Source organism: Bradyrhizobium sp. JYMT SZCCT0180, assembly GCF_018130165.1.
Taxonomy (GTDB): domain Bacteria; phylum Pseudomonadota; class Alphaproteobacteria; order Rhizobiales; family Xanthobacteraceae; genus Bradyrhizobium.
Genome location: NZ_JAFCLZ010000003.1, coordinates 225,274 through 277,626, shown reverse-complemented (window position 1 = coordinate 277,626; position 52,353 = coordinate 225,274). Strand labels below are relative to the sequence as shown.

The 52,353-nt window shown below is 61.9% G+C and carries 65 protein-coding genes and 19 tRNA genes (1 of these 84 only partly in view); 31 read left to right on the top strand and 53 right to left on the bottom strand.

From position 1 onward, the window contains the following. Positions 1-545 carry the 5' portion of a cyclase family protein gene (locus JQ641_RS06410; protein WP_211995100.1) on the bottom strand. Its footprint begins 232 nt before the window's first position, so 545 of the gene's 777 nt are visible here — the first part of the coding sequence; it begins with the start codon at positions 543-545; its stop codon lies off the left edge, out of view. A gap of 57 nt (positions 546-602) precedes the next feature. Further along, on the bottom strand, positions 603-1,586 hold the full coding sequence (locus tag JQ641_RS06405; RefSeq protein ID WP_211995099.1) for a fumarylacetoacetate hydrolase family protein: 984 nt from the start codon (positions 1,584-1,586) through the stop codon (positions 603-605). A gap of 97 nt (positions 1,587-1,683) precedes the next feature. On the opposite strand from JQ641_RS06405, the gene JQ641_RS06400 reads away from it, so the two are divergent. Genes JQ641_RS06400 through JQ641_RS06380 form a run of 5 tightly spaced genes read left to right on the top strand, consistent with a single transcriptional unit; the run spans position 1,684 to position 5,658 of the window. Beyond that, positions 1,684-2,598, top strand: coding sequence for an ABC transporter substrate-binding protein (locus JQ641_RS06400; protein ID WP_349628515.1), 915 nt, complete (start codon positions 1,684-1,686; stop codon positions 2,596-2,598). 10 nt (positions 2,599-2,608) lie between these two features. Further along, a complete protein-coding gene (locus tag JQ641_RS06395) occupies positions 2,609-3,307 on the top strand; it encodes a GntR family transcriptional regulator (RefSeq protein ID WP_211995097.1) in 699 nt (232 codons plus the stop codon). A 4-nt stretch (positions 3,308-3,311) separates the two neighbouring features. Next, on the top strand, positions 3,312-4,115 hold the full coding sequence (locus JQ641_RS06390; RefSeq protein ID WP_211995096.1) for an ABC transporter ATP-binding protein: 804 nt from the start codon (positions 3,312-3,314) through the stop codon (positions 4,113-4,115). Beyond that, positions 4,112-4,888 carry an ABC transporter permease gene (locus JQ641_RS06385; protein WP_211995094.1) on the top strand — a complete coding sequence of 259 codons (777 nt, stop codon included), beginning with the start codon at positions 4,112-4,114 and terminating at the stop codon, positions 4,886-4,888. The genes JQ641_RS06390 and JQ641_RS06385 overlap by 4 nt, the downstream gene beginning before the upstream one ends. Next, entirely contained in the window at positions 4,885-5,658 is a 774-nt protein-coding gene (locus JQ641_RS06380; protein ID WP_211995093.1) for an ABC transporter permease, read from the top strand. The genes JQ641_RS06385 and JQ641_RS06380 overlap by 4 nt, the downstream gene beginning before the upstream one ends. Positions 5,659-5,774: 116 nt before the next feature. Here JQ641_RS06380 and JQ641_RS06375 read toward each other — a convergent pair. The 5 genes from JQ641_RS06375 to JQ641_RS06355 form a co-directional block, all read right to left on the bottom strand. After that, a tRNA-Pro gene (locus JQ641_RS06375) sits at positions 5,775-5,851 on the bottom strand. 196 nt (positions 5,852-6,047) lie between these two features. Beyond that, positions 6,048-6,470: a DUF192 domain-containing protein gene (locus JQ641_RS06370; protein WP_249150246.1), complete on the bottom strand. Its 423-nt coding sequence runs from the start codon at positions 6,468-6,470 to the stop codon at positions 6,048-6,050. Positions 6,471-6,709: 239 nt separating this feature from the next. Next, positions 6,710-7,375 (bottom strand): cold-shock protein, encoded by a 666-nt coding sequence (locus JQ641_RS06365; protein ID WP_211995092.1) that lies wholly within the window; start codon positions 7,373-7,375, stop codon positions 6,710-6,712. A gap of 199 nt (positions 7,376-7,574) precedes the next feature. Further along, complete coding sequence (locus JQ641_RS06360) at positions 7,575-8,336, bottom strand: SIR2 family NAD-dependent protein deacylase (RefSeq protein ID WP_211995091.1); 762 nt, start codon at positions 8,334-8,336, stop codon at positions 7,575-7,577. Between the two features lie 164 nt (positions 8,337-8,500). Beyond that, positions 8,501-8,737: a hypothetical protein gene (locus JQ641_RS06355; RefSeq protein WP_211995089.1), complete on the bottom strand. Its 237-nt coding sequence runs from the start codon at positions 8,735-8,737 to the stop codon at positions 8,501-8,503. Between the two features lie 193 nt (positions 8,738-8,930). Between JQ641_RS06355 and JQ641_RS06350 the strand changes: the two genes are divergently transcribed. Both JQ641_RS06350 and JQ641_RS06345 read left to right on the top strand, forming a co-directional pair. Continuing rightward, positions 8,931-9,098: a hypothetical protein gene (locus JQ641_RS06350; RefSeq protein ID WP_211995086.1), complete on the top strand. Its 168-nt coding sequence runs from the start codon at positions 8,931-8,933 to the stop codon at positions 9,096-9,098. Positions 9,099-9,271: 173 nt separating this feature from the next. Then, the gene (locus JQ641_RS06345) at positions 9,272-9,520 is read left to right on the top strand and encodes a hypothetical protein (RefSeq protein WP_211995083.1); all 249 of its coding nucleotides are present in this window, start codon (positions 9,272-9,274) and stop codon (positions 9,518-9,520) included. A 6-nt stretch (positions 9,521-9,526) separates the two neighbouring features. Here the strand turns inward: JQ641_RS06345 and JQ641_RS06340 are convergent, their stop codons facing one another. Further along, the gene (locus JQ641_RS06340; RefSeq protein WP_211995278.1) at positions 9,527-9,712 is read right to left on the bottom strand and encodes a hypothetical protein; all 186 of its coding nucleotides are present in this window, start codon (positions 9,710-9,712) and stop codon (positions 9,527-9,529) included. 569 nt (positions 9,713-10,281) lie between these two features. On the opposite strand from JQ641_RS06340, the gene JQ641_RS06335 reads away from it, so the two are divergent. Next, on the top strand, positions 10,282-10,428 hold the full coding sequence (locus tag JQ641_RS06335) for a hypothetical protein (protein WP_211995081.1): 147 nt from the start codon (positions 10,282-10,284) through the stop codon (positions 10,426-10,428). A 54-nt stretch (positions 10,429-10,482) separates the two neighbouring features. On the opposite strand, the gene JQ641_RS06330 is transcribed toward JQ641_RS06335, so the two are convergent. Beyond that, positions 10,483-10,779, bottom strand: coding sequence for a putative quinol monooxygenase (locus JQ641_RS06330; RefSeq protein WP_211995079.1), 297 nt, complete (start codon positions 10,777-10,779; stop codon positions 10,483-10,485). A gap of 137 nt (positions 10,780-10,916) precedes the next feature. Between JQ641_RS06330 and JQ641_RS06325 the strand changes: the two genes are divergently transcribed. Then, the gene (locus JQ641_RS06325) at positions 10,917-11,114 is read left to right on the top strand and encodes a hypothetical protein (RefSeq protein ID WP_211995077.1); all 198 of its coding nucleotides are present in this window, start codon (positions 10,917-10,919) and stop codon (positions 11,112-11,114) included. 210 nt (positions 11,115-11,324) lie between these two features. On the opposite strand, the gene JQ641_RS38435 is transcribed toward JQ641_RS06325, so the two are convergent. Continuing rightward, entirely contained in the window at positions 11,325-11,453 is a 129-nt protein-coding gene (locus JQ641_RS38435) for a hypothetical protein (RefSeq protein WP_283815167.1), read from the bottom strand. A 173-nt stretch (positions 11,454-11,626) separates the two neighbouring features. Between JQ641_RS38435 and JQ641_RS06320 the strand changes: the two genes are divergently transcribed. Then, a complete protein-coding gene (locus tag JQ641_RS06320) occupies positions 11,627-11,851 on the top strand; it encodes a hypothetical protein (protein WP_192735784.1) in 225 nt (74 codons plus the stop codon). A 69-nt stretch (positions 11,852-11,920) separates the two neighbouring features. Here the strand turns inward: JQ641_RS06320 and JQ641_RS06315 are convergent, their stop codons facing one another. The 3 genes from JQ641_RS06315 to JQ641_RS06305 form a co-directional block, all read right to left on the bottom strand. After that, positions 11,921-12,058 (bottom strand): hypothetical protein, encoded by a 138-nt coding sequence (locus JQ641_RS06315; protein ID WP_211995076.1) that lies wholly within the window; start codon positions 12,056-12,058, stop codon positions 11,921-11,923. A 211-nt stretch (positions 12,059-12,269) separates the two neighbouring features. Then, positions 12,270-12,674: an antibiotic biosynthesis monooxygenase family protein gene (locus JQ641_RS06310; RefSeq protein WP_211995075.1), complete on the bottom strand. Its 405-nt coding sequence runs from the start codon at positions 12,672-12,674 to the stop codon at positions 12,270-12,272. A gap of 477 nt (positions 12,675-13,151) precedes the next feature. After that, positions 13,152-13,649, bottom strand: coding sequence for a hypothetical protein (locus JQ641_RS06305; protein WP_211995074.1), 498 nt, complete (start codon positions 13,647-13,649; stop codon positions 13,152-13,154). Here JQ641_RS06305 and JQ641_RS06300 point away from each other — a divergent pair. The 3 genes from JQ641_RS06300 to JQ641_RS06290 all read left to right on the top strand — a co-directional run bounded on the left by JQ641_RS06300 (position 13,648) and on the right by JQ641_RS06290 (position 15,404). After that, on the top strand, positions 13,648-14,100 hold the full coding sequence (locus tag JQ641_RS06300; RefSeq protein ID WP_192735781.1) for a VOC family protein: 453 nt from the start codon (positions 13,648-13,650) through the stop codon (positions 14,098-14,100). The two genes, JQ641_RS06305 and JQ641_RS06300, sit on opposite strands and share 2 nt — an antisense overlap. Positions 14,101-14,172: 72 nt before the next feature. Then, positions 14,173-14,400, top strand: coding sequence for a hypothetical protein (locus JQ641_RS06295; protein ID WP_211995072.1), 228 nt, complete (start codon positions 14,173-14,175; stop codon positions 14,398-14,400). A gap of 359 nt (positions 14,401-14,759) precedes the next feature. Beyond that, positions 14,760-15,404, top strand: a complete 645-nt coding sequence (locus JQ641_RS06290) for a glutathione S-transferase family protein (RefSeq protein WP_502754930.1) — start codon at positions 14,760-14,762, stop codon at positions 15,402-15,404. Between the two features lie 3 nt (positions 15,405-15,407). Here JQ641_RS06290 and JQ641_RS06285 read toward each other — a convergent pair whose 3' ends face one another. Together JQ641_RS06285 and JQ641_RS06280 are read right to left on the bottom strand one after the other, a co-directional pair. Then, on the bottom strand, positions 15,408-15,662 hold the full coding sequence (locus tag JQ641_RS06285; RefSeq protein ID WP_211995068.1) for a porin: 255 nt from the start codon (positions 15,660-15,662) through the stop codon (positions 15,408-15,410). 31 nt (positions 15,663-15,693) lie between these two features. After that, on the bottom strand, positions 15,694-15,951 hold the full coding sequence (locus tag JQ641_RS06280) for a PilZ domain-containing protein (protein ID WP_211995066.1): 258 nt from the start codon (positions 15,949-15,951) through the stop codon (positions 15,694-15,696). Positions 15,952-16,200: 249 nt separating this feature from the next. On the opposite strand from JQ641_RS06280, the gene JQ641_RS06275 reads away from it, so the two are divergent. Continuing rightward, positions 16,201-16,275: transfer RNA gene (locus JQ641_RS06275), tRNA-Glu, on the top strand. 104 nt (positions 16,276-16,379) lie between these two features. On the opposite strand, the gene JQ641_RS06270 is transcribed toward JQ641_RS06275, so the two are convergent. Then, positions 16,380-16,455 (bottom strand) — tRNA-Trp (locus JQ641_RS06270). A gap of 222 nt (positions 16,456-16,677) precedes the next feature. Between JQ641_RS06270 and JQ641_RS06265 the strand changes: the two genes are divergently transcribed. Further along, positions 16,678-17,031 (top strand): hypothetical protein, encoded by a 354-nt coding sequence (locus tag JQ641_RS06265; RefSeq protein WP_211995063.1) that lies wholly within the window; start codon positions 16,678-16,680, stop codon positions 17,029-17,031. 1 nt (position 17,032) lies between these two features. Here the strand turns inward: JQ641_RS06265 and JQ641_RS06260 are convergent. The 19 genes from JQ641_RS06260 to JQ641_RS06170 all read right to left on the bottom strand — a co-directional run bounded on the left by JQ641_RS06260 (position 17,033) and on the right by JQ641_RS06170 (position 20,109). After that, positions 17,033-17,106: transfer RNA gene (locus JQ641_RS06260), tRNA-Gly, on the bottom strand. A 5-nt stretch (positions 17,107-17,111) separates the two neighbouring features. Then, positions 17,112-17,183 (bottom strand) — tRNA-Gln (locus tag JQ641_RS06255). A 38-nt stretch (positions 17,184-17,221) separates the two neighbouring features. Further along, a tRNA-Pro gene (locus JQ641_RS06250) sits at positions 17,222-17,300 on the bottom strand. Positions 17,301-17,307: 7 nt separating this feature from the next. After that, a tRNA-Arg gene (locus tag JQ641_RS06245) sits at positions 17,308-17,386 on the bottom strand. Positions 17,387-17,413: 27 nt separating this feature from the next. Then, a tRNA-Asn gene (locus tag JQ641_RS06240) sits at positions 17,414-17,489 on the bottom strand. A gap of 191 nt (positions 17,490-17,680) precedes the next feature. Beyond that, positions 17,681-17,754 (bottom strand) — tRNA-Gly (locus JQ641_RS06235). Between the two features lie 36 nt (positions 17,755-17,790). Beyond that, positions 17,791-17,875 (bottom strand) — tRNA-Tyr (locus JQ641_RS06230). Positions 17,876-17,947: 72 nt separating this feature from the next. Further along, positions 17,948-18,023 (bottom strand) — tRNA-Arg (locus JQ641_RS06225). A gap of 25 nt (positions 18,024-18,048) precedes the next feature. Continuing rightward, positions 18,049-18,585, bottom strand: a complete 537-nt coding sequence (locus tag JQ641_RS06220) for an HNH endonuclease (protein ID WP_211995062.1) — start codon at positions 18,583-18,585, stop codon at positions 18,049-18,051. A 54-nt stretch (positions 18,586-18,639) separates the two neighbouring features. Further along, positions 18,640-18,715 (bottom strand) — tRNA-Asp (locus tag JQ641_RS06215). Between the two features lie 29 nt (positions 18,716-18,744). Further along, positions 18,745-18,827: transfer RNA gene (locus tag JQ641_RS06210), tRNA-Leu, on the bottom strand. Positions 18,828-19,038: 211 nt separating this feature from the next. Then, positions 19,039-19,124, bottom strand: a tRNA-Lys gene (locus JQ641_RS06205). Positions 19,125-19,167: 43 nt separating this feature from the next. Beyond that, a complete protein-coding gene (locus tag JQ641_RS06200) occupies positions 19,168-19,308 on the bottom strand; it encodes a hypothetical protein (protein WP_211995061.1) in 141 nt (46 codons plus the stop codon). A gap of 17 nt (positions 19,309-19,325) precedes the next feature. After that, a tRNA-Ile gene (locus JQ641_RS06195) sits at positions 19,326-19,399 on the bottom strand. A 6-nt stretch (positions 19,400-19,405) separates the two neighbouring features. Beyond that, positions 19,406-19,480: transfer RNA gene (locus tag JQ641_RS06190), tRNA-Val, on the bottom strand. A gap of 5 nt (positions 19,481-19,485) precedes the next feature. Then, a tRNA-Val gene (locus JQ641_RS06185) sits at positions 19,486-19,560 on the bottom strand. 4 nt (positions 19,561-19,564) lie between these two features. After that, positions 19,565-19,649 (bottom strand) — tRNA-Leu (locus JQ641_RS06180). Positions 19,650-19,678: 29 nt separating this feature from the next. Then, a tRNA-Thr gene (locus tag JQ641_RS06175) sits at positions 19,679-19,753 on the bottom strand. A 167-nt stretch (positions 19,754-19,920) separates the two neighbouring features. Further along, entirely contained in the window at positions 19,921-20,109 is a 189-nt protein-coding gene (locus tag JQ641_RS06170; RefSeq protein ID WP_211995060.1) for a hypothetical protein, read from the bottom strand. A 462-nt stretch (positions 20,110-20,571) separates the two neighbouring features. Between JQ641_RS06170 and JQ641_RS06165 the strand changes: the two genes are divergently transcribed. Both JQ641_RS06165 and JQ641_RS06160 read left to right on the top strand, forming a co-directional pair. Beyond that, the gene (locus JQ641_RS06165) at positions 20,572-20,967 is read left to right on the top strand and encodes a nuclear transport factor 2 family protein (RefSeq protein ID WP_211995059.1); all 396 of its coding nucleotides are present in this window, start codon (positions 20,572-20,574) and stop codon (positions 20,965-20,967) included. Positions 20,968-20,993: 26 nt separating this feature from the next. After that, positions 20,994-22,226: a Zn-dependent hydrolase gene (locus tag JQ641_RS06160; RefSeq protein ID WP_211995058.1), complete on the top strand. Its 1,233-nt coding sequence runs from the start codon at positions 20,994-20,996 to the stop codon at positions 22,224-22,226. Between the two features lie 134 nt (positions 22,227-22,360). Here the strand turns inward: JQ641_RS06160 and JQ641_RS06155 are convergent, their stop codons facing one another. Continuing rightward, positions 22,361-23,137, bottom strand: coding sequence for an outer membrane protein (locus tag JQ641_RS06155; RefSeq protein WP_211995055.1), 777 nt, complete (start codon positions 23,135-23,137; stop codon positions 22,361-22,363). Between the two features lie 277 nt (positions 23,138-23,414). On the opposite strand from JQ641_RS06155, the gene JQ641_RS06150 reads away from it, so the two are divergent. The 3 genes from JQ641_RS06150 to JQ641_RS06140 all read left to right on the top strand — a co-directional run bounded on the left by JQ641_RS06150 (position 23,415) and on the right by JQ641_RS06140 (position 26,484). Then, positions 23,415-24,452 (top strand): PrsW family glutamic-type intramembrane protease, encoded by a 1,038-nt coding sequence (locus JQ641_RS06150; RefSeq protein ID WP_211995052.1) that lies wholly within the window; start codon positions 23,415-23,417, stop codon positions 24,450-24,452. A 110-nt stretch (positions 24,453-24,562) separates the two neighbouring features. Then, positions 24,563-25,150: an HdeD family acid-resistance protein gene (locus JQ641_RS06145; RefSeq protein WP_211995049.1), complete on the top strand. Its 588-nt coding sequence runs from the start codon at positions 24,563-24,565 to the stop codon at positions 25,148-25,150. A gap of 248 nt (positions 25,151-25,398) precedes the next feature. Further along, entirely contained in the window at positions 25,399-26,484 is a 1,086-nt protein-coding gene (locus tag JQ641_RS06140) for a 3-deoxy-7-phosphoheptulonate synthase (protein ID WP_211995048.1), read from the top strand. A 115-nt stretch (positions 26,485-26,599) separates the two neighbouring features. Here JQ641_RS06140 and JQ641_RS06135 read toward each other — a convergent pair whose 3' ends face one another. From JQ641_RS06135 to epmA, 4 genes are read right to left on the bottom strand one after another with little or no spacing between them, the layout of a single operon-like run. Further along, on the bottom strand, positions 26,600-26,839 hold the full coding sequence (locus JQ641_RS06135) for a hypothetical protein (RefSeq protein ID WP_211995047.1): 240 nt from the start codon (positions 26,837-26,839) through the stop codon (positions 26,600-26,602). Positions 26,840-26,864: 25 nt separating this feature from the next. After that, entirely contained in the window at positions 26,865-27,128 is a 264-nt protein-coding gene (locus JQ641_RS06130; protein WP_211995277.1) for a hypothetical protein, read from the bottom strand. After that, a complete protein-coding gene (locus JQ641_RS06125; RefSeq protein WP_211995044.1) occupies positions 27,079-28,170 on the bottom strand; it encodes a lysine-2,3-aminomutase-like protein in 1,092 nt (363 codons plus the stop codon). The genes JQ641_RS06130 and JQ641_RS06125 overlap by 50 nt, the downstream gene beginning before the upstream one ends. Then, entirely contained in the window at positions 28,167-29,219 is a 1,053-nt protein-coding gene (gene epmA, locus JQ641_RS06120) for an EF-P lysine aminoacylase EpmA (RefSeq protein ID WP_211995042.1), read from the bottom strand. Before epmA ends, JQ641_RS06125 begins: the two co-directional genes overlap by 4 nt. 251 nt (positions 29,220-29,470) lie before the next feature. Between epmA and JQ641_RS06115 the strand changes: the two genes are divergently transcribed. The 3 genes from JQ641_RS06115 to JQ641_RS06105 all read left to right on the top strand — a co-directional run bounded on the left by JQ641_RS06115 (position 29,471) and on the right by JQ641_RS06105 (position 32,614). After that, the gene (locus JQ641_RS06115; protein ID WP_249150224.1) at positions 29,471-30,247 is read left to right on the top strand and encodes a hypothetical protein; all 777 of its coding nucleotides are present in this window, start codon (positions 29,471-29,473) and stop codon (positions 30,245-30,247) included. A 167-nt stretch (positions 30,248-30,414) separates the two neighbouring features. Further along, complete coding sequence (gene efp, locus JQ641_RS06110) at positions 30,415-30,981, top strand: elongation factor P (protein ID WP_211995039.1); 567 nt, start codon at positions 30,415-30,417, stop codon at positions 30,979-30,981. Positions 30,982-31,045: 64 nt separating this feature from the next. Continuing rightward, a complete protein-coding gene (locus JQ641_RS06105) occupies positions 31,046-32,614 on the top strand; it encodes a M23 family peptidase (RefSeq protein ID WP_249150242.1) in 1,569 nt (522 codons plus the stop codon). Here JQ641_RS06105 and JQ641_RS06100 read toward each other — a convergent pair. Then, positions 32,611-33,090: a carboxymuconolactone decarboxylase family protein gene (locus JQ641_RS06100; protein ID WP_211995267.1), complete on the bottom strand. Its 480-nt coding sequence runs from the start codon at positions 33,088-33,090 to the stop codon at positions 32,611-32,613. The genes JQ641_RS06105 and JQ641_RS06100 overlap by 4 nt on opposite strands. Positions 33,091-33,311: 221 nt before the next feature. Between JQ641_RS06100 and JQ641_RS06095 the strand changes: the two genes are divergently transcribed. Further along, on the top strand, positions 33,312-33,770 hold the full coding sequence (locus JQ641_RS06095) for a MarR family winged helix-turn-helix transcriptional regulator (protein WP_211995266.1): 459 nt from the start codon (positions 33,312-33,314) through the stop codon (positions 33,768-33,770). A 99-nt stretch (positions 33,771-33,869) separates the two neighbouring features. Further along, the gene (locus JQ641_RS06090; protein ID WP_211995035.1) at positions 33,870-35,105 is read left to right on the top strand and encodes a lytic murein transglycosylase; all 1,236 of its coding nucleotides are present in this window, start codon (positions 33,870-33,872) and stop codon (positions 35,103-35,105) included. 124 nt (positions 35,106-35,229) lie between these two features. Here the strand turns inward: JQ641_RS06090 and JQ641_RS06085 are convergent, their stop codons facing one another. From JQ641_RS06085 to recJ, 3 genes are read right to left on the bottom strand one after another with little or no spacing between them, the layout of a single operon-like run. Then, positions 35,230-36,042: a glucose 1-dehydrogenase gene (locus JQ641_RS06085; RefSeq protein ID WP_211995032.1), complete on the bottom strand. Its 813-nt coding sequence runs from the start codon at positions 36,040-36,042 to the stop codon at positions 35,230-35,232. A 58-nt stretch (positions 36,043-36,100) separates the two neighbouring features. Further along, a complete protein-coding gene (locus JQ641_RS06080) occupies positions 36,101-36,526 on the bottom strand; it encodes a hypothetical protein (RefSeq protein ID WP_211995031.1) in 426 nt (141 codons plus the stop codon). Between the two features lie 9 nt (positions 36,527-36,535). Further along, positions 36,536-38,377, bottom strand: coding sequence for a single-stranded-DNA-specific exonuclease RecJ (recJ, locus tag JQ641_RS06075; protein WP_211995030.1), 1,842 nt, complete (start codon positions 38,375-38,377; stop codon positions 36,536-36,538). An 868-nt stretch (positions 38,378-39,245) separates the two neighbouring features. Between recJ and JQ641_RS06070 the strand changes: the two genes are divergently transcribed. Then, positions 39,246-39,458, top strand: coding sequence for a dodecin (locus tag JQ641_RS06070; protein WP_211995265.1), 213 nt, complete (start codon positions 39,246-39,248; stop codon positions 39,456-39,458). A 108-nt stretch (positions 39,459-39,566) separates the two neighbouring features. Here JQ641_RS06070 and JQ641_RS06065 read toward each other — a convergent pair whose 3' ends face one another. Beyond that, complete coding sequence (locus JQ641_RS06065) at positions 39,567-40,946, bottom strand: hypothetical protein (RefSeq protein ID WP_211995027.1); 1,380 nt, start codon at positions 40,944-40,946, stop codon at positions 39,567-39,569. A gap of 76 nt (positions 40,947-41,022) precedes the next feature. Beyond that, complete coding sequence (locus tag JQ641_RS06060; protein ID WP_211995025.1) at positions 41,023-42,315, bottom strand: hypothetical protein; 1,293 nt, start codon at positions 42,313-42,315, stop codon at positions 41,023-41,025. Between the two features lie 182 nt (positions 42,316-42,497). Here JQ641_RS06060 and JQ641_RS06055 point away from each other — a divergent pair, with 182 nt between their 5' ends. Beyond that, complete coding sequence (locus JQ641_RS06055) at positions 42,498-43,373, top strand: ornithine carbamoyltransferase (RefSeq protein WP_211995023.1); 876 nt, start codon at positions 42,498-42,500, stop codon at positions 43,371-43,373. A gap of 2 nt (positions 43,374-43,375) precedes the next feature. Here the strand turns inward: JQ641_RS06055 and JQ641_RS06050 are convergent, their stop codons facing one another. From JQ641_RS06050 to JQ641_RS06040, 3 genes are all read right to left on the bottom strand, one after another. Beyond that, positions 43,376-44,482: a DUF2336 domain-containing protein gene (locus tag JQ641_RS06050; protein ID WP_211995022.1), complete on the bottom strand. Its 1,107-nt coding sequence runs from the start codon at positions 44,480-44,482 to the stop codon at positions 43,376-43,378. Positions 44,483-44,564: 82 nt separating this feature from the next. Continuing rightward, a complete protein-coding gene (locus tag JQ641_RS06045) occupies positions 44,565-45,605 on the bottom strand; it encodes an HD-GYP domain-containing protein (protein WP_211995021.1) in 1,041 nt (346 codons plus the stop codon). Between the two features lie 205 nt (positions 45,606-45,810). Next, entirely contained in the window at positions 45,811-46,236 is a 426-nt protein-coding gene (locus JQ641_RS06040) for a hypothetical protein (protein WP_211995020.1), read from the bottom strand. Between the two features lie 283 nt (positions 46,237-46,519). Between JQ641_RS06040 and JQ641_RS38430 the strand changes: the two genes are divergently transcribed. The 4 genes from JQ641_RS38430 to JQ641_RS06025 all read left to right on the top strand — a co-directional run bounded on the left by JQ641_RS38430 (position 46,520) and on the right by JQ641_RS06025 (position 48,563). Continuing rightward, positions 46,520-46,654, top strand: a complete 135-nt coding sequence (locus JQ641_RS38430) for a hypothetical protein (RefSeq protein WP_283815166.1) — start codon at positions 46,520-46,522, stop codon at positions 46,652-46,654. 230 nt (positions 46,655-46,884) lie between these two features. Beyond that, a complete protein-coding gene (locus JQ641_RS06035; RefSeq protein ID WP_211995019.1) occupies positions 46,885-47,967 on the top strand; it encodes a methyl-accepting chemotaxis protein in 1,083 nt (360 codons plus the stop codon). A 78-nt stretch (positions 47,968-48,045) separates the two neighbouring features. Continuing rightward, positions 48,046-48,273 carry a hypothetical protein gene (locus tag JQ641_RS06030; protein WP_211995018.1) on the top strand — a complete coding sequence of 76 codons (228 nt, stop codon included), beginning with the start codon at positions 48,046-48,048 and terminating at the stop codon, positions 48,271-48,273. Next, positions 48,270-48,563 carry a type II toxin-antitoxin system RelE/ParE family toxin gene (locus tag JQ641_RS06025; RefSeq protein ID WP_211995016.1) on the top strand — a complete coding sequence of 98 codons (294 nt, stop codon included), beginning with the start codon at positions 48,270-48,272 and terminating at the stop codon, positions 48,561-48,563. The genes JQ641_RS06030 and JQ641_RS06025 overlap by 4 nt, the downstream gene beginning before the upstream one ends. A 110-nt stretch (positions 48,564-48,673) precedes the next feature. On the opposite strand, the gene JQ641_RS06020 is transcribed toward JQ641_RS06025, so the two are convergent. From JQ641_RS06020 to JQ641_RS06005, 4 genes are all read right to left on the bottom strand, one after another. After that, a complete protein-coding gene (locus tag JQ641_RS06020; protein WP_211995014.1) occupies positions 48,674-49,393 on the bottom strand; it encodes a haloacid dehalogenase type II in 720 nt (239 codons plus the stop codon). Between the two features lie 37 nt (positions 49,394-49,430). Further along, on the bottom strand, positions 49,431-49,880 hold the full coding sequence (locus tag JQ641_RS06015; RefSeq protein ID WP_211995013.1) for a GNAT family N-acetyltransferase: 450 nt from the start codon (positions 49,878-49,880) through the stop codon (positions 49,431-49,433). An 11-nt stretch (positions 49,881-49,891) separates the two neighbouring features. Further along, positions 49,892-50,890: a class II fructose-bisphosphatase gene (gene glpX / locus JQ641_RS06010; RefSeq protein WP_192740849.1), complete on the bottom strand. Its 999-nt coding sequence runs from the start codon at positions 50,888-50,890 to the stop codon at positions 49,892-49,894. Between the two features lie 107 nt (positions 50,891-50,997). Next, positions 50,998-52,317 (bottom strand): homoserine dehydrogenase, encoded by a 1,320-nt coding sequence (locus tag JQ641_RS06005; RefSeq protein ID WP_211995012.1) that lies wholly within the window; start codon positions 52,315-52,317, stop codon positions 50,998-51,000. Positions 52,318-52,353: the final 36 nt, after the last annotated feature.

Here is a 52,353-nt window from a genome sequence, read left to right as displayed (position 1 = left end):
CAGCCATCGATTCCGGTCAGCCGCACGCCGCGCTCCAGAAGATACATGGTCGCCTCATAGCCCATGCCGCAGCCCGAGGTGACGTAATCCTGCCGGCCGTATTTGACGCCGGCGCTGGTATTGACCACCACGATTTCCAGCGGCGACAGCGTGTGACCGATACGCTTGAGCTCGTTCTCCACGTCCCTGGCGGTCGCCACATATCCGTCGGCAAAATGCCGGAAGTCGAGCTTCACCCCCGGCTGCAGGCACCATTCCAGCGGCACTTCGTCGATGGTCCAGGATCGCTCACCGCGGTTCATGGTGGGATGGAAGTGCCAGGGCGCATCCAGATGCGTGCCGTTGTGGGTCGAGAGCTGAACCTGCTCGACCGCCCAGCCCTGCCCGTCCGGCAGGTCTTCGGCCTTCAGCCCGTCAAAGAACTGCAGCATGCGCGGCAGGCCCTGCTGATGGTCGATGTACTGGATGGTCGGATGACCGCCCGGCGGATCGGCCGGTACATCGTTTTGCAGGGGAACGGAGATGTCGATCAACTTGCGCGCCATTGGCGTTTCCTCGCTGAATGTTTTTGGTTCTTGTTGTGCTGGCGTGGTCGCGGCAGCCTATTGCCGTTCGACCCGGTTCTTCAGGATACCGATCTTTTCGACTTCAAGCTCGACGCTGTCGCCGTGTTCGAGATACCAGCCGAGTTCCAGTCCGCAGCCATTGCCGACCGTGCCGGAGCCGATGAATTCGCCGGGCATCAGGGTCTCGTCCCTGGTGACATGTGCGATAATCTCCTCGAATGAAAACAGCATTCCATCGGAAACCCCTTGCGAGCGCATCTCGCCGTTGACGCGCACTTCCATCTTGAGCTTGTAGGGGTCTCCGATTTCGTCCGGCGTGATGATCCACGGTCCCATCACATTGCCGCCATCGAAACTCTTGCCTTTTGCGGGACCGAGCCGCCCCTCCATTTCGATACGCTGGGCGTCGCGCGCAGAAAAATCGTTGAAGATCGTATAACCGAAGATGTGATCCTTGGCTTTTGCGGCGGAAATGTTGGCACCTTTGTTTTTCGTGATGATGCCGAATTCGCATTCGTAGTCCATCACCTGGCTGTAGCGCGGCCACTTTACGGTGGTGTTGGTGCCGCGGACGCTGAAGCGGTTGGTGATGTAGTAGATCGGCTGCTTGCGATAGACCTCCGGCAATTCACCGAGCGGCTCGGCCTCGATCCGCGCCAGTTCCGCCATGTCGTTCCTGGCGCGTGCGGCGAGCTTGAGCTGGCCGCGCGGGGCCTGGAGAATGTGCAGCGGGAACGACATGCCGTCCCGCATCTGCCGTGGCTCCGGGATCGGCGCGAGAATCTCGGCCGTTGCAGCTGATACCGAAAAGGCTTCGTCCTTGCCGTGCTTGTCGAACACCGCCGATGCCTGTTCGAGCGCGCCTTCGCCGGCATCGATCAGGGCAAGCATGGAAGCGAAGGCCGGATTGGCGGTGCCGTTCCGGCTGGCCGCCGCAGCGAGATCGAACAATTTGCCGTCGCCGGAATGCACGATCCCGACCTTTTCCTGACCGCCGGATTTGAATGTTGCGAGTTTCATTGTGTGCGCCCTCTTGCTTTTGGATGAAATATATGATCAAAAAAAATATCGATAATCAAGCACCAAAAATGTAAACCGGGAGATGGCGGTGAAAACGATCCTTGCAACCTTTGCGGTCACCCTCGCGCTGACGGGAGCTGCCGTCGCGCAGGCCAAGATTCAGGTTGGTTGCACGGCGACGTCGGATTGCGCCTCCGCCATGGTTGCGGTCGACGAAGGCATCTTCAAAAAGCACGGGCTTGAAGTCGAGATGACGCCGATCGGCATCAATTCGAACATCCCCGCCGCGATCCTTTCCAATTCGATTCAGATCGGTGGTCCAACCTCGACCGTGTTCCTGCAGGCCGTCGACGGCGGCCTCGACCTCGTCGCCATCGCCGGCGCGAGCGTGATGAGCCCGGTGAACCAGGACAGCATCGCCGCCTTCGTCCGCAACGGCATTACCATCAAGGAGCCGAAGGATTTCGTCGGCAAGAAAGTCGGCGCGCCAGGCCTCAACGCCTTCCTGCACGTGCTGTTCGTAAAGTGGCTGGTGGACAAAGGTGTCGATCCCAGACGCGTCAATTTCGTCGAGGTCACCTTCCCGACCATGGCCGACATCATCAAATCAGGCGGCGTCGATGCCGTGCTCACGGCCGAGCCGTTCGTGACGCGTATGATCAACGCAGGATTGGGCTCGGTCGGCGCGCGTTATGCAGCCGAGCTCGCGCGCACCGAGCCGATCATTTTCTACGCGGCATCCCGCGAATGGGCCGACAAGAACGCCGTCGCGATCAAGAAATTTCGCGATGCGATCGCTGAATCCGCGCTGATCGTCAATGGCGATCGCGAAAAGGCCTCCGCGTCGATTGCCAAATTCACCAAGCAGCCGATCGAACTGGTCAAGGCGACGCCCCCGAACCAATCCGAGCCGGTGCTCAAGCCCGAGCAGTTGAGCTGGTGGATCGAGGTAATGTCGTCGCAGAAAATGCTGCAATCCAGGCTCGATACCGCCAAACTGGTCCTGAAATGAGGCTGTTGCAATGTCGACTACCGAGCGCAATGCGACCCAACCCGCGACTGAGGCCGCAACCTTAAGCGAGCGCGCGGCCACGCTGGTCGAGCACGACATACTGGCCGGGCATCTCGCGCCGGGATCGCGGCTTGGGATCATCGATCTGGTCCAGCGCTATGAGATCGGCGCGACGCCGCTGCGCGAAGGATTGTCGCGGCTGATGTCGCGCGGCCTGATCGTCGGAACCGGACAGCGCGGCTTTCGCGTTGCAGACGTCAGCCGCGAGGATCTGCACGATATCACCGTGATGCGGACCGCGGTCGAGATCGAGGCGATCAAGCTGGCGATTACCCATGGCGACGATGCCTGGGAGGCCGGCATCGTCAGCACGCTGCACCAGATGCGCCGGCACATCGAGCGGACCGGCGATGAATTCCGCGAAGGCGCCGAGGATTTCGACCGGCTGCACAAGGGTTTCCACACCGCGCTACTGACCGGCTGCGGCTCCAGGCGGCTGCTGGCCGCGCATTCCGATCTCTACGACCAGGCCTACCGCTATCGCCGCGTGATGATGCGCTCCCTCGAGAGCGGCAAGAAATTCGTACGCGTCCACCAATTGCTCGCCGACCGCGTTCTATCCCGCGATATCGCCGGCGCGCAGGCGATGCTGGAGGCGCATCTGCGTTCGACGATCGATATCGTCTACCCCAATGGAAGCGAGAGCTGACGCAATGGCAAATGCCGCAAAACGCTTCGAAGTCATTCCCGGCCAACCGAGACCGCAGATTGCGTTCACGGAGGTTACGCTCCAGCTCGGCGGCAAGACCATTATCGAGAATTTGAGCCTTGGCGTCCGGGCCGGCGAATTCCTCTGCGTCGTCGGAGCGTCCGGTTGCGGCAAGACCACCGCGCTGCGTCTGGCGGCGGGACTCTACCAGCCGACCAGCGGCAGGGTGGATTTCGACGGCCAGCTGATGCTGCATCCGCGGCGCGAGATCGCCATCGTCTTCCAGGACTACGGCAAGGCGCTGCTGCCGTGGCGCACCGCGGCCGGCAATGTGTCGTTGGCGCTCGAAGCGGGCGGGATGCCCTCTGCCGAGCGCCCTGCCCGCATCGAGGAATTGCTGCGCACGGTGGGCCTGCCCGGCCATGCCGGAAAATATCCCGCCGAAATGTCCGGCGGCATGCAGCAGCGGCTGCAGATCGCGCGCTGTCTCGCGCAGGAGCCAAAGACGCTGCTGATGGACGAACCATTCGGCGCGCTCGATGCGATGACGCGGCAGGGCTTGCAGGACGAGGTGCTGGCGCTGGTAGCCGCAAGCGGCGCCACCGTGATCTTCGTGACGCATGATCTGGACGAAGCCATCTATCTCGGCGACCGCGTCATCGGCCTGTTGCCGCATCCCGGACGGATCGGCATTGAGCTTGCGGTCAATCTGCCGCGGCCCCGCGATCAGCTTTCGACCCGCGAACACCCGGAATTCCTGCGCTTGCGGCGGCAGTTGTTCGACTTCATCAAGGCGACCGAACAGTGACGACGGACCAAGCCAAGGAGAAGGGCAAGGCGCTGATATTGCCGCTGGCGGTGTTGCTCGCCTTCGAAGCCTGGGCGCGCGCGACGCATCTGCAAAGCGACAGCCTGGCGCCACCAAGCGAGATCATTTTGGCGCTCGCCGGCGCCTTTGCCGACTTCTCCATCCTCACAGCAACGCGCGACACGCTGTTCTCGGCCTTTGCGGGCCTCGCGATCGGCACCGTCATCGGGCTGGCGCTCGGCATTGCCTTCGGGATTTCGGACACGCTCAACCGACTGATGGAGGTGACGGTCGAGGCAATCCGGCCGATCCCGTCGATCGCCTTGCTGCCGATCGCGCTGATCGCGCTCGGTTTCGGCTATCGCATGGAAATCGTGATCGTAGCATTCGCCTGCGTCTGGCCGATCCTGATCCTGAGCCGGGCGGCGGTACGCAGTATCGAACCGCGGCTGATGGAAGTATCGCGGGCGCTGCGGCTACCCGCTGCGCAGCGGGTCTGGAAGATCATCATCCCCGCGGCCCTGCCGCGGATCTTCGTGGCGTTTCGGCTGTCGGCCGGTATCGCGCTGATCGTCGCCGTCACGGTCGAAATCGCGATCAATCCGCTGGGGCTGGGCGCCGGGATCATGCTGGCGCAACAGGCGCTGCGGCCCGACCTGATGCTGGCCTATCTGGTCTGGATCGGGGTCATCGGTTACGCGCTGAATATCCTGCTGGTGGTGGCGCAGCACCGCCTTTTCGGCCGCGCCGCGTTGAGTGGAGACAGCGCATGAACCGCCACGCGACGATCTGGCTCTGGCGCGCCGCAAGCTTTGCGGTCGCCGCCTCCTTCATTGCGCTGTGGCAATTGATCGCCAATCTGAAGCTGGTCTCCCCGGTGTTCCTGCCGGGCCCGGACCGGGCCTGGGCCTCGCTGGTGCGCGGATTTTCCAACGGCGATCTCTGGAGCAAGCTCGCCGGTACGCTCGAGCACATGGCCTATGGCTGGCTCGCCGCATCGATCGCCGGCATCGCGATCGGCGCTATCATCGGCTCGTCGCGGATAATGCGGACCTATGTCGCGCCGTCGCTGGAGTTTTTGCGGCCGTTGCCGGTATCGGCGATCATCCCGGTCGCGATTGCGATGCTGGGGCTGACGCAGGCGATGGCGCTGTTCGTGATCGCGTTCGGCGCGATCTGGCCGATCATGCTGGCGACCATCCATGGTTTTGCCGCAGTCGAGCCGCGGCTCTACGAGGTGGCGCGGTCACTGCAGATGTCCAGACTGGCGGTGATTTTCAAGGTCGCACTGCCGTCGGCCAGTCCCGACATTTTGGCCGGCATGCGCCTTAGCCTGACGGTGGCTCTGATCCTCTCCGTGGTCTGCGAAATCCTCGCCGGCCTCGACGGTCTCGGCCATTGGGTGCTGCTCTCGGCCCGCGCCTTCCGCTCGGCCGATCTTTTCGCCGGCGTCATCCTGCTCGGCGTGACCGGCTACGTAACGTCGGTGGCGATGTCGATGGCCGAACATCGCCTGCTGGCATGGCAGGCCTCGCAGCGGTAACGGCGGCCTCTCCCCCGCGATTGCGGTGCTCGATCAGCGAGATGCGCGTCCGAGCGTCGGGCAGGCGCGCAGGCTTGGGAGCCAGTGAAATTACCAAGCCAATTCAATATCTTGTTTGGTCGGGGCAGCTGGATTCGAACCAACGACCTGCAGTACCCAAAACTGCCGCGCTACCAGGCTGCGCTATACCCCGTTTGGTGCTGGGAATGGACACGTCGATACACGCTTGGACCGCCGCCAGCAAGGCGCTGGGCGGCCTGGCGTAGGCTCATTGCCGCGGGCCGTTCTAACTTTGCATGGGGTTGTTTTCGATATTTTGTGTCCGGGCCATGAGCGGACCGCCCATGGCGCGCCGAACGGGTGCAGGAACGCGCTGGCGGCTCTATGCCCTATCGGCCGTTGAACAGGGGGTGGGCCACCCGGTCGCCGGGCCGGATGCCGTATTTCTGTGCCGTGCCGGCGATCACCTCCAGCACGCCTTTGGCAAGCCCGCCCGACGAGATGATCTTGGTCGACATCGGCTCGGTATTTTCCGCGATCCGCAGGATGCGGCCGTCGGCACTGATGAAGATCATGTCGAGCGAGATGTAGGTGTTCTTCATCCACATCGAGATCTGCTGTTCGGGAGAGAAATCGAACAGCATGCCTTTGCCGTCGGGCAATTCCTTGCGGTGCATCAGCCCGGTTTCCTTCTCCTTCTCGGTCGTCGCCATCTCGACCGAGAACACATGGACGCCGGATTTGGTGGCGATCTCGAGCGGCTGAAAGCTCGCGGCACGCGCGGATGGGCTTGCGCAAAGCACGCCTAACATGCCGAGCGCGACGATCAGCGACGTCACCAACCGTCCGCGCCGACCGGTCCGCGCAACCATCGAAACCAAATTCATCACAGCACTCACGCCGGACATCAGGATGATCCAGGGGATTTGGGGGCCATTGCCGGGAAATCCTAACCCGATGATTGCGGCAAAGGCCAGAGGCCGGCGCACGCACACGCCCCGTCCGGCTCACGATTCCGTCAGGTGACAGGCCGAACAGCGGATATGGACAGCTAGTGCGACGACAGCGCCGACGGCCCGGTCTCGGGGTGGATCTCCGCGGCCATCATGCCCTTGGAGCCGGGCCCGAACCGCACCAGCACATACTGGCCAGGCCGCAGCTCGGTCATGCCGAAGCGGCGCAGCGTCTCCATGTGCACGAAGATGTCAGGCGTCCCTTCGCCGCAGGTCAGGAAGCCGAAACCGCGCAGCCGGTTGAACCATTTGACCTGTGCGCGCTCCAGACCTGAAGTCGGCGTAACGCTGACATGGGTCCGCGGCGGCAGCATCTGCGCCGGATGGATCGCGGTAGACTCATCCATCGAGACGATGCGGAAGGCCTGATAGCCCTTGGCGCGTTGCACGCATTCAACCACCAGCCGCGCACCCTCATACGCGGTCTGATAACCATCGCGGCGCAGCACCGTGACGTGCAGCAGCACGTCGGGCCAGCCATTGTCGGGAACGATGAAGCCGTAACCTTTAGAGGCGTCAAACCATTTGATGACGCCGGATATTTCGACCAGGTTCGCAGCCGCTTCGCCGAGACCAGAGAGAGCATCCATCCCCGGATCGCGCTCGGCGCCGGTAGAATATTCACCTGGTCCAAGCCTGTTCTGCCCTGTCCCGCCTGACGGCGGCCCCCCGAGCTTCTTGGACTCAAATCCGTCCGACCCCATGACCCCGGACCTCACACATTCAAATGCGGCCCGCTATCGCCGTAGCGGACCGGAACACGCGCCCATCCATGACCACTCATGATAACGCCGCGCGAATCTCTCGAATCAAAAGATAACACTCCCGCATGCGGCGCATAGCTAAAAAAACAATTGAGGCGGGAACTATGAACAGGCTTGCAAGCCTCGAATCAATTGCAATTCAATTGCCTACAAACGGTCCAAGCGTCTCTCCGATGTCGTGCCGGATCACGAGATCGGCGACATCGTCCTGTTCGGTCGGCTCGTTGTTGATGATGACGAGTCTGGCGCCGGCGTTCTTGGCCATCAGCGGAAAACCTGCGGCCGGCCAAACCACTAGCGAGGATCCGATGGCGAGGAACAGGTCGCAATGCTGGGCCAGTTCCGTGGCGCGGCGCATAGCGTCTTCCGGCATTGCCTGTCCAAACGAAATGGTCGCGGTCTTGACCGGTTCGTCGCAAACCGTGCAATCGGGCGCGCCGCCGGTCTCGTCAAAGCGCGCTTTGACCCAGGGCAGATCGTAGGCCTGCCCGCAGCCGATGCAGCGGGCGTAGGTGGTGTTGCCGTGCAGTTCGACCACGTCGTCGGCCTTGAAACCGGACGCCTGGTGCAGATTGTCGATGTTCTGGGTGATGATCGCGGGGATTTTGCCGGCCTTGTAGAGCGAGGCCAGCGCCCGATGCCCGCGGCCGGGCTTCGCCGCGGCAAAGGTCGGCTCCATCGCAAAGCGCCGCCGCCAAGCCTCGTCACGGGCGTCGGAACTGGCGACGAACTCGTCGAACGGAATCGGACGATTGCGAGTCCACAATCCACCAGGCGAGCGGAAATCGGGAATGCCGCATTCGGTCGAGATGCCGGCGCCGGTAAAGGGAACGACGGACGATGCCTCGGCGATCATGTTGCCGAGCTGTTCGACGCCGCTGCGAAGGTCTGGTGCGATCACGTGAGCATCCGATTTTCAAAGCATTTCCAAGAGGAAGCCTGCCCCGCAACGGAAAACACGTCAAACAAAATTGGCCGCGCCGACGATAGCGCGGCTAATCGGATCGGCTGTTCGGTCGGCCCCGCACGACCGAACATCAGCCGCGCGCCACCGGGCAGGCATCATCAAGCGGCTTTGGCGACGGGTTCCTTGGGTTCCCGCACCTCTTCGGTCTTCTTGACCTTGGCGACGGGCGCGCTCTCCGTTTTCTTCGCAGGCTTGCCGTACTGCGCGAGCTTTTCCAGTTCCGCCTCGAGCTCGGCGCGGCGTGCGGCGACCTTCTCGAACAGCTTGTCGGTGGCGTGCTCGCGCAGTGCGGCGAGTTCTTCGATGCTCAGCGAATCCAGATCGATCTTTGCCATTGGAACCTCCGGTTTGCCTGTCGCTACCGGGAAGGTGCGCAAGCAACAAGCGGCGCGCCGGCCTTATCCACCGCCATCGCTTTGCAAACAGACGACCACAATCCCGCAACGCGGCTTCCCAATTCACGCCCCAATCGCAACCGTCAATGGCAACCGGGACGACTCAAAAACACGACTCCAAAAAGGATGGGCAATGAACGAACAGGACGACAGGCTCGCGCGTGCGCGCGAGGAAATCGCAGCACGCGTCGCGAGCTTCAAGGCCACACAGGAAAAATTTGAACGCGAGCGCGAGGAATATTACGCCGCCACGCTCGGCAAAGCCTGGAGCGGATTTAACCGCCCATCGTTCTGGAGCTAGCGCAAACGACCGATCAGCAAGAGCCCGGGGCGATGCTCCGGGCTTCTTTGCAGGCCCGCCACCAGGCGGAACCGGCAAGCCAATTCCGCCAAACATTTTTCGGAACGCCCGGAACGAACCCGGCGGATGCGCGTTCTCCAGTCAAGTGCAGCAACCTTGCCAGAGGTGAAAGCATGAAAGACCCCGTCAGCGTCTTCGGAGGCTGGCGGGGTTTTTTCGTGTCGCGGCTGGCCGGCCCTGCCCGCAAAATATCCGCGCCAGACCGCGCGAAGGAACCAATTGCGGCCCCGGGAATTTGTTCCCGAAGAGATGCAACGATGCCCCCATGGCTGGAAGTTCTGCTGAACGTGATCGCGTTTGCCGGCTTTATCGGAATCGCCAAATATCACAAACCGCGCGACGAAAAATTGCCGGACCGCTAGAGGATCCTAGTTCGCCTTGTGCGGCTCTCCCGCCGTCCGGACCAGCCTGTCAGCTTTCACCAGCACATGTCCGGTTTCCGGTTGCGACCGCAGTGAAAAACTGATGCCGACGAAGGCCAGGCAAAACAGCAGCCCGACCACCATCACGCGTCGGTGGGTCGGCCTGTCGGCGTTATGAAACGAAGGGACCATGGCTGCTTCCTCGAGCCATCCCTAGCGCAACCTCTGATAAGCACAACGCAATCCCGGTCTTAACCTAACTGAATAGGGTTATTGGAACTGCGGAAAGGGATCGTTGACCTCGCCGGTTGGCGCGCACCCGCACCGAACCTGTGCGCATGGACTTGTCCGCAGCAAATCCACAGGTAAATCACAGGCCGCGAAACGGGTATTCCGGAGTTGCGGCCGGTGCTTGCTGCGCACCCGTCCACACCCCGGCGGACAAGACCGCATCGAGCTTTCTCTTCAAGCGGAATTCGCATCGGCACCGCCCGGCCTAGCCCAAGCGCTGCGCCAGCGATTCCGAAATGTCGGAGCAAGACTCCTTTTGTTCTTCGAAGAACGAACAGGGGCCGCGTTCTCTGGTCCGGCCGCCCCTTAAGATCGAGTTACTTCGCGTCGCAGATGGCAAACTGCATCGTGGCCCCTCGCCGCCTCGCGCCAGGCCGGCCTGATCGGAGCGCTCCGGCCACGATCGCTGTTCGCATCGTCGCGATCGAACCTTTTTGGCGCGATTTGCACCTATTCGAAAAGGTGCTGACATGACCCAGGCAGATCACTACCGCGACCAGTCGATCCGAGCCAAGCGTTTGGCCCGCGCCGTCAGGGATCCCGAGGCCTCAAAGAAGCTCATCGAGATGGCCGAGGAATTCCGGCTCTATGCCGAACGTCTGGAAAAGATCCTCTAAGGCCCGCAGGCGACAAGAAACGTGGCGCGTTGCGCGTCACGGCTTGCAGCGCGGCTATCGCGGAATCGATTCCGCGCGATAGATCCTGGTCCCAGTGGTTTCGACGATCCGGCCCTTGAGCGATCTGACGAACGCTTTCGAACCTTCAACGGCGAAGTGGGTGCGCAGGGCATCCTCGTCCGCCCATTGCTCGAAGAAAAACAGGCGCATCGGATTCTGGCAGTCGACATGCACGTCATGCGAAATGCATCCGGGCTCTGTGCGGGAGCGCTCGACATGATCAAGGCAGGCGGCCAGCACCTCCTCAAAGCTGTCCTCACGCGCCAGAATACTCCCTGTCACCAAAATCATTTCGGCTTCCCTGCCCCTGTTCACTTGGGCCTACCGTCCCTCGGTCCTTTCGGCAATTAACCCAATTCGCCGTTAACCCAATCTCTTTACAAAGTGTAAACGAGCGCCTGACAGCTTTTGGTCAGGAGGATAATCTCATGCTTGTTTATCCCGTACCTGTTGAAGTGACGCAGGCCAGAATCCAGCTCCTTGTCGACCAAACCGCCAAGGCGCCGCCCAATACGATCAACGAAGACCTGAAGGCTGTCTACGACGCCAAGGCGCAGGCCCAGCAAGCGCAGATCGAACAACACGCCCAGGGCGAGCCAACCCCATTGGTCGACGTCAAGGTCTAGCCCATCGGAAGTGAGCCAGGTCCCCTCGCGTTGCCGGCGACATGCCTGCCGCCGGGGGACAGGCCCGCGCGACCGACAATTTCATTTTTCTGCGTTTGATGCGGAGCGACGGCAATCGCCGACCCGCGCTCTATGCCGGGATACTGCGTCCGCCATTCGCCCATCCGGCGCGGCGGCCTTTCCGTCCCGATGAGGCCCCCTGCTCGCAGCCTATTTTGGCGGCTGAAGGCCCGGGCTGGTGGCCCACTTGTCCAGGTTTTCGATCACCCTCTCATAGCTCGGGCGCTTGGGAGGTTTTGAGTCCTTCGGAAGTTTCGGAAGCTTGATTTCCTTGTCCATGACCGCACTCCTTGTCACGGAATCTACACCCGAGCACACCTTACATCAACACTTAACTAATTGATTTTATTTGCATATTTTACTAAACTGACTTTCTCTTGGCAAGTGAAGGAACCAAAGTGAACTGCTCCGAGTTAGGCACTTACTCATTTGTCTAAAGTTGAGGCAGGCACATGACCGACATGCGGGGCGAACGCTTACAAATCATGCTCTCTCCCGAAGAAATGACCGTTCTCGACGACTTCCGCTTCAAGCACCGGATGCCGACCCGCGCGGCGGCGGTGCGCGAGCTGTTGCGGCTCGGACTGACGGTCGCACCGACAGATGGCGACGGCCAGAAGTCCAGCCATTACGGCGTGTTCAACCGCGGCTCTGACGGGCACCGCGAAGAAGCGTAACTGCGACCTAAGGTCGAGGCATCCAATTACGTTGCGCTCTAACGCTGTGGCGACGCGCGCGGCCAAACCTCAGGCCGCGCGTTTCGGACGATCCTGCTGCGCAAAATACTCGAGTATCTGGATGCGGATTTCTTCGGCGATCGGGCCTTCGACCCGGCGCATGCGGTTCCAGAGCCTGATGATTTCGCGTTGTTTCTCGACGTCCATGAATCAACCTCCAGAGAACGGTTGAATAGAACATAACAAGAACATCTTCGCAAGGGCTTGGATCCGCTACGCGCGAAAATCGGTTTGAACCAAATGCGCGTTGCGGTGACTTATAGATGAGTAGTCCCCCAGACACTCATCCCCATCAGAAAGCCCTGCTTCCCCCGAGCGGGGCTTTCGCTTGTGTAGCTAACCCAGCGTGTGCATCTAGCTAATCGTGGACGCTGGTCACCGAATAGAGTTCGGGCTCGAATTTTTCCGCAAGCTTGCCTGCCGCCATCATGTGCTCTTTGCATTCGGGATTGCGCTGCATGGCCTCGAAATCCTCCTTCGATCGCCATTGCGCGTAATTCGCGACGTGTTTGCCGCTAAGGCTGCGGTGAATATTGGCCGAGACGAACCCCGGTTGACGCTTCATCACCTTGTCAGTCGCCACGTCCAGCAATCTGACGAGTTCGTCTGCCTTTTCCGGGACAACGGTGAAAACGTTGATGAGAGTAATAGGGCTGACGCCTTTGATGATCTCCGTCATGGAGTCCTCTCCTTTGTGGAAAGAATCCGGCGGGGAAAGGTTCGTTCCGGCACTCCCCGCAACATCGAGGAGAGGTTCTCGCATCGCGTTTTCATCCGCGACCAACCTTCACAAGGAGACCTCAGCTCCGCTTTTGTTCTCGGAGAACGAACAGCGTCCGCAATTTTGCGGACGAGCAATCGTAAATAATTGGAAAACAAAAGGCCACGCGGGCGTTACGCCGCGTGGCCTTCAGCGAGACTGTCCCCCTAGGCCCTCCAGAGATTCCGCCTCGCGACGCATCATGTGCGGACGGGCTTGCCTGTCCAGCCCACGGGCGAATTACCCACAGTTCAGACGCGCCGGACGCGCTCGGGAACAAGCCAGCAGTCCCGAGATCAGAACTCGCTTCAAGCCGTCAATTTCCATGGCTCATGGATCATTGAACCTTTGATAGCCTCGCGCGTCTAACTATCGAAGCGTCGAGATTTGTCCCCATCTCCGCTTCTCTCAGAGAGCCCCGCTTTTCCCCAGGCGGGGCTTTCGCTTGAGTCGCAGCGAAGCCGCCCGGTTCGGGTCCACTCATCGTGCGCCTCCGCTTTGCTCTTCACACCGATAATAGATCTCTCCCTTGGCCTGAAGCTTGTTCGGTTCGATCAGCTTAAGCGTGATTGAATCGTTAGACCGACCATCGTCTGCAAAACTATATCCTGTACCCTTTAATGAGCCGTCCTTTAGCCGGGTAATGCGCTTGATCTGGTAGCCTTGCTCGTAAAACAGCACTGTCCGGGGTTCGACCGTCATAGCGAGTTCGCTGGACTGCTGTCCGCACGCAACGGCGTCAGAGGCCCATTTCCCCAGCATGCTGGTGGGAAGTTGGTCGGCGGCATGAGCCGTGCCGGAGATGAGAAGAGCGCCAAGCAGGTATTTCATGCTGCCATCACTTTCCCAGCTGCACCGCCATGTAAAGGACCCAGGGTAGCGCCCAAACAGCATCATGCCCCCTGCCCCGTGGCGAATTTTGCTGCTATTCAAGCCCCGAACCAAAAACCAAGCCTCGCAAAGGGAGCCAAGAAACATGCGTTTTCTCCACACCATGCTGCGCGTCCGCAATCTCGATGCCGCGATGAAATTCTATTCTGATGCGCTGGGGCTGAAGGAAGTGCGCCGGATCGACAACGACAAGGGCCGCTTCACGCTGGTGTTCCTGTGCGCCGCCGAAGACGAAGGCCTGCTCAAGGCCTCGCCGGCCACCCGCGGCGCGCCGCTGGTCGAACTGACCTACAATTGGGACGAAGAGAAATACGGCGAAGACCGCTATTTCGGTCACCTCGCCTATGAGGTCGACGACATCTACGCCACCTGCGACCGGCTGATGAAGATGGGCATCACCATCAACCGTCCGCCGCGCGACGGCAACATGGCGTTCGTCCGCTCGCCGGATCTGCATTCGATCGAGCTCTTGCAGAAGGGTGACCCGAAGCCGCCGGCCGAACCGTGGACCTCGATGCCGAACACCGGCCACTGGTAGGCATTGAGCCTGTTCGGTTCTTGATGATCAGAACGGGGTCTGGCTTTTGACGCGAACCGGCATGCACTTCGCTTGAAAACGCTACGGTACAACTTCTTTGTGCACGTCCGCCATCCCAGCTACCGGCTGGTGACGAAAGCGGACGTGCCGTTTCCCTCAGAAACCTCGGAAGACGAATGGAGGTTGACGCGCAGCCGCGAGGCCGGCGACGTCAACGCCGAGGTGCGCGAGGCCGTCGATCGAGACGGCTATTCGCTGTTTCAAATCGGACTGTCGCTCTCCGATATTCCACGATCATAACGCGGCATCGCGTGCGCAGTTTCAGTCCGCGCGAAGGAACAAGACACGCGCCCACACGTTCTCTCCTCGATTGATATTTTGGAGGATACGAGGATGGGACGAGGAATTTTGTTGTGGCTGTTGGGCGTGCCGATACCGATAATCCTTCTGTTGTGGCTGTTCTTCGGCCGCTGACGGCAAGCGTACGTGAAATCAGGCTCCGTCGCGATGCGGCGGAGCCTGTTTTTGTTTGGTCCAGGTTTTATTTGGTCCAAGTTTTCTTTTGGTCCAGGCCAAGGCGGCCCGCGCTTTTTTGCTGATCTTCCGCTATGAACCGGTTGCAAGAAGATCACCGCAGGAAAACCGCTGGGAGCAAAGACGTGGCTGACAACAAACAACAACTCACCATCTGGGGCCGGGCCAATTCGGTGAATGTTCAAAAAGTGCTGTGGTGCCTGCGCGAGCTCGATCTCGGCTATGACCGCATCGACGCCGGCATGCAGTTCGGCAAGAATAATGAAGCGCCCTACCTTGCGATGAATCCCAATGGCCGCGTGCCGACGCTGATCGACGGCGATTTCGTGCTGTGGGAATCCAATTCGGTGATGCGCTATCTCTGTCTCGCCTACGGCCAGAATTCGCCGATCTATCCGCAAAGTCCGCAAAGGCGCGCGGCCGTCGACCGCTGGCTGGACTGGACGCTGTCGACCCTGCAACCGGTGGACCGGCCGGTGTTCTGGGCGCTGGTGCGCACGGCGCCGGAAAAACGCGACATGGTCCAGGTCCAGAAGGACGCCGACGCCGAGGCCGTGCAATGGCGGATCGTCGACGCACAAGTGGCAACGCGCCGCTATGTCGAAGGCGATCAGTTCACGATCGCCGATATCGCGCTCGGCGCTTTTGCGCGGCGCTGGTTCGGCGTCGAGGGCGTCACCAAGCCGAAACTTCCGAACCTCGAGCGCTGGTTCGCGCAGATCTCGGAGCGTCCCGGATTTGTCCAGTTCATCGCGCCGCCGATGACGTGACGCTCAGCGCGACCGAGCCGATGTGCCGGCCTCGATACTGACGGCACCGCCGATCTTCGCACAGGTCTCGGTACCCTCGACCCTGACGAATCCCGCCCCATACGCCGCGCACGGGTTGCTTGATGTCGCTCCCTTCAGCGGAAGCAGCTTGCCCGGAGGGACCGCCCTGTCGGACTTCTGATGGCCGGATGGTTCGGCGGCCAACGCCGCCACGCCAGCCAGCACCAGAACAGGGATCGCAAGAAGGAAGTTTCGCATCCCGCCTTTTATCGTCCTGCGCCGCGGGGCGCTAGCGGACGAACTTGATGCCGACCGACTTGCCGCGGCGCCAGACCACTTCGCAGTTTCGCCCCGTGCGGGCATCGCGCGAAAACGCCAGCTTCAGTTTGGCGGGCAGCGTGTTGGGATCATCGATCGTGACCTTGGCGCCCGTCGTGGACATGTCCTGCACCACGCATGGGCGCGCCGCGAAGCCGCCCTCCAGCGTGATCCACCCGGATTGATGCAGCGATTTGCGCGACTCGCGCTTTTTGGTGCCCAAGGCCATGTCAGAAGTTCCCCTGCCACCAGCCCTACTCCAGGCGGCTTTAAAATCCGTTGCAAATCACCAGATGTTTTGGCCGGTCCACCCTTGCCGGCGCAGGCCGGAAGCGCCCGGGAAAAGGCGGTTTCAGGCCGCTTGCCCGCCCGGCAAAACGCCACTATACGTTCGCCGGTCGCCGGCCTGATCCAACCTGATTATCGGCGACCAACACGGCGTATCATGCTGTAAAGCACTGATTTTCCGGTTGTTTTTGCTCCCTTCGTCTATCGGTTAGGACGCCACCCTTTCACGGTGGAGAGAGCGGTTCGATTCCGCTAGGGAGCGCCATCCCGTTTTTCGGCCATTGAAATCACTGGAAACCGTGAGCGCCTACCGCGCGCAAACCAGTTCATTTCCGGACCCGGCAATCATTCCTCACTGCCGCGGAAAAATGGCGGGAGAACCAGGCCTCGAACCTGGAACCTCTGGTTTTGGAGACCAGCGCTCGTCCGCTTGAGCTTCACTCCCCAGCCTGGCCCCGACCCCCGGTGCTGCCCCGCGTTTTCCTGCGCCACAAGCAAGCGTCCTGGCTGCAAGCGTCCTGGCTGATAGACGAGGTCGGAAGGCAATGGTCGCTCGTAACGGTTTCGAACCGTCCTGTTCGCCGTTATGAGCAGCAAGCCCTCCCGAGAGGCCGAGCAGTGGATTTGGTGCGCGCGGCTGGATTCGAACGGGTGATCTTCACCGTGAATGGGTGTTATCCTGGACCGCCAGACGAAGGGAGCGGCTACGGTGATAAAGAAAGCGAAGAAGACCAAAAGGGCGATCGCGAAAAAGTGGAAACCGAAATCGGCAAAGAAACGGCCGCTAACGCAACGGGAAAAGTCGGTCGCTGCAAGGCTTGATGAGCTTGGTGTCACCCATGAAGCCGCCGCGCAAATGCTTGAGATAACCTCGGAGATCGACCGGCTATTTGGAGCCGGACCCAAGCTGCAACTGAACCGAAGGCTCACCGCAGCGCGAATCGCATTCGAAGATGGGATCCTCAACTCGAATAGTATCAAGGACAGCCTCGCGGCAGCCAGGAAGGTGGCTGATCTGTGATTGGCGCGGGCTACCGGACTCGAACCGACTTTGCCTGGCTGGAAACCAGGTGATCAGCCTGTGACCCAAGCCCGCGTTGACAACCTCTAGCGGATTGAACCGCTGACATCCCGGATCAGAACCGGGCGCTCTACCAACTGAGGCAAGAGCTGGCGAGGCGCGAGCGCCCCGCTTGGTTTTGAATCGGATGTGGTCAGTCTGGCTGGATTCGAACCAGCGATCCCCTGCTTCCAAGGCAGGTAGGGACGGCCAGGCTCCCCTACAGACTGTCAACTTTGGCCGACCTGGAGGGACTCGAACCCCCGCCCTCCGCGTTCGTAGCGCGGCGCTCTGAATCCAACTGAGCTACAGGTCAATGATGGTAATCGCCGACAAACGGCATTGGCTCCCGCCCACGGTTTCGAACCGCGCTACCCCGGTTAACAGCCGGGCGCCCTCACCGAGATGGCTCGACGGGAATGAGATGGTGGAGAGTGCCGGTACCGCCCCGGCCGCTTCGATCTTGCAAGGATCAAATGCACCCTTGTGCACTCCCCGTGATGGTGTCCAGAGTCAGTGCCGCCCTGACCTCCCCGGCGTTTCAAACCGATGCTTTCACTGGATTAGCTTTCTGGACGGCGAATTGCGCGACGCGCGCAGTTTCGCAAGATGGCGCGGACCAGCGGAATCGAACCGCTATCAATGCGCGGGCAGCGCATGGCACTCCCAATATACCAGGTCCGCGAGTTTAGGCGGCTGTTGGCCGATCAGCCGAAGGGATGGTGGGTAACCGCGGAATCGAACCGCGCGTGCGCAAAGGCGCAGGCTTTACAGGCCCGCTCAGTCACCAGACTTGGCGTTACCCAAATGTCTCGAAAGCCTGCCGCAGAAGCGAAGCTGTGCGTTGGCAGGAGCCGCACGTTCTGGAAATCAATCCTGGCCACCACGATAGGACTCGAACCTACATCCTCGACCCTCGGATGGTCGTGCTCATCCAGTTGAGCTACGTGGTGAGTACCGCCGGCCGTGGCCGGCGGCTTAGTTCTCGAGTTCGACATCCCAGTAAAGGAAGTCGCGCCAGGTCTCGTGCAGGAAGTTCGGCGGGAAGTGCCGCTGCGCCGCCATCAGTTGATGCACCGTGGGTTCGAACGGCTTCCGGCGAGGCTTCTCCAGCCGCGTGTCTTTCCGCATATTGCAGGGGCTGCATGCCGTTGCGATGTTCTCCCATGACGTCACGCCGCCGGCGGCGCGCGGCAAGACGTGGTCGAAGGTAAGATCGCTCGGGCGGTGCGGAACGCTGCAATACTGGCAAACGAAGTGATCCCGGAGGAACACGTTGAACCGGGTGAAGGCAACCCTGGTCGGCGGCCGCACATAACAGCGCAGCGCGATCACCGACGGCAACTTCATCTGGATCGACGGGCTCCGGGCCACCTCGTCGTATTCAGCAACGACGACGTGAGATCCCTTGACGACCGCCTTGATGGCGTCTTCCCAACCAAACAGGCTGAGCGGGAAATAACTCAGCGGCTGGAAATCCGCGTTGAGCACAAGCGCGGAGCAATTCTGAAACATGAAAACCTCCTCGCGTTGATACTGATGGCGGAATTCTTCGACGTGAATTCAAAGTGGCGCCCCCGACGAGAATCGAACTCGCCGCAACTCGATCGACAGTCGAGCCCCGTCACCAGCTGGGTCCAGGAGCAGCTTGAGAGCAATTTGAGTTCTGCAAAATGGTGCGGCCGCCGAGACTCGAACTCGGATGCACAAGGCGCGCGCCCCTCAAGCGCGGGTGTCTACCGTTCCACCACGGCCGCAGGGCTTGTGTGATCCTGACCTGGGCAGGAGTCTTTTTCCAAGTGGAGGGCCTTCTTGGAACCACGCTTCGACTTCAGGCCCCGCGTGGCTGCGCCACGCGTAGCAGGAAGGGGCGTGTGGCTTGCCGAGCCGTAGCTCGCGGGGCCGCGCCCGCCTTCGCCCAAGTGGGGCTTCGGCGCGGCAGCCTTCACTCACTTCGCGAGCGAAGGCTGGAGGACCAGGTCGGACTCGAACCGACGGTGACTTGCGTCGACGGATTAAGAATCCGCTCCCTTGGCCGCTGGGGGCACTGGTCCTTGATTGGAGGATCCGGGTGGTTTCGAACCACTTGCGCACGGGTTAAAAGGCCGCTCCATCTCCAGTCAGGTTTAACGCTCCGGATCCATCGTTGTGATGGTTTGCGGCGGCAAGCCCCGCCGGTTTCGCAAGATGTGCCTTGCCATCGCTGCGTTCCGTCAAAGGCGTAAAGGCGATGCTCATGTCGGCTTCCTTTCGGTTGGTGCTCCCGTCAGGAATCGAACCTGCATCAACCGCTTATCGAGCGGTCGCACTGCCATTGTGCTACAAGAGCGTGAATTGGTGCGCCTTCACGGAATCGAACCGCGGACAACCGCCATGTCGCGGCGGTACTCTGCCTCTGAGCTAAAAGCGCATGATTGGTGCCCCCGGCTCGGATCGAACGAGCGTGTGTCGGCGCGTAAAACCGATGCCTTGCCGCTTGGCTACGGGAGCATGATGGTGCGAGCGGAGGGAATTGAACCCCCACGGGCAAGCCCGTCGCAGTCTGAGTGCGGTGCGTCTACCAGTTTCGCCACGCTCGCGTTACGTATTGAAAATCACACTCGACGATTGGTGCTGACGGGAGGGCTCGAGTCTCCGCGCTTCGGTTTACAAAACCGCTGCTCTCCATCTGAGCTACGCCAGCTTGAAAAAAATTTACAAACGGCCGGGACAACCCCGGCCAACAGAAATTGCTTCGCTGCCCTGAAACCACCGTTTGCCGCCCCACCAAAGGGGACCAGTACCGGATCAGCGGGCCGTCCTATGTCCTTGCAGGGACGGCCATCCTGAATTCGAAATCGCTTGAAATGATCAGGCGTCCTCACGACGCCGGCAATTGTCCGCCGGCTGCGCTCGGTTGATGTAATCGAGATAGACTTGCTCGGCCTCGGAAATGCCCCGGCGCTGCGTCACGATGCGCACGAAGGCATGCGCCACCGGCGAGGATAAAATCCTCTGGCGGTCACGGTCCTCGAGTCCTGTGGTGCTGTCGCGGGTCATCTTCGCTCTCTGCCTTGAGGCAGAGGGTAGATTCCCGCTGCCGGTTTACGCTCTTGCTGTCCTGCTGGTCCCGAGATTTTCGGGCGCCAGATAGCTCGGACCTTGCTTCGCCACGCACATGCGCGACCAATCGCACGGCCGAATAAACGGCAGCGCGGCGGCGGCTTTCGCGACGATATGTGAGCGTAGGCTCAACATGGCTTCGGTCCTTAAGAGCGCCGGCGGATTCCGGCGAAGGGGCGTTGGTATGCGCAGAAGATTTAAAATCCGTCAAGAGATCGAAGCAAACATTCTGATGAACGGCATCGCGCTTGTTGAACCATTCCCGCCGCGTCGTCGCGGGACAACCGCCTCAAAATAATAGAGATTTGACTCGTTCGCGCCGGTTCGCTTTGCTCTCGCACGTGATCGAAAAAATCCTCATCAGCCGGTACACTTTCTCACTCCAGGGATTGTTGGAGCGTGAATAAAATCATGGCGCCCTCCTCCACCGAACGCGACGATCTGTTCAAAGGCTTCGCGCGCGCCCTCTTCAAGGGCGACATGGTTGCGCTCTATTCCGTGGTGACGCCTGACTTTCTCTGGACCTTTCACGATGGTCTGGCGGTGACCAAATCCCTCGCCGGCGCCGCCGCCATTGCCGAACATCTCGCCGAGCAAAAGGCCCTGTTCTCGGCGCAACGCTTCCATGACGTGGCCTATCATCACGCCGGTGATATGACCTTCATGACGTTCCGTGTCAGCGAAACCGTGCGCGCCACCGGCGAGCAGCGCGAACAACGCGGCGTCGAGTGCTATACGTTTCGCGATGGAAGGCTCGCGACCAAGGATGCTTATCGCAAGCCGGCCGGCCCCTGACTGCCCATCAAGGAGAGGCACCAGCAATGCCCAACAAGACCCTGCCCTTCGACGGCGCCCGCGTCCTCGCCGACCTCCATGCGCTGCGTGGCATCGGCACCCACAAGACCGGTGTTCACAAGCCGACCTTCTCGGAGCCGCATATGCGCTCGCTGGAATGGCTGGTGCAGCGGCTTCCCGAGGCGGGACTGACGGCTGAGATCGACGGCATCGGCAATGTGCTGGGCACCAGCACGAAACCTGGCCCGAAGCTGTTGGCGGGCTCGCATCTCGAAAGCCAGAATTACGCGGGCTGGCTCGACGGTCCGCTGGGCGTCATCTATGCGCTTGAAGCCGCCCGCGTCATCAATCCGGATCCGAGCATCAAGGGCGCCGTCGAGGTTGCATCCTGGTGCGATGAGGAAGGCCATTTCGGCAACTTCCTCGGCAGCCGCTCCTATGTCGGCGCGCTCACCGAGGCTGACGTCGACGCCGCGCGCGACCGCAACAGCGATCGCACCATGCGCGAGGTGCTTCGCGAAGTCGGCCTCGCCGGCCGCCCGCGCGCGTCAGCCGAACGCGGGCGCCACATCGGATATCTCGAGGCGCATATCGAACAGGGCCAGACCCTCGAGGGCGGCGCGCTCAATATCGGCGTCGTCACCTCCATCGTCGGTATCTGGCAATACCGGATCACCTTCACCGGCGAGCAAAACCACGCGGGCGCGACGCGGATGGCCGTGCGCAAGGACGCTGGCCTCGCCCTGGCGAAATTCTGCGTCGATATCGACGAACGGTTTCCAAAAGCCTGTGGCCAGCGCACGGTTTGGACTACCGGCTCGATCAGGCTCGATCCGGGTGCGCCGAGCATCATCCCGGGATCTGCGGAAATGCTGTTCCAGATGCGCGACGACGACCCCGCGGTGATCGATCGCCTGGAGGATCTGCTGCGAAGCATGGCCGCCGATGTCAGTGCGCGCGGCCCCTGCACGGTTGCGGTGGAGCGCATTCGCACCGGCGCGCCCGCGATGATGGACGCCTCGTTCCAGCAAGCGATCGAAGCTGCGAGCAAGGCGCTTGCCGGCGGCAGGTCGATCCGCATGCCCAGCGCCGCCGGGCACGATGCCCAGATTCTCTCGACCATCATGCCGTCAGGCATGCTGTTCGTGCCCTCGATCGGCGGCATCAGCCATCACTGGACCGAGAACACTGAAGACGCCGACATCGTCACCGGCGCCGAGGTGTTTGTCGACGCCTGCCGGCGCCTGTTGGCGGGCTAAGCGCGCCGCCGCGCGTCGACCAACGGCGATCTCCGCGCGTTTGCCCGAACAAAAAAAGCCCCGGACGATGCCGGGGCTTTTAATTAGTCTCGGGAAGAACTCAGTACCGGGTACCAGGCTCAGTCCTTGAAGGCTCAGTACCTTGCGACGACCGGGCCACCCCAGTTGAACTTGTAGTTCACGCCAACCAGTGCCGTGGAAACTTCCAGCTTCGTCCGCACGATGTCGGGATTTCCGACGGCGGCGGGCGCAGTCGCAAACACGACGTCCTTGTGACCGAAATCCATGTAGTTGTATTCGCCGAACACCGACCAGCCCGGAGCGAACATCCATTCGAGACCGCCGCCGATGGTCCAGCCACTGCGGCTGACGCCGTAAGCGGTTTCGGACAGCAGCACGCCACCCGGCTGGAAGATCTCATAGTCAGTCTTGGTCCAGGCGCCACCACCCTTGATGTAGCCGAGCAACTGGGGCGTGAACAGGTAGCCCAGGCGGCCCGTTACCGTGAAGATGTCCTTGGTGTTGACATCCGACCTGAACGTCGGGAAGGCCGTCAGGAAATGCGAGCTGTCGATGCGCGCGTAGTTGTACATGCCCTGGATGCCGAGCACCCAATTGCCAGCAAACTGGTAGTCGCAGCCGATCTGAGCGCCGCCGACAAAATCGCTACCGTCGCTCCCACCGTAATTGGTGGCCGGAACAACCGGTCCGACGTTGACGATGCCGACTCGATCCTGCGTGGTTCGTGCCCAGCCGCCGCCGATGTTGCCGCCGATGTAGCAGCCGGTCCAGTTGTACACCACGACCGGAGCCGGAGGCGGCGCCTTGGCGTAACGGGGAGCCATGTCAGCCGCAACAGCTGATCCGGTCATCGCGACAGCTGCAAGCATTCCCAGTGCAAATTTCTTCATGTTGATTCCCCTTGGGCGATAATTGCTGCCAATGGTTGTAGAGGAATTACGCAGTTAATGCTGTGGCGTGGCGGTCACAGTCAGGAGGAAAGAGTCGGGCTCGAAGTTCCCCTGATCAACGCCCCTGCCCGCTCCCGAATTGCTGGGAAACCCATTTCCAAACGCTCGGTTAGTCGGCCCGTACCCTTCGCCTTTGGCGACAACAAGTCGCGTTTGCCTTCCTTGCAAAGCGCTGAATTTACGGCCATTTTCGATCCATTCGAACAAAGTCCCCTGAATGCTCCTGCTTCAATCCCTCCCGACCGTCATCGGCGTCGCCGCGATCGCGCCCGCGTTGCTTTTGCTGTGGCTGGTCATCGCCGCTGACGAGCGTCCCGGGCCGGCCGCCCGGGTGTGGATGGCCTTCGTCCTCGGCGCGGCCAGTATTTCGCTGCTCGGAATCGCACGGGCGCCGTTTGCCGCGATTCTCGCAGTCCCCGGAAATCCCTGGATGACCCAGGGGCTCCGCTCGGTGTTCGGCGTTGCCGCGCCCGAGGAGATCGTCAAGGTGCTCGTGATCATCGGAGTGTCGTGGAAGCGCCGCACCTATGCCGATCCGATGGACACTGTTGTTTACGGCGCGGCCGCGGGCCTCGGATTCGCAGCCTACGAAAATCTCGCTTACCTGGTGCAGCACGCCGACATGTGGCGATCGCTGGCGGCATTGCGCAGCGTCCTCACCGTGCCGTTCCACGGTGCGCTCGGCATCATCGCCGGCGCCTATATCGCGATCGCACGCGCCGGTACCGCACTCGGTGCCAACCGGCACAATCGCGACCTCGCCCGCATCTCGAGCTGGATGCTGGCCTTGTTTGCGCCCGTCGCGTTGCATGCGGCGTTCGATTTTCCGCTGCTGATTCTGCAAAAGCATCCCGATCTCGGCTCCACCACGCGGATGCTGCTGGGAACGGCCAGCCTGATCATCGGCTTCAGCTCGATCGGATTTGCGGCGCGGCTGGTGCGGCGTGTCGGCCGCCATCACGCGCCGCGCACCGAGATCGCGCGCGAGCGGCTGAGCCAGTTGCGGCGGATGTGGGCGCTACTGGTCGTGGGCGGCGGCGCCGGCTTTGCGGGCGTGTCGTTCCTGCTGACCTCGCTGCACCACTGGTTCATCAACCCGGAACGCAACGCCTCGCTGGTGCTGATCCCGATCGGTTTCACATCGATCCTGCTCGGCCTCGCGCTGCTGGTCGCAACCACGGCTGTCTACGTCTTTGGCCGGAACCGGATGCGAACGACGTCGGAGGGCTTTTCGTCGGCGAGCGAGGCTGGTTAGCGCGTCAGCTAAAGTTGGACGCGTTTTCCTTGCGCCAATTCCTTGCGCCAACCATTCCTGTTCGCTCGAAAACGCTCTAGTATCGGCCCGTGCGTACCGGGAGAGCTGTGATGACCCTTCCCCAAGATAGGCTTCCCAAGGACATCGCCAAATTGCAGTCCGACATGGGCGCCGCCGTGAAGACGCATTGGAAAGCCTTCCTGTTCGAAGGCATCCTGCTTGCGGTGCTCGGCCTGGCCGCAATGATCGTGCCGCCGCTGGCAAGCCTGGCGGTTGCAATCTTCTTGGGCTGGATGTTCCTGATCAGCGGGATCGCCGGGCTGGTCGTCACCTACTGGGCCCGGCAGATGCCGGGCTTCTGGTGGTCGCTGTTTTCCGCAGCGCTGGCCGTGCTTGCCGGCCTCGTGCTGTTGGCGCGGCCGATGCAGGGCGTGCTGACGCTGACCATCATCGTCGGCGCCTACTTCCTGGTCGAAGGCGTCACCACCATCATGTACGCGCTGGAGCACCGCCGCGAATTGTCCGGGCGCTGGTCCTGGCTGCTGGTCTCGGGACTGATGGACATCCTGATCTCGTTCCTGATCATTGCTGGTCTTCCGGGTTCAGCGGAATGGGCGATCGGTCTCCTGGTCGGGATCAACCTGGTGCTTGGCGGCGCGTCGCTGGTCGGCATGGCGCTCGCCGCGCGCAAGGCCTGACACGGGCTGGCGCCGCGCGAGCCAATTCCCCCGCCGATTGGGGGATGACAAGTCCCGATGCGTGAGCTATAGAGCCGGCCATGATCATGATCGCCACCCGCAACTATTGGTATTTTAGCTTCGACAGCTCGCTGGCGGTGGGAGGATCACGCGCAATCTAAATAATTGCAGCAAAAAGTCCGAACAGCCGCCAAATCCTGGCGGCTTTTTTATTGGCCGGCAGGTTCTTCAAAACAGGAGCCAGAGCCGTGTTGAGCACCACCGACGATCTTCGAATAAGCGAACTGAAAGAGCTGACGACGCCGCAAGAGGTCATGCGCGAGATACCGCGCACTTTGACCGCCACGCGCATCGTGATGGCGGCACGCAACGCCATCCACGCGATCCTGAACGGAACCGATGACCGGCTTCTGGTCGTTGTCGGCCCCTGCTCGGTGCACGATCCCGCTGCGGCCGTGGATTATGCCGAACGCCTCGTCGCTCTGCGCGAGCGGCTGGCCGACCGCCTCGAGATCGTGATGCGGGTCTATTTCGAGAAGCCGCGCACGACGGTCGGCTGGAAGGGATTGATCAACGATCCCGGCCTCGACGGCAGCTTCGACATCAACAGGGGCCTGCGTCTCGCCCGCAACGTGCTTTCGGCGGTGAACAATCTTGGTCTGCCGGCCGGCACCGAATTCCTCGACATGACGACGCCGCAATACATCGCCGACCTGGTGGCGTGGGCGGCGATCGGCGCGCGAACCACGGAAAGCCAGATCCATCGCGAGCTCGCGTCCGGGCTTTCCTGCGCGGTCGGCTTCAAGAACGGGACCGACGGCAATGTGCGCATCGCGGCCGAGGCCGTGAAGTCGGCGTCGCATCCCCACCATTTCATGGCGGTCACCAAGGGCGGACGTTCGGCGATCGCCGCCACGACCGGCAATGATGACTGCCACATCATCCTGCGCGGCGGCAGCAAGCCGAACTATGACGCTGGCAGCGTCGATGCCGCTTCGGCCGAACTCACCCGTTCAGGCGTGACACCGCGGATCATGATCGACACCAGCCACGCCAACAGCAGCAAGAAGCCCGAGAACCAGCCCTTGGTTGCGGCCGACATCGCGCAGCAGATATCCGCTGGTGAAACACGCATCACGGGCGTGATGATGGAGAGCAATCTCGTCGCGGGCCGCCAGGATGTCGTGCCGGGCAAGCCGCTCACCTATGGTCAGAGCATCACGGACGGCTGCATCGACTGGGAAACCACCGTGCAGGCGCTCAACGTCCTGGCCGACGCCGTCGAGGCGAGACGGAGCCTGGCACGCCGGCCGTTCAATGAACGGTCGGCTTAAGAAGTCGTACTCGAACAAAACGTTACGGCCAGAGTCTGCTCAAGTCGATTAAGCGGACTCTGGCCGGTCAGGCCGTGGACCATGGTTCTGGGGCGCGCGGTCCTTGCACCGCCGCCTAGCAGCCGCGGCAGATGCTCTTGATCTTGCGATCCAGCAGGGCATTTTCCTTGCTCAGGGGATCGTTCGGATCGTTCATGTTCTTCGGTTCGGGAACGTCGCTGGCGCGTGGCTGGCGATGACCAATCGGCGCCTGGATCACTTTGTCCGAATTTTTCGGCACCGACGAGCCTTGCGCGAACACCTCCGGACTACCGGTCAGAACCAGAAGCGCCACCGACAGGATTAATTTTCGCATTTTGGTTCTCCCGTTCTCATTCCGGTTATCGCGCCGGAACATCAATCGTTCCACAATTGCGACGCCCCTGGGCCGCGCAATCCTGCGCCCTTCGTACATCGGCCATGGTGCTGAGCAACCAGATACCGGTCGCTACCAGCACCGCGAAGAAAGCCAGCATTACCGCGTTTTCGATGGCGCGGCTGCTCTCGTCTTCCGGCGGCTTCTGCCCTCCCTCATCCCCATCCGTCATCGCCGGTTCATGGCTTCGGCGGATAGAGGTGAACGTCACCGCAATAATCGACGACACGATAACGCGCTTCCGAGGATAGTTCACGTTCCCCGGAATTTGGATGCGACAAATAATGCGGGCCGATCGGCGCCTTGCCGTGGCCGCCGGGAATATCGAGCACGTAATCGGGCTGACATAGCCCGGAAACGCGTCCGCGCAGGCCCCGCATCAATTCCTGCCCCTGCTCGATCGTAGTGCGAAGATGTGCGGTTCCCGGCGCGAGATCGCCATGGTGCAGGTAATACGGCTTGATCCGGCATTCGACGAAGGACCGCATCAGGGCTTCCAGCGTCGCCGCATCGTCATTGACACCGCGGAGCAGCACCGACTGGCTCACCAGGGGGATGCCGGCATCGACGAGCCGGGCGCAAGCGGCGCGGGCCTCCGCGGTCAGCTCGCGCGGATGGTTGGCGTGAACCGCGACCCAGGTCGTGGCGCCACCAACCTTCAATGCCGCGACCATCTCGTCGCTGATTCGCGCGGGAGCCGCGACCGGCACGCGGGTGTGAAGGCGGATGATCTTGACGTGATCGACGGCGGCGATATCGGCCATGATCTCGGCCAACCGGCGCGGCGACAGCATCAGGGGATCGCCGCCGGTCAGGATGACTTCCCAGATCTCCGGGTGACCACCGATATAATCGAGCGCGTCACGATAGGCGCTGTCCGACAGCGCCGTTGCCTTGCCGGGGCCCACCATCTCGCGGCGAAAACAGAAGCGGCAATACACCGCGCAAACGTGAACCAGCTTGAACAACACGCGATCCGGATAGCGATGGACGATGCCGGCGACCGGCGAATGGGCGTCATCGCCGATCGGATCGGCGCGCTCGCCGGCCTCCTGCACCAGTTCCAGCGTGCTTGGAACGAACTGCCGCGCGATCGGGTCGTTTGGGTCCTCGCTATCGATCAGCGCGGCGATATCCGGCGTCACCGCGATCGCGTAGCGCGCCGCAACCCGTTCGAGATCGGCCAGTTCAGCCGCCGGCGCCAGCCCGCAATCGACGAGTTCCGCCGGTTGCCGCAACGTCGCCGCCAATTTCGGATCGATCCTGTTCATGCTTCTCCCGCCGGTGGTGTCCATACCACCTGATCCACCCTGAGCGCACCGCTTGCCAGCATCACCAGCCGGTCAAAACCGAGCGCGACACCGCTGGCCTCCGGCATCACGGCGACCGCCTGCAGAAAATCCTCGTCGAGCGGATAGCGCTCACCGTAACGCCGCGCTTTCTCGTCCATCGCCTGCGCAAAACGGCGGCGCTGTTCGGCGGCATCGGTCAATTCGCCAAATCCGTTCGCAAGCTCGACGCCGCAAGCGTAGATCTCGAACCGCTCGGCCACACGCGGATCGGACGCCTTCGCGCGCGCCAGCGCTGCCTCCGGCACCGGATACTCAAACAGTACCGTCAAACACCCCTGTCCGAGATTTGGTTCGATATGCTCGACCAGGACCTTGCTGAAGATATCGGACCAGGTGTCGTCGTCCGCAATCCGCACCCGCGATTTTGACGCCTCGGCGAGGGCCCGGCGATCCCCTTCGCCATCCGCGACCGTCGCCAGCAAGTCGATCCCGGCGAACCGCTCGAACGCGGTCGCGACCGTCAGCAATTCAGGTTCAGTGAAGGGATCGGCGATGCGGCCGCGAAACGAGAATTGCCCGATGCCCGTCGCCTGCGCCGCATGGGCGATGACCACAATCGTGTCGGCCATAATGGCGTCATATGCCGCGTTGGCGCGGTACCATTCCAGCATGGTGAATTCAGGCAAATGAAGATCGCCGCGCTCGCGGTCGCGGAACACGCGTGCAAACTCGAATATCTTGTCTTCGCCCGCCGCGAGCAGTTTCTTGGCCGCGAACTCCGGTGAAGTCCTCAAATAGCGCTGTGCGCGGGTTCCGTCTGCACCGGTCAGTGCGGTCTGGGGCGCATGCAGATGCGTTTCATTGCCCGGCGAGACCTGCAGGATGCCCGTCTCCGCCTCGGCGAATCCCTGCTCGTCGAACCAGGCCCGCAAGCCCTTCGTGATCGCGGCCCGCGCCATCAGGAACGGCTTCCGGTCGGCATGCCGCGCCGGCGACCACCATGGCGATGGCTGGTCGATCCCGGCCATCAGCAACGAGCCTGAGCGGCGCGCGAGCCTGCAGCGGCGCATGAACCGATGAAAAAGTTCAGGATATCGCCGGATATCATTGACACTACTCAATTTTCTCCGCTGGAAAGCAGGCATGCCGGGAAACACCGCGGATACCCCCGCATCCGGTTCCGTCTGTCATGTCGAAAGACGCACGTCTTGTCCATTCGCGCAATCGGCGCCGCGAACTTGAAGCTGCGCCCTGAACCTCGCGCCCATTGGGGCGTCCAATGGGCAGCAAATTGGAACGGAATGCACGCATGTCTGGCGGTTGGTTACGACGAACAGGGCTTCTGCTGGCAGGTATGCTGTTGCTCATCGTCACCACGCCAGCGCCCGCCAGCGCGACCGGCCCCGGGCCTGAGTTCAAACTGAAGACGGATGCGGATGACATTTTCACCTCACCCGACAGGCAAATTCGGGTTGAGCAATATGCCGCGGACAAGGGCGATGAAGGTTTTCTGTTCCAGTTCTGGACCTTCGACGAGGGGCGTCGACAGCCCTCGCTGCTGAATGCTGGTGAAGGCATCGATCTCGCCGGCTACCCCGCCGGCTTTCGCTTTACCCCGAACAGCCAGTGGCTGGTGCGCATGCAGAAAACCGGTGCCGGTTTCCAGACGCTGTTTCTGTACCGGCGGAACGGATTTCAATTTTCCTCCGCCACGCCGAAGCCGCTGAGCGAGATGGCCTGGGATTATTTCTGGAACTCGCCGGCAGCCAAAAAGCTGCGTCGCGACCCCAAGGACCGCGATTCGCTCGGTCACGTCTTTGCCGCGCTCGTCAAAGGAATGGACGACAATTACGCTTCATTGGGCCTGCATTGGCCGGATAGCCGCTACGTCGTGATCAGCCTCTCCTTCGACGCCCAGGGCGAAGACAAGCCGCGGCCCTATATCGAGGACTGGTGGTGCGCCTATGACCTGAAAACCGGGACATTTACGGTCCCCGCCGCCTTTGCCGCGCACAACGCCGAGGCCTTCACGTCCCCTCGCCCCAAGCGAAAATAACCAGGAAGCAGGCCTGCGATCGGGACCCACGGCAACCTGCCGGAACGGGCCGCAAAAGGCTGGTATCTGGGGGGCAAATCAGTATGTTGCAGCCCGAAACCGCCTCAGGCGGCCGCCGGACACAATTGTCCTGACCGGTCGGAGGCCAGAAATTCAGGAAAACCGCTTTGAAAGTCATCGCCAGTTCAATTCGCAAGGGCAACGTCATCGAGCAAGACGGCAAGCTCTATGTGGTTCTGACCGCCGAGAACATCCATCCCGGCAAGGGAACTCCGGTCAGTCAGATCGAAATGCGCCGGATCGGCGACGGTGTGAAGATTTCGGAACGCTACAAGACCACCGACCAGGTCGAGAAGGCCACGATCGAGGATCACAATTACAACTACCTCTATGAAGACGCCGACGGCTTCCATTTCATGAACGGCGAGACCTTCGACCAAGTCCAGGTGTCCAAGGAAATCATCGGCTCGGCCGCGCCCTATCTGCAGGAGAACATGTCGGTGAAGCTCTCGCTGCACGACATGGTTCCGGTGGCGATCCAGATGCCGCAGCGCGCAACGCTGGAGGTTGTCGAAACCGAGCCGGTCACCAAGGGTCAGACCGCGTCTTCGTCCTACAAACCTGCTATCCTTTCCAACGGCGTACGCACCAACGTGCCGCCGCACGTCGGAACGGGAACGCGGATCGTGGTCATGACCGAGGACGGCTCCTACGTCGAGCGCGCCAAGGACTAGGCGCCAAAGTTAGACATCGGGGCATGCGCCGGGGGGCGATGCATTGGGTACGAAGGCTGTCCGCTTGCTGCCCTGTTGGCTGGCAGCCTTCTCTTTGCTTACCGTCGGCGCTTCGGCCGACGAGTTCCGGACCCCTTCGATCTCGGCCATCCGCGTCGAATGGCGCGCGGTGCTGGATCAGCTCCGCTCCGAGATCAATACCCAGCCCGCGGTTGTGTCCGCCTTCACCTTTGCCAGCCAGCGGCGGGCGCCCCGCTGGGACCCGCGCTCGATGCCGGCGCTGATGCAACTGAACGCGATCACTTCCCCCGTCTTCCCGGGGATCGGACGCAGTCCGGTTCCGGTGCTGTTGCCGTTCGACACCGCAAGCTATCTCGATGCCCGCCAGAACGGCGTCCCCGACACAATCTCGGTATCGCGCTATCAGGCCGACTTTCGCCCGGCCGATCTGTTCCACGCCGGCGCCGCCGGCTACGACGCGATGTTTTCGCTTGAGCCGGGCGCGGGCGATGGCATGCCGCAGCGGACTTACGCTAAGCCCGTCGAGGTGCAGATCACGGGCTCGATCCTGACCTACGACCTCGCCGACCCGCTCGCCGGCAAGGGCGAGCCGGTCAAGGCGCTGGCGGCGCAATTCCCGGACCTGCGGCGCTTCATCCGCGAAGGCTATGTGCGCTTCGCCTTCACGCGCTTCGGCGTGCCCTATGTGGTGTCGATCCAGTGCCTCGACTCGACGCCGCGCCCGCGGCGGCTGGCCTGCCGCGAGGCCTATCCGGTCGCCGAACGTTTCCTCAAGGCGCTGCGCATCGCCGGCGGACAGCCGTCGCGGCCGCGCCGGGATGTTTCGTCCGAGATTGCCGAGCGGCCGATCGTACCCTCGCCCGACTTCACCTATCGCCCGAGCGGCGACATCGTCGCCAACAGCGGCGCGCGCAAGCGCGGCGGCCGCACCGATCTCACCGCCTATTCGCAGATCCGGTTTCCGCTGGAAAAGGCGCCCGCCTTCGCCCGCTCGCAATCCTTCGGCAAACGAAAACCCGATGAACGCGGATATCCCTGGCAGGACAATTTCTGCGAGGCGCGCAGTTTCGAGGTTGGCCAATGCGCCGCCGGTTTCGGCCATCAGGGGCAGGACATCCGTCCCGGCGCGTGCATGGCGCAGAACGGCGAAAGCCCGGGCAGTTGCGATCCGAAGCAGCAGGCGGTTGTCGCGGTTCGCGACGGCGTCCTGATCCGTTCGCTGAAACAACAGGCGGCGACGTTGCAGGTCAACACCCGTAACGAACACATCCGCTTCCGCTACATGCACATGAACCCGTCCAGCCTGGACGCGGACGGCATTCTCAACGGCCGCCAGGTCGCCGAGGGTGAAAAAATCGGCGTCGCCTCGAACTATCTCGACTTTCCCAACGGCACCTCGCTGCATCTGCATTTCGACGTTCAGGTGTTCACGCGGGACGGCTGGATCTGGGTCAATCCCTACACCACGCTGATCTCGGCCTATGAGCGCCTGCTGCGCGGCCGCGGGCGCGAGCTCGGCACCGACCCTGTCGCGCCGGCCGCTGTCGCCCACGCCCGGCCGGAAGACGTTCTCCGGCCCGACCCGCAGGAAGGTGGCGAGGGCGACAACTAGGACGCGGCAGCACCGACCGGCTTCTGCCGCGCCGGCGGGGTCCAGCGAAAGGCGGCGCCGAACCTGTTCCAGACGTTGATCGAGGCAATCGCCGAGGTGAGATAGGCCAGTTCCTTTTCCGAGAATTCGGCGCTCGCCTGCGCATAGACCTCGTCGCTGACGCCGCCGCTGAGCAACGTCAGCGCTTCCGTCCACGCCAAGGCCGCGCGTTCGCGGCGCGAGAATTGCGGCGCCTCGCGCCACACCACCACCAGGTTGAGCTTGTCGGCTGGCACGCCGAGGCTCTCGCTTTGCAGGATGTGATACTGCACGCAAAACGCGCAGCCGTTGATCTGCGAGGCGCGCAGCTTGATCAGTTCGAGCAGTTGCTTGTCGATGCCCGCCGCGGCCGCGACCTTGCCGAGCGCCAGCACGACCTCATAGGCCTCGGGCGCCAGCGCCATGAAATCCTTATACTCCTTGCGGGCATGTGACATGTTCATTGCCTTCTGTTATCAGTGTACTGATTTATTATAAGAGCCCTTATATGGCGCGCAAGATCAGAACTTCGGTAAAATCCAAACTGCGCCGGCCACGAAAAACGGCGGCCAAAAAATCCAAAAAAGCCGCCGCCGCAAAAAAACCTGCGCGCCGAAAATCCTCTCGCAAAGGCCCTCACCTGCGCCGGAAACAAAACGCCGGCGATCCCGTGCTCGCGATGATCCGCCCGCCGCCGCCCGGCGAAGGCAAGCGCGGCGAGCAAGGCCACCTCGCCTATTTGCTGCGGCAGGCCCAGGCTGCGACCCGGCTGACGCTGGAGCGGGCGCTCACCGAACTCGGCGTCACCACGCCGCAATTCGTGGTGCTGACGATGCTGCGGGCCTATCCCGGCCTGTCGGGCGCCGATCTCGCGCGGGTCGCGCTGCTGACCCCGCAGACCGTCGGTGTCATCATCCGCAATCTGGAGCGCGACGGCGCCATCCTGAAGACCCCGCACCCGATCCACGGCCGGGTGCTGCAATGGACACTGACCCGGCGCGGCACTGTCCTGCTCGACAAATGCCGCCGTCACGTCCAGGCGGTGGAACGGCGGCTGGCGGCCGGGCTCTCGGCCTCCGCCCAGGCGACAATCCGGCGCTGGCTCGCACGGGTCGCCGCACACTTTCAGCAGGCCTAGGGAGGCTATTCTACCTTCCGGAGTTCCGCGTTCCGGCTGCGACGACAGCGCCACGCAAATGCGCTTTGGTGAGCGCATCCTGCCCCGTACAATACCGCCATGGAACCCTTCGATTCTCTGAGATCGCCGACCCGCCGCGCCCTGCTGCAAGCCGGTATCGGCGCCGCTACTGTGCTCGCCAATCCGCTTGCCGCGTTGGCCGCAGCGCCGCCCGGCTTCGACGCGTGGCGCGATACATTCCGCGCTCGCGCGCTGGCGAAAGGCATATCGGACGCGACCTGGAGCCGCGTCATGGGCCGGATCGAGCCCGACATGTCCGTGTTCCGGCAGATGCAGAAGCAGCCCGAATTCCACGAGCAGATCTGGCAATACGTCAATCGCCGCGCCTCGGACTGGCGGATCACCGCGGGCAAGGAAGCGCTCCGGAAGAACGAGGCGCTGTTCACGCGGATCGAGCAGGACTTTGGCGTCGAGCGCGGCACGTTGCTGGCGCTGTGGGGCGTTGAATCCGCCTATGGCGATCCCCTGGTGCAGCAGAACCATATGCGCCCGATCTTTCCCTCGCTCGCCGCGCTGGCCTGGAACGAGCCGCGCCGCCGCGCCTATTGGGAAACCGAACTGATCAACGCGCTGAAGATCGTCGACCGCGGTTGGGGCACGCCGGAGGAAATGCGGGGCTCCTGGGCCGGCGCGATGGGGCATACCCAGTGGATGCCGGAAGTCTGGCTCAATGTCGGCATGGACTACGACAAGGACGGTCGCGTTTCGCCATTCGGCAGGCCCGATGACGCGCTGGGCTCGAGCGCGCGCTATCTGGTCAATCGCGGCAAGTACCACCGCGGCGAACATTGGGGCTATGAGGTCCGCGCCGGCGGTGCGTCCGGCAGCGGCAACCGCACCTATGCGGCGTGGGCCAGCGCCGGCGTCACCCGCGCCGACGGCAAGCCGTTCCCGCAACCGAATGCATCCGCGCAATTGTGGGTGCCGGTCGCCGGCGGACCGACGTTCCTGCTGGGGCCGAATTTCTATGCGGTGCGCAGCTACAATCCATCGATGAATTATGCGCTTGCGATCTGCCATCTCGGCGACCGCATTCTCGGCGCGCCGCCGTTCATTCATCCCTTCCCGGGCTCGGAACGCGCGCTGACGCTGGCCGAGGTGCAGGAGATGCAGACGCGGCTGACAAAAGCCGGCTTCGACACCGGCGGCACCGACGGCCGCGTCGGCAATGACACCATGAAGGCGGTTCGGGATTACCAGACCAAGATGGGCCTGTTGCCGGCCGATGGCTACGGCGGGCTCAAGGTGCTGGGGCGGTTGCGGCAAGGCGGTTAGCTCTTAAATTGCTTTCGTCATTCCGGGGCGCGCGTAGCGCGAGCCCGGAATCCATACTCACGATCGTGGTTATGGATTCCGGGCTCGATGCTTTGCATCGCCCCGGAATGACGGACAAACTTCGTCATTGCGCCGGCCGCGCGACCCCGCCTGCGCTCATGCCACCGTCGATCACGAGTTCCGTCCCTGTCACGTAGCTCGACGCATCGGAGGCGAGATACAAAACGCCTTTCGCGATGTCCATGGCATGGCCGGCGCGGGCCAGCGGCGTTGCGAATTTCGCACGCTCCTCGGGATCGATCGGCGCGTTCTGGCCGCGCCCCGCCGCCTCGGTCGCAATCTTGCCCCAGATCGGCGTGTCGATGATCCCGGGATGTACCGAGTTGACGCGGATGCCGTCGCCGAACGTCGCGCATTCCATCGCGATCGCTTTCGCAAACAGCCGGACGCCGCCCTTGGTCGCGCAATAACCGGACAGGCTGGCCGCGCCGCGAATGCCTGCGAGCGACGACATCATGATCACGGAGCCGCCGCCGGTCTTGCGCATCGCCGGCAGGCAATGCTTCACCGACAGGAACACGCCGTCGAGATTGATCGCGGTCTGCCGCCGCCAGTCTTCCAGCGACATCTCCGTGATCGAGGGCACCGCGATGCCGATGCCCGCGTTGGAAACCAGCACGTCGAGCCGGCCATAGCGCTTCATCACCTCGGCTACGACTTCGATCCAGCGCGCTTCGCTGGTGACGTCCTGCTGCAGGAAGACAGCCTCGTTGCCGGCCTTCTTGATCGCGGCGACAACCTCCGGCCCCTTCAGCTCATCGACATCGGTGACCACCACCGACGCGCCTTCGCGCGCCAGCAATTCGGCGCATGCCGCGCCAATGCCGGATGCGCCGCCGGTCACAAGTGCGACTTTTCCCTGAACCTGTCCTGCCATTTTCTGCTCCTGCTTTTTCTTATTGAAGGTCTACTTGATTACTGAATGCTTCCTGGTGCTAGCCATGTCGCCTGGCAAGCCATTCGACGAATAGCTCCACGTCGCTCCGATCATATCCCAGCAACCAGCCGATTGCCCTTTCCAGATCCGGTCGCCAGCCCGGCACCAATGTCCGGTAAATATCCTGAATCATCAGCATCGCAGGAATCCGCCACGCCTCGCCGGCGGTCGCATAGAGAATACGGCGCGTGCCCATTTCGGCACCATCGACCAACGGAAATCTCTCAACCCGTACGTCCTTGACGAACCTGCCTTCCAAGGTGAGCGCATCAAAGCGCTTGTCGGGATAATCCTCATACTCGACGTCATCCTCAATCAGAAACATGCTGAGATGCTTCTTTCCCTCCAGCATCAGCTGTAGTTCGCGCCCATCATGAGGGCCGACAAATGATGGTGGAGTGGCGTCCTCAGCCGAGTCGTTCATGTGGAAATCCTACCTGATCAGGGCCGGTCCCTGATCGGGCACGGCGACATCGATCACGCGCAATTGCACGCGCTCGGTGCCTTGATAGCGATCGACCGCGAGCGATCCTGCGACATGCAGCGGCTGGCCGCGGTTTTGCGTCAGGGCGTGGCCGAGCTTTTGCCCGACGGACCGGAACGCGATGCCGTTGACGATGACGCCGTCGCCGGATTTGAAGCGCACGCGCAGATGCGCCTGCCCCACTTCGTCGGCATAGACCAGCTGATGCGCCGGCAGTGCGATCACAGGCTCCGGATTGCCGGCGCCGAACGGCCCGGCGCGGTTCAGGATGCCCGCGAACTCCGGTGTCACGCTGCGGGCGCTGACCGCGCCGTCGATGAACAGCTCGTTTTCGTGACGGGAGCTGGCGACGTCTTCCGCGAGCGCGCTTTCCATATAGGCGCGAAACTCCGCGAGCTTTTCCTTGCGCAGCGTCACGCCCGCGGCCATGGCGTGTCCACCGCCCTTCATCAGCAGTTTTTCCTTCACCGCCTGCCGCACCGCCTTGCCTAGATCGACGCCCGAGATCGAGCGGCCGGAACCGGTGCCGATGCCGCCCGGCTCCAGCGCGATCGCAAACGCCGGCCGCGCGAATTTTTCCTTGAGCCGCGAGGCGACGAGGCCGACGACGCCGGGATGCCAGCCTTCGGAGGCCGTGACGATGACGGACCCCTTGTCCTCGAGCCCGAGCGAAGCCAGCGCCTCGGCTTCGGCCTGCGCTTCCGCCGCCTGCTCGATGATGCGGCGCTCGGAGTTCAGCCGATCGAGTTCGGCGGCGATCCGCGCGGCCTCGGAGATATCGCCTTCCAGCAACAGCCGTACGCCCAAATCAGCCCGGCCGATGCGGCCGCCGGCGTTGATGCGCGGCCCCAGCATGAAGCCGAGATGCCAGGCCTCGGGCGGGCCGTTGAGCCGCGATACGTCCATCAGCGCGGTATGCCCGACATGGTCGCGGCGACGCATCGCAATCAGGCCCTTGGCGACGAACGCACGGTTGAGCCCGGTCAGCGGCGCGACATCGGCCACGGTGCCGAGCGCCACGTGATGCAGCATCCCCAGAAGGTCCGGCTCCGGCCGTTCGCTGTTCCAGAAGCCGCGGCCGCGTAATTCCCTGTTAACGGCGACCAGCGTCACCAGCACGAGGCCGACGGCGGCGAGATAACCGAGGCCGGAGAGATCATCGGCGCGGTTCGGATTCACCAGCGCGTCGACTTCGGGCAGTTCGTCGCCGGTCTGATGGTGATCGATGACGACGACGGACATCCCGAGCTTTCGTGCTTCCGCCAGCGGCTCGATGCTGGTGGTTCCGCAATCGACCGTCACCAGCAATGTCGCGCCCTTGCCCGAAAGCGCGCGCACGGCCTCCACATTGGGCCCGTAGCCTTCGAAGATGCGGTCGGGGATGTGGATCAAGGGATCGAGCCCGCAATGGCGCAAATGCCAGGTCAGCAGCGCCGCGGAGGTCGCGCCGTCGACATCGTAATCGCCGAAGATCGCGACCTTCTCGCCGCGCGTGGCCGCGTCCGCGATGCGTTTGGCCGCGGTCTCCATCTGCGTCACGGTGTGGGGATCCGGCATCAATTTGCGGATGGTGGGATCGAGAAAATCCTCGACCGCGTCGATCTCGACGTCGCGGCCCGCGATCACCCGCGCCAGCATTTCCGGCAGCTGGTAGCGCTGCACGATCGCCAGCGCCTTCGCCGCGCCCCTGGCATCGAGCCGGTCGCGCCACAATTTTCCGGTCGCCGATTGCGACACGCCGAGAAACGCCGGCGGCAATTCAACGGGCAAAGCGGTGGCGGGAGGCGTCATGGGGCTTTCGGTCTAGCGGGCCTGGGGTCAGCCCGCCATATCTGCGCAGTTCCGGATTCAATGTCAAAGCAAACAGACGTGCGTCAACGGCTCGCGGCGCTGGTCGCCCGAGGTTTGCAGGAAGTTTTCGCCCCCTCGAAGTCAGAGGGCGCAGGGAATGCCGGATGCGCGCTGCACCCGCGGTCTCGTGTGCGAATTGTGCTAAGTAGGCTGCACACGAGCATACAGGGCAGCGGAGAGCATCCGACATTCCCTGCGCAATGGCTTTACGGCTTATGACGCGCTCTCCCCGGTGAGACGGCCTCTATTGCCACCGTCGCCCCTCGGAAGCGTTAGCTCCCGAAAGACTTGACGCCGTTACGGGCGCCAGGACCACACGCTTTTGCCGTACGCATCAGCCGCGACCGTCAATCGCAACGTCAACGTCCACCGCATCCCCGTCCCTCGTCGTGACGACGGCCGACGCCCCTCTTGATAGGACGGGATGGCGATAGATGCGCACTGATTTGGGCCTGATGGCAACAAGAATATTTTTGATTTTCGGAATCTTTTGACTTGACACGATTTCTGTAATTCGGAACTGATTTGCCCGTCGGGTTGTTTTGTCGCACTCAGCCGCCGTTGCATGCGGAGCGAAGCAATCCATGCCACAGCCTGGAGCGAGATGGATTGCTTCGCTCCGCTCGCAATAACAGGATGGGACGACATCCGAATTAGACCGTTAGATGCGCCTGCATGGGAACCACTCCGGTTGCATCTGGTTATTGTTTGCGAAATCATCACGACAGCCCTTGTCGTTGTCGCATCGCCGCCTTCGGTCGGGGCGAAGGGATGCATCAAGGGGCGCAATCGGCCGGGAGGCTCCAACATGAAAAATCATGTTTACAAAATTCTTGAAATCGTCGGCTCTTCCCAAACCAGCATTGAGGATGCCATCAGCACCGCGGTCGAACTGGCCGGCAAGACAGTTCGGAACATGGATTGGTTTGAAGTCATTGAAACCCGAGGGCACATCAAGGACGGCAAGATTGCGCACTATCAGGTAGCCCTCAAGATCGGCTTTACGCTGGAAACGCAATAGCCGGCGCGTAGCCCGCATCAGATCACGGCAAGGGCCCGGGATGTCGCGGAGCCTGTTATCGGGCGCGCATTCGCGCGATCCCCATTGGCTCATCCGGGCTACAATTGCTCATTGCATCCTCGCAAGTTCGTGCGTCAGCGGAAACGGGGAAAGATCACTCAACCACAGATACTGGTCGTGCTCGACGATCGCCGCGCCAGGCGCGACGGCGAGGGCATTCGGTAATGTTGCAACGAGCTGACCGTCGATGAAGAAACGCTGCTCCACGGCACGCGCTCGACCGTTGGGAACGTGCTCCACGAGATAGTGGATCCACATATCGCGGAAGCAGTAAGCGAAACCGTGGTCCGCGCCGTTGGCCGTGTCGATGTCGATATCGAGCGTCGTTTGCGAGAACAGGCGATCGCTTGCCCACGGATAACCGGTCTCCACGCGATAGGGGATTCGCAATCCTTGTCCGGAAGCGACCGCGGACGCAACGGGTTCGATGTGGCCGAGACCCGACGGGCGGTTGACCCCTGTGCCCCGGAAGAAACTCGGCTGAGACCCTGGTATTTCACGATTCCATTGCGCTCCCGACCGAACGCCGCCGCCCAACTGATCCGGATACTGATTCTGCAGCGTGAAGATGGTCGATCCATCGATCAGCCAATAACGCGGCTTGTCCGCCGGCCATCGTTCGCGGATCTTGTCCTGGAGCATCCCTGTGATCGGCACGCGCAACATCGCGTGACAGGACGGCCTGCGTGTCTCGACGTTCCTGGGATCGCCCTTCGGAAAGAAGCCTGCGCCGCGAAAGAAACTTTGTCCTTTGTTGTATTCATCCCCGCGGTCGCCGAGCGGGACGATGTTGTCTTTCCATTTGGTCTGAACCCAGGCTTCGTAATCGGCCTTGGTTACCTCGGTGAAAGCAGCCTTATGGAATTTGAGCTTTGCGACCGGCTGCGCGTAGGCCTGTTCGTGCAGATAGGCGATCATGAATTCGAGATTGCCGGCGTCGGGGGCCCAGAACACCACTGGCAAGAAATCCGCCGGCATCGGCTGCTTGGCGAGTTCCCGGTCGCAGATATTCGGGCTCTGCACCAAAATCCCCTCGCCGTTTTTTGTGCGAACTCCGTAGAGGTAAGGCGCCCAAACCGCGCGCGCGCTTCGCCCTTCGCCGGGGATTTGCCTGACCTGCGAGCCGCAGCCGATAATGACTTCGATATTGAGCGGCTCGCCGCCGTGGGATAGTTCGACGACCATCCGGTAAAACCAGCCGAACTTGATGCCTTCGGACGTAGCGGGCTGGCAGCCTGCCAGTACTGCCATAAAGAACAACAACGAAGAAGCGAGTACGACGGAATTACGGACGAGATTCGCAGCTGCAGTCGACATGACACCGACATTCGCCATTGAGGAACCGCCTCGTTGTAAACATGCCCGTAAGGGTTGGAGCCGAAGACGTAATAGCCAACTGTAGGATGGGTGGAGTGAAGCGATACCCATCAGCTGTCGTCGTTGATGGACTATGATGGGTTTCGCTGCGCTCTACCCATCCTACGAACTGTACTTCCGTTTGAGCTCATTGCATCCTCGCAAGTTCGTGCGCCAGCGGAAAATCGTTCTTGAGCCAGAGATATTCGTCGCGCTCAACGATAACGGCGCCCGGAGCCATGGTTTTTGCTTCCGGCCAGATTCCGATCAGTATGCCGTCGATGAAAATGCGATGATCAGACGCCCGTATTTCTCCCACCGGCGGTTGGAAGTAGTAGCCAAACATGTCGCGGTAGCAGTAGGCAAAACCCTGGTCAGCGCCGTTCGCGGTGTCGGCGTGAAGGTCGAACGCGCCTTGTGTCTTCATCCGCTCGGTTGCCCAAGGAAAACCTGTCTCAACGCGAACCGGGATTCGTAACCCCTGACCGGACGCGAGCGACTTTGGGTCGCGCTCGATATGACCCACCCCCGAGCGGCGGTTGACTCCCTTGCCTTCATAGAAGGTGGCAAGACCGCGCGGCTCCTCGCGATCCAGGAGTCCCCGCCGCCTGGCCTCGGCACGAAATTTCTCCCAGTAATGCGTGACGTCCGGCTTTTCCTCGAACAGGATCGGCCACGCGATTGGCCACCCAAGCAGCCAATAATGGGGATGAGCCGGCGGCCATTGCGCCCTGATCAGTTCCTGCAGATCGGAGGGAATGGGGACCCGGAGAAAGGAATAGCAAGACATGCGCAACAACAGCTTGTTGCGCGGATCTTCCTTGGGGAAAAACCCTTCGCCAATGAAATAGCTTCGCCCGTTGACGTGATCCTCACGCCGACTTCCGATCGGGACAATGTTGTCCTTCCACTTGGTCTCGCGCCACGCCCCGTAATCGGCTTCAGTCGCTTCGGTAATTGTGGCGCGATGGAATTTCAGCTTCGAGACCGGCTGCTCATAGGCGCGCTCGTGCAGATAAGCGACGAGAAATTCCAGATTCCCGGCATCCGGCGCCCAGAACACGACGGGTAGGAAATCGGCAGGAACCGGCTCCTTCGCGACATCGCGGTCGCAAACGTTCGGGCTCTGCACCAGCACGCCCTCGCCGTTCTTCGTGCGAACGCCGAAAATATAGGGCGCCCAGATCGCGCGAACGCTTCGGCCCTCGCCGGGGATTTGCCTGACCTGCGAGCCGCAGCCGATAATAACTTCTATATTGAGCGGCTCGCCGCCATGCGACAGTTCGACGACCATCCGGTAAAACCAGCCGAACTTGATGCCTTCGGACGTAGCGGGCTGGCAGCCTGCCAGGACGGCCAAGAACAACAACGAAGAGGCAAGTACGACGGCCTTACGGACGAGATTTGCGGCCGCAGTCGACATCACACCAGCATTCGCCATTGAGGAACCGCCTCAGGGAAACCGGAACAACAATGCGATTGTTCGCTTGAGCCCCGAATCCATTAGAGACACTCAAGCCAAGGTTGTAAACAAGCCCGTAGGATTGGAGCCGAAGAAGTAGTTCCACGCCGGGCGTACATCCGGATGGGACGCCGTTAATTGAAACTAAGAGCAAGAGAACAATGAGCGAGAAAATCCGCGATCTTCTGGCGATAAGCGACCTGAATGCCTCCGACGCGATGGCGATCATCGAGCGCGCCCAGGAGATGGCGGCGCTTTGGCGCCAGCGACGGATGGTTCAAAGCCTGGCCGGCCGTCGAATCGTGCTTGTCGTGAACGACTCCGGCTGGAGGAACACGACGGCTTTTGACCTCGGCATCCAGGCCATGGGCGGCATTTGCGTCCATGCGCCCTTGCAATGGGATACGCGGGAGGATCTGCCGGATCTCGCCGCCTATCTCGACAATTGGTTCGACGGAATTGTAACCCGTGCGCCGGATCTGGCCGTCATGCGAAGTCTCGCACATTTTGCTCGGGCACCTGTCATCAACGCCCGGACCCGGCAAAACCATCCCTGCGAAACGCTCGGCGATCTGGCCTTTCAGCTCCACCGGCACGGCCGTATCGAGGGGATCAAGGTCGGGGTTGTCGCTCCGAAATCCAATATCCTGGGATCGTGGATCGAGGCTGCGGCGGTCCTGCCGATCAACGTCGTCCAGGTCCATCCCGACAAGTGGCTCGACCGCGATGCTGCGGCTTCCACGCCGCGCTTTCGTGCCAGTGCCGATATGAACGAACTCGCTGATGCCGACCTTGTCGTCACCGATTGCTGGGCAGCCGATGCCGAACCCGAGGAACTGCTGGATTATCAGGTCACGTCCACAGTGCTCGACAGGCTGCACCCGGAGGCCGACTTCGTACCCTGCCCTCCGGTATCCCGTGGCAAGGAAGTGTCCGCCGAGGCGATGAAGCATCGGGCATGTCGCGTTATCGAAGCAAAAGCATTCCTGCTCCACGCCCAGAATGCAGTTCTGGAGTGGGCATTCGACGTCTCCTGACGTCAGCGCGGATTTGCAGCGGCACAATCGATCTTTTTCGCCGCCATTCGATCGGCTCCAAACCGCGCCGTCCATTGCGCCACGGACAGCAACAAGGTGTCAAATACCTCGTGAGCTTGATCGAGCTCCCGTTGCGTCGGCGGCGCGCAACCGGGCCGATTGCGGATGATCATCGTCATGGTCGACCAGCTTAACCTGCTGGCTCTGCACGCCACGATCAGTCCATACAACCGCTCCGGTTCGATCAACGGCTCAATTGCCTCGACCTTCACCTCGGACAACAATGAGAGCGCTGCCACCACGTGGACGTATTCGCTCCGAACCGCAAACCGGTTCACCGTTGAATCGTTGAGTTTGCCGGCGCGATTGAGCGCCAGGACCTCGCTCTGCGCCTGTGTGTAGTCAATCTTCTTTCGTGGAGCGGCGCTGATCGGTTTGGCGTTCGTCCCACGCGCCTGCACGGCCGGTCGCGGTGCCGTCAAAAATCGCGCCCGTACGATGTCGGTCGCCTTTGTCAGCAGCTCGCGCAGCAAATTCGCAGGAATGTCCAGGCGGAGGCCGAGCTTTTCGGCGAGGCTTTCGTCACGCTCGGCCCTTCCGACAAGCGTCGCGTAACCGCATTCGGAGAACCGCGCTCCCGCATTTCGGGCGAGCGCGTTGGAGACGTTGACGTCGCCAAGCCTCATCAGGGCATCGGTCAGCGGTTCGCTGAGCGTGTTTCTGCCGGAGATCGCCAACAAATGCTGCTGGCTGCGGGTCTTTACGATTTCAACAAGGTCCGCTTCCGACAAACGATTGGAGTTTCGCAGGACGGGCGCGGCCACCAAGGGGTCATCGTGAAAGGCGAGCTTGCGGATGGTCTCGCATGGCGCGAGATCCGTCGTGGACAGGGCTTCGCTCAGATGGACCAGGGTTGACGCCTCGATCCGCCCGATCAGGGGCACAAGGACGCCATCGAACGCAGCTATCTGGGATTCACGGAGGCGATCGACATTGGACAGGAACAACGCCGCCACCTGCTTCAGAATTCGAACATCCCGCTGAGCCGACGGATCCTTTGCGGCGCCGGTCAGTTCCGCGATTGAATCCGGCGATGCTGCGGCAACCATGGCTAGTCTAGCTCCATATGAATCGTCCGGGCTGAAATTTGCCTTGCAGGAAACGGCGCAAACCTCGTTTCGCAGTTTTGGATCATGTCGTTAGCGCCACGTTCTGAAACGCCTTGACGAGCGACCGTTCCAGCTTTCCATCCATGGCGCACAGGATCTTGTAGGCATCCTGCCGGGACATTGCCGGTCGGTACGGCCGCGACTCGATGAGCGCGGCGAAAATGTCTGAAATCGTCAGCAATCGTACGAGGTCGGAAATCTCCGGCGCCGTCAGCGCATCGGGATAACCGGATCCATCCAGAAACTCGTGGTGGTGCCTCACGCCATCAAGGGTCTCCGGGCTAATTCCCGGCAGACCCTTCAACAATTCGTATCCGATGATCGGATGGCGTTTCATGATCTCTTCTTCGCCCGGGTCAAGACGTCCGGGCTTGTCGAGAATAGCCAGGGGAATGCGTGCCTTGCCGACATCGTGCAGCGTGGCGGCCAGTCCGAGCCGATTTACGTCGGCACTGGAGAAATTGATACTCATGGCGAAGCCGACCGCCACCCCCGTCACCAGCAGGCAGTGCTGGAACGTGCCCTGGTGATAGCGGCGCACGTCGTCAAGCCAGACGCCAAGTCCGTTTTGCTCGATACCGTTGATGATGTCAGATGTGGCGTCCTCGGCACTCGAAAGCGTTATCGGTTTGCCCTCGCGTATCGCCGAAAACATGGATGCGAAGGCCGCCGCACCACCGGTGATTTCGGTTGATGCGACGGCGATGCCGGCCTGCGCCGCCCTCTGGGCGACGTCGATTTGCTCCAGTTTCGATATGATTTCTTTTGGACGCGAAACCACGGCTGTCGCGCCAAGTGCATACGCCTGGGCCACCATGTGGTGCAGATGGCTCTGAACGACAAACAGCCTTTCCGAAGCGCAGCGCAGCTCCTGCAGGACGCGCTTGATCTGCTCCACCGGGACTGGCTTGCGCAGGTCGGCGTCAATCATCAGTACGCCGCTTGAGCCGATGTTCGCGTTGCCGGTCCCCAGCAGTCGGGGTTGAACGTCATATTGCGGTTCCAGCATCGCGCGGATGGCTGGAATTTTCGCAGGCTCATCCGTAACGAAATGCACAAGCATTTTGGTGCCACCTGTGAAAGCCGACTCTGCGGTCTTTCCGGTTCAGCGAAGGTAACGGCGCGCAATCATTCCGAGCAATGCAATCAATAACGCGCAATTGTACGCAAACCTCCCTAACGGGAGATTGCCGCGAAGCCGGCTTCTCTCCGGACTTCTACGTAACCTTGTTGGGTGATGTAACGGCGGAACCGCCTTGCGGCCCTGATCAAGCCGGCGTGAGGACGACGTAGGGAATGCTGATCAAGATAACGGCGAGTTCTACCGCATTGCACAGCATGCCGCCCCAGTGCAGCCGCCGCAGCCGGCGTACCGCCTCGGCGTCGCCGGCGTCCCTGGCCTGGAGCTGCGCATCCCACCGCTGCAGAAACCAGCGGCGCGTCCAGACCGCGAAAGCCGCGATCAAGGCAATAGCAAGGGCGACAAACAGCCGGCCCGTCAGGGCGACGGCGACCGTCCCGACGGCGCCGGCAATGGCCACCATCAGGAAATAGGAACTGAACATGCCGCGCAACAGCTGGGTGACCGGCGGGATGTCGAGCGACACCAACAGAAAGGCCGGCGCCGCCAAAAGGAAATATCCCATCGGAAACAGCAGAACGACGGTGGCGAACAAGGCGACGGGATCTGGCATTATCGACCACCCTTTCTTGCCCAGCGGGCGCGGGTTTTTCCGGCGAAAGCTTACCGCAATATCCGCCGGAAGACAGCTGCCACACTATTGGGCTTTCGTCGGAGTGGCACACAGCGCGGATTGCGCCTTCTGCGAGCGACGTCGGACAAGTCGGCTCCAATCCGACTTGCCGGTTGTTGCCGTTTCGGTTGTCACCCAGGGAACAGCGCCGCCGTCGCCGCTCCGTCATTGTCCTGGTCAGACCGATGCAATGCTGCACCGGGACAGCAACAGGAGAAGCAACATGGAACGCGCGCACGAAAAGCCGATCGAACTGACGGCGAAAGAACTGGACGCGGTGACCGGCGGCAAGTTGGGCAACGGCACCCTGCCCTTTAACCCCTTTTCCCCGCCCTCGGTCCCGAAGAAGACCTATTGAGCCAGCGTCGGCGAACCCCGACCTCTCCCGTCGGGGTTCGCGCCGCTGCCTAAAAAATGACCTGCACAAACAACGTGCAACTTGCCTCCGTACAACTACGCAAACCGGTCCGGAAAATAAACCAGTCATTAGGCAAGACTCGCGACAACGGATGGAACGTGCGCCCACCTAAATCCCGATTCGCTCTGCAGGAGATCGATCGAGGGGGCGAAGGCAGAGGAAGTTCCAAGATGTCCGTCGCGCTTGCAAGATCGACCGCCAAAACCGCGGCCCATTCAGCAACCGACGAGGATGAATCCGACATCTCCGCGCTGATCTCCCGGCTCACCGCCGAGGTCAACCAGGTCGCCTGCGACAAGACCAAATCGATCCAGAAGATCACCAACCAGATGAAGATGCTGGCGCTGAACGCGCTGATCGAAAGCTCGCGCGCCGGCGCGCAAGGAGCGGGTTTTGCAGTGGTCGCGCAGGAAGTCCGCAATGTCGGCCAGCAGGTCGAAACCATTGCCCGCGAGCTGGAAAGCCAGCTCACCAACCGCACCGGCGATTTGATGAACTCGATCGCGCGGATGAGCGACCGGTCGCGCGGCGAGCGCATGGTGGATCTGTCGCTGAACGCCATCGAACTGATCGACCGCAACCTCTATGAGCGCACCTGCGACGTGCGCTGGTGGGCCACCGATTCTGCCGTCGTCGACTGTGCGGCCTCCCCGGATGCTTCGGCGGTCGCGCATGTGTCGGAGCGGCTGGCCGTGATCCTCGGCGCCTACACCGTGTATCTGGATCTGTGGCTCTGCGATCTCGACGGCAACGTGCTGGCCAACGGCCGGGCGGATCGCTATGGCGTCGTCGGCCAGAACGTGGCGTCGACCAAATGGTTTCGCGACGCGCGGGCTTTGCGAACGGGCGACGACTATGTCGCTGGTGACGTCGAATCCCAGCCCCTGCTCGGCCATGCCCAGGTCGCCACCTATTGCGCCAGCGTCCGCGCCGGCGGCAAGGCGAACGCCGCCGCGACCGGCATTCTGGCGATCCATTTCGACTGGGAGGCACAGGCCCGCGCCATCGTCCAGGGCGTGCGCGTCGGCGCCGCCGACAAGGCCCGCGTGCTGCTGGTCGATTCGCAATTCCGCGTCATCGCGGCCTCCGACGGCCAGGGCATCCTCACCGAGCGCGTGCAGCTTTCGCTGGACGGACGGCGCAGCGGTTTCTACCAGGACCGATCAGGCACGCTGGTCGCATTTCACGCGACGCCGGGATACGAGACGTATCGGGGGCTCGGCTGGTACGGGGTGATATTGAGCGCGGCTTAGCCGCCGTCTCTAACCCACTGCACAAATTTTTGCTCGAAATCCTTTCGGCCAGCGGGGGAAAGGTTTATCTTTGAGCCCATGACCAAGCTGCTAGAACGTGCCGTTGACAGCATACGAGCTCTCCCTGCTGAGGTGCAGGACGAACTTGCGCTCCTGCTCTTACAGGTGGCCGGCGAAGAGCAGCCGATCATCCGATTGACCTCCGAGGAACGCGCCGACATTGCCGACGCAGATGCGGAGATCGCACGGGGCGAGTTCGCTACGGACGAACAGATTCGGTCACTGCTGGCGAAGCGCCCCTTGTGAAGCTGCGCGTCACTAGGCGCGCGGCGGCGCAGATCGAAGAGGCGCTTGAATATATCGAGGCGGAATCACCCCAAGCGGCGAACCACATGCGAGGGCGGCTTCAAGCCCTCTTCCTCTTGCTGGAACAGCACCCTCACGCGGGGCAAGCGACCGACGTTCCGGGTGTACGGCGCCTCACCGTCAGCCCATATCCGTATCTGATTTTCTATCGCGTCACCGGCCACGAAGTTATCGTTCAGAGGATGCGCCACACATCCCGTCGGCCGCTCTCCGGATCGGGAACAAAGTGACGGCGACGAACTGCGGGCGTTTGCTATCCAGCCCGGATGAGCGCAGCGACATCCGGGATTCTCATTGCCTTTGATACCCGCATATCGCTCCGCACATCCGCGGCTACTTGTTAACACCCCATCCGGTCGGCAATGCCGCCAAAATCCTTGGCGACGATGTCCCAGTCGCCCTTGGCTTCGAAATCGTATTTCTGCAGGGGGCCGTATTCGGTCGGGCGCGCGACGAAGGCGGTTTTCAAACCGTATTTCTGCGCGGCTTTCAAATCCTGGTTATGCGCGGCGACCATCATCACCTGCTCCGGCGGCAGGCACAGCAATTTTGCCGCGCCGAGATAGGTTTCGGGATCGGGCTTGTAATGCTCGAACAATTCGGCCGACATGATCAGGTCCCACGGCAGCCCGCCAAACTTCGCCATGTTGGTCAAGAGCGCGACGTTGCCGTTGGAGAGCGGCGAGATGATGTATTTTGTCTTCAGCCGCGCGAGACCCGCGACGCTGTCCGGCCAGGGATGCAGGCGGTGCCAGCCCATGGTGAGGTAATGCAAATCGGCGTCATCAAGGCCTGATATTCCGAGTTGCACAACCAGCTTTTCCAGCGATTGCCGGTGCAGCGTGTCGAGGATCATGTAGCCGCGCTCGGGATGTTTTCTCACTTCGTCCATCGAGGCCGAATAGACCGCGCGCCAGCCGTCAACGAGCGCGGTCCAATCCGCCTTGATGCCGCGCTTCTCGGACCACTTTGTAAAATCCGCGATCAGGCTGCTGCGCCAGTCGACGACGGTGCCGAACACATCGAACACCAACGCTTTCACCGCCGAAATATCAGACATACTCTCTCCCTGTTTCTTGTTCTTGATTGGACGAAAACTAAATCACCTTTCGGTATTGGATGAATCCGAGATTGTCGGCAACCTTGTCGTAGAGCGCACGCGCCTGCGCATTGCTCGATTGCGTCAGCCAATAGACCCGGCTCGCCCCCGCCGCCTCGGCCTTCTGGTAGACCGCATCGATCAGCGCACGCCCCAGCCCATGGCCGCGCGCGTGATCCGCGACGTACAGATCTTCGAGATAACAGTATCGCTTCGGCGCCCAGGTCGAGCGATGGAACAAATAATGCGCGAACCCGGCCAGCCGGCCATCGACATAGCCGCCGAGCGCAAACATCGTTTCGTCCGGATCGTGAAATCGCGACCACGCAAGATCGCTGACGTCCTGCGTCAGCGCCGTCTTGTAGAAGGCAAGATAACCGTCCCACAGCGGATTCCACGCTGCGCGTTCGTCTTCGCCGATCGGCCGGATGATGATTTCTCCAGCCATATTCAAACCTCTCAATCGAGGTGGAACTTGTCCAGCTGCCGGTGCTCGGCCTTGATGTAGCGGACAGTACCAGTAACCGAACGCATCACGACGGTTTCGGTTTCGATGACGTCCTTGCGGAACTTGACACCGGACAGCAGCGAACCGGTGGTAACGCCCGTCGCCGCGAACAGGCAGTCGCCCCGCGCCATGTCCTCGATGCCGTAGATCATCTTGGGATCGGTGACGCCCATCTTGTGGGCGCGCTCGCGCTTTTCCTCGGAGTCGAGGATCAGGCGGCACTGCATCTGGCCGCCGATGCAACGCAACGCGGCCGCGGCCAGCACGCCCTCGGGCGCACCGCCGGTGCCGATATACATGTCGACGCCGGTATTGTCAGGATCGGCGCAATGGATCACGCCGGCGACGTCGCCGTCGGTGATCAGGCGAACCGCGGCGCCCGTGCTGCGAACGCCGGCAATAATGTCGGCGTGGCGCGGACGATCGAGCACCAGCACGGTGATTGCTGCGGGATCGACGCCTTTTGCCTTGGCGAGCCGGCGCACATTGTCGGCGGGCGAAGCGTCGAGTTCGACCACGCCCTTGGCGTAACCGGGGCCGACCGCGAGCTTTTGCATGTAGACGTCGGGCGCGTGCAGCAGCGTGCCGCCATCGGCCATCGCCATGGTCGCGATCGCGCCCGGCATGTTCTTGGCGCACAGCGTGGTGCCTTCGAGCGGATCGACGGCGATATCGACCTGCGGGCCGGCGTTGAGGCCGACCTTCTCGCCGATGAACAGCATCGGCGCCTCGTCGCGCTCGCCCTCGCCGATCACGATGGTGCCTTCGATCGGCAGCTTGTTGAGTTCGCGCCGCATCGCGTCGACCGCAGCCTGGTCGGCCGCCTTTTCCTGGCCGTGGCCACGCAAACGCGCGGCCGAAACCGCAGCGCGTTCCGTTACCCGCACGATTTCAAGCGTGAGAATGCGCTCGAGCAACAGTTGCGGCGGAACGGAAATATGGGTCGACATACCAAGCACTCCTTTGAGTCTTCACGGCGGACCATACGGTCCGCCTATTCGTTTCTTTGTGGCGCACAATCCGTGGATTGCGCGTACGCGCGATCACGGGAATCGCGCTAGTTCTTCTCGATCCGTATTACCTGCGGCCGGCCGCTGATCACCTTGTCGCGCTGCACCGCTTCCAGCGCACGATAGACCGCATCTTCCGACGTTGCATAGGTAATCAGAATAACCGGAACAGGTGACGCTTTCTTGGTTGACCCGTTGGCGTCAACGCCGTCGGGATGACGCTGCACGATCGATTCCAGCGATATCTTCTGTTCCGCCAGACGGGTCGCGATGGTGGCAGCGGTTCCAGCGAGGTCGCGCGCCATCAGGCGAATATAATAGCCGCCCTCATGGCGTTCCATCGGCGCTTTTGTGGTCGCGCGCAGGCGCTCCACCGGGCGTCCGAACGGCTTGGCGCGAATGCCGCGCGCGACATCGGCGATGTCGGCAACGACGGCGGACGCGGTGGCCGCACCTCCCGCGCCCGGGCCGACCAGCGTGATCGGCGGAATGCCCTCGCCGTCGATGGTGACGGCGTTGGTGACGCCCATGACTTGCGCAATCGAGGAGGATTTCGGCACCATGGTCGGATGCACGCGCTGTTCAATTCCCTTCGCCGTCCGCACCGCGACCCCAAGCAATTTGACCCGATAGCCGAGTTCCTCAGCGGCGCGCAGATCTTCCGGCGCGATCGAGGAGATTCCTTCGACGTAGACCGCGCTCTGTGCAACCTTCGTGCCGAACGCGAGGCTGGCCAGGATCGCAAGCTTTTGGGCGGTGTCGTGGCCGTCGACGTCGAACGACGGATTGGCCTCGGCATAGCCGAGCCGCTGCGCGTCCTTCAGGCATTCGGCGAACGACAGGCCCTCCTGCTCCATCCGGGTCAGGATGTAATTGCAGGTGCCGTTGAGGATGCCGTAGACGCGATTGACTGACGTACCGGCCAGCCCCTCGCGCAGGGTCTTGATGACGGGGATCGCCGCCCCCACCGCCGCCTCGTAGTTCAGCGCGCCGCCATGCTTCTCGGCGGCCTTGGCCAGCCGCACGCCGTGCTTGGCGATCAGCGCCTTGTTGGCTGTCACCACCGACTTGCCTGATTTGAGCGCGGCCTCGATCGCCGACAGCGCCGGATCGCCGGAACCGCCCATCAGTTCGACGAAGCAATCGATGCCGGGGTGATTGGCCAGCGCCAGCGGGCTTTTGACCCATTCGATGCCGCGCAGATCGAGCTTGCGCTTCTTCACTTTGGAGCGCGCGGTGACGGCGACAACGCGCACGCCGCGTCCACTGCGCGCCGATAGGGTGCGCGCCTGCGCTTCGATGAGGCGGACGACTTCGGCGCCAACAGTGCCGAGCCCCGCGATGCCCACTTTCAGGGGTGCGACCATGACCAAAAAACCTGCCGAAGAGAGCTAACCAAGCAC

Coding starts and splice junctions, on each gene's coding strand:
- JQ641_RS06115 (WP_249150224.1), top strand. CDS start 29,471: ATGGGCAGCAAATTGGAACGGAATGCACGCATGTCTGGCGGTTGGTTA.
- JQ641_RS06065 (WP_211995027.1), bottom strand. CDS start 40,946: ATGGGTATCGCTTCACTCCACCCATCCTACAGTTGGCTATTACGTCTT.
- JQ641_RS06135 (WP_211995047.1), bottom strand. CDS start 26,839: ATGCGAAAATTAATCCTGTCGGTGGCGCTTCTGGTTCTGACCGGTAGT.
- JQ641_RS38435 (WP_283815167.1), bottom strand. CDS start 11,453: ATGGACAAGGAAATCAAGCTTCCGAAACTTCCGAAGGACTCAAAACCT.
- JQ641_RS06315 (WP_211995076.1), bottom strand. CDS start 12,058: ATGGACGTCGAGAAACAACGCGAAATCATCAGGCTCTGGAACCGCATG.
- JQ641_RS06370 (WP_249150246.1), bottom strand. CDS start 6,470: ATGTTAGGCGTGCTTTGCGCAAGCCCATCCGCGCGTGCCGCGAGCTTT.
- JQ641_RS06150 (WP_211995052.1), top strand. CDS start 23,415: ATGCTCCTGCTTCAATCCCTCCCGACCGTCATCGGCGTCGCCGCGATC.
- JQ641_RS06155 (WP_211995055.1), bottom strand. CDS start 23,137: ATGAAGAAATTTGCACTGGGAATGCTTGCAGCTGTCGCGATGACCGGA.
- JQ641_RS06045 (WP_211995021.1), bottom strand. CDS start 45,605: ATGCTTGTGCATTTCGTTACGGATGAGCCTGCGAAAATTCCAGCCATC.
- JQ641_RS06305 (WP_211995074.1), bottom strand. CDS start 13,649: ATGTTTCTTGGCTCCCTTTGCGAGGCTTGGTTTTTGGTTCGGGGCTTG.
- JQ641_RS06355 (WP_211995089.1), bottom strand. CDS start 8,737: ATGGCAAAGATCGATCTGGATTCGCTGAGCATCGAAGAACTCGCCGCA.
- glpX (WP_192740849.1), bottom strand. CDS start 50,890: ATGTCGACCCATATTTCCGTTCCGCCGCAACTGTTGCTCGAGCGCATT.
- JQ641_RS06125 (WP_211995044.1), bottom strand. CDS start 28,170: ATGAACAGGATCGATCCGAAATTGGCGGCGACGTTGCGGCAACCGGCG.
- JQ641_RS06070 (WP_211995265.1), top strand. CDS start 39,246: ATGAAAAATCATGTTTACAAAATTCTTGAAATCGTCGGCTCTTCCCAA.
- JQ641_RS06340 (WP_211995278.1), bottom strand. CDS start 9,712: ATGGTCCCTTCGTTTCATAACGCCGACAGGCCGACCCACCGACGCGTG.
- epmA (WP_211995042.1), bottom strand. CDS start 29,219: ATGGCCGGGATCGACCAGCCATCGCCATGGTGGTCGCCGGCGCGGCAT.
- JQ641_RS06335 (WP_211995081.1), top strand. CDS start 10,282: ATGACCCAGGCAGATCACTACCGCGACCAGTCGATCCGAGCCAAGCGT.
- JQ641_RS38430 (WP_283815166.1), top strand. CDS start 46,520: ATGGAACGCGCGCACGAAAAGCCGATCGAACTGACGGCGAAAGAACTG.
- JQ641_RS06055 (WP_211995023.1), top strand. CDS start 42,498: ATGAGCGAGAAAATCCGCGATCTTCTGGCGATAAGCGACCTGAATGCC.
- JQ641_RS06085 (WP_211995032.1), bottom strand. CDS start 36,042: ATGGCAGGACAGGTTCAGGGAAAAGTCGCACTTGTGACCGGCGGCGCA.
- recJ (WP_211995030.1), bottom strand. CDS start 38,377: ATGACGCCTCCCGCCACCGCTTTGCCCGTTGAATTGCCGCCGGCGTTT.
- JQ641_RS06160 (WP_211995058.1), top strand. CDS start 20,994: ATGCCCAACAAGACCCTGCCCTTCGACGGCGCCCGCGTCCTCGCCGAC.
- JQ641_RS06310 (WP_211995075.1), bottom strand. CDS start 12,674: ATGCGAGAACCTCTCCTCGATGTTGCGGGGAGTGCCGGAACGAACCTT.
- JQ641_RS06145 (WP_211995049.1), top strand. CDS start 24,563: ATGACCCTTCCCCAAGATAGGCTTCCCAAGGACATCGCCAAATTGCAG.
- JQ641_RS06390 (WP_211995096.1), top strand. CDS start 3,312: ATGGCAAATGCCGCAAAACGCTTCGAAGTCATTCCCGGCCAACCGAGA.
- JQ641_RS06325 (WP_211995077.1), top strand. CDS start 10,917: ATGCTTGTTTATCCCGTACCTGTTGAAGTGACGCAGGCCAGAATCCAG.
- JQ641_RS06005 (WP_211995012.1), bottom strand. CDS start 52,317: ATGGTCGCACCCCTGAAAGTGGGCATCGCGGGGCTCGGCACTGTTGGC.
- JQ641_RS06200 (WP_211995061.1), bottom strand. CDS start 19,308: ATGAGCATCGCCTTTACGCCTTTGACGGAACGCAGCGATGGCAAGGCA.
- JQ641_RS06015 (WP_211995013.1), bottom strand. CDS start 49,880: ATGGCTGGAGAAATCATCATCCGGCCGATCGGCGAAGACGAACGCGCA.
- JQ641_RS06330 (WP_211995079.1), bottom strand. CDS start 10,779: ATGATTTTGGTGACAGGGAGTATTCTGGCGCGTGAGGACAGCTTTGAG.
- JQ641_RS06020 (WP_211995014.1), bottom strand. CDS start 49,393: ATGTCTGATATTTCGGCGGTGAAAGCGTTGGTGTTCGATGTGTTCGGC.
- JQ641_RS06080 (WP_211995031.1), bottom strand. CDS start 36,526: ATGAACGACTCGGCTGAGGACGCCACTCCACCATCATTTGTCGGCCCT.
- JQ641_RS06405 (WP_211995099.1), bottom strand. CDS start 1,586: ATGAAACTCGCAACATTCAAATCCGGCGGTCAGGAAAAGGTCGGGATC.
- JQ641_RS06050 (WP_211995022.1), bottom strand. CDS start 44,482: ATGGTTGCCGCAGCATCGCCGGATTCAATCGCGGAACTGACCGGCGCC.
- JQ641_RS06060 (WP_211995025.1), bottom strand. CDS start 42,315: ATGGCGAATGCTGGTGTGATGTCGACTGCGGCCGCAAATCTCGTCCGT.
- JQ641_RS06320 (WP_192735784.1), top strand. CDS start 11,627: ATGACCGACATGCGGGGCGAACGCTTACAAATCATGCTCTCTCCCGAA.
- JQ641_RS06350 (WP_211995086.1), top strand. CDS start 8,931: ATGAACGAACAGGACGACAGGCTCGCGCGTGCGCGCGAGGAAATCGCA.
- JQ641_RS06095 (WP_211995266.1), top strand. CDS start 33,312: ATGATCCGCCCGCCGCCGCCCGGCGAAGGCAAGCGCGGCGAGCAAGGC.
- JQ641_RS06220 (WP_211995062.1), bottom strand. CDS start 18,585: ATGTTTCAGAATTGCTCCGCGCTTGTGCTCAACGCGGATTTCCAGCCG.
- JQ641_RS06170 (WP_211995060.1), bottom strand. CDS start 20,109: ATGACCCGCGACAGCACCACAGGACTCGAGGACCGTGACCGCCAGAGG.
- JQ641_RS06285 (WP_211995068.1), bottom strand. CDS start 15,662: ATGCGAAACTTCCTTCTTGCGATCCCTGTTCTGGTGCTGGCTGGCGTG.
- JQ641_RS06395 (WP_211995097.1), top strand. CDS start 2,609: ATGTCGACTACCGAGCGCAATGCGACCCAACCCGCGACTGAGGCCGCA.
- JQ641_RS06100 (WP_211995267.1), bottom strand. CDS start 33,090: ATGTCACATGCCCGCAAGGAGTATAAGGATTTCATGGCGCTGGCGCCC.
- JQ641_RS06300 (WP_192735781.1), top strand. CDS start 13,648: ATGCGTTTTCTCCACACCATGCTGCGCGTCCGCAATCTCGATGCCGCG.
- JQ641_RS06380 (WP_211995093.1), top strand. CDS start 4,885: ATGAACCGCCACGCGACGATCTGGCTCTGGCGCGCCGCAAGCTTTGCG.
- JQ641_RS06365 (WP_211995092.1), bottom strand. CDS start 7,375: ATGGGGTCGGACGGATTTGAGTCCAAGAAGCTCGGGGGGCCGCCGTCA.
- JQ641_RS06035 (WP_211995019.1), top strand. CDS start 46,885: ATGTCCGTCGCGCTTGCAAGATCGACCGCCAAAACCGCGGCCCATTCA.
- JQ641_RS06030 (WP_211995018.1), top strand. CDS start 48,046: ATGACCAAGCTGCTAGAACGTGCCGTTGACAGCATACGAGCTCTCCCT.
- JQ641_RS06280 (WP_211995066.1), bottom strand. CDS start 15,951: ATGGCCTTGGGCACCAAAAAGCGCGAGTCGCGCAAATCGCTGCATCAA.
- JQ641_RS06040 (WP_211995020.1), bottom strand. CDS start 46,236: ATGCCAGATCCCGTCGCCTTGTTCGCCACCGTCGTTCTGCTGTTTCCG.
- JQ641_RS06345 (WP_211995083.1), top strand. CDS start 9,272: ATGAAAGACCCCGTCAGCGTCTTCGGAGGCTGGCGGGGTTTTTTCGTG.
- JQ641_RS06265 (WP_211995063.1), top strand. CDS start 16,678: ATGGGTGTTATCCTGGACCGCCAGACGAAGGGAGCGGCTACGGTGATA.
- JQ641_RS06090 (WP_211995035.1), top strand. CDS start 33,870: ATGGAACCCTTCGATTCTCTGAGATCGCCGACCCGCCGCGCCCTGCTG.